General features: G+C 58.6%; 59 protein-coding genes and 1 pseudogene (1 of these 60 cut by a window edge). 33 read left to right on the top strand and 27 right to left on the bottom strand.

Annotation, left to right across the window (positions count from 1 at the left end):
• A protein-coding gene (locus tag ABDK56_RS12135) for a hypothetical protein (protein WP_349808546.1) crosses the window boundary here: on the bottom strand, window positions 1-220 show its 5' portion. It extends 428 nt beyond the left edge of the window; 220 of the gene's 648 nt are visible here — the first part of the coding sequence; the start codon lies at window positions 218-220; its stop codon lies off the left edge, out of view.
• Window positions 221-511: 291 nt separating this feature from the next.
• On the opposite strand from ABDK56_RS12135, the gene ABDK56_RS12130 reads away from it, so the two are divergent.
• From ABDK56_RS12130 to ABDK56_RS12100, 9 genes are all read left to right on the top strand, one after another.
• A complete protein-coding gene (locus ABDK56_RS12130) occupies window positions 512-1,009 on the top strand; it encodes an Hsp20 family protein (protein WP_349808607.1) in 498 nt (165 codons plus the stop codon).
• Window positions 1,010-1,276: a DUF6894 family protein gene (locus tag ABDK56_RS13205; RefSeq protein ID WP_502959306.1), complete on the top strand. Its 267-nt coding sequence runs from the start codon at window positions 1,010-1,012 to the stop codon at window positions 1,274-1,276.
• A gap of 312 nt (window positions 1,277-1,588) precedes the next feature.
• Window positions 1,589-2,944 (top strand): S41 family peptidase, encoded by a 1,356-nt coding sequence (locus tag ABDK56_RS12125; RefSeq protein ID WP_349808545.1) that lies wholly within the window; start codon window positions 1,589-1,591, stop codon window positions 2,942-2,944.
• Window positions 2,945-3,577: 633 nt separating this feature from the next.
• Complete coding sequence (locus tag ABDK56_RS12120) at window positions 3,578-4,993, top strand: glycosyltransferase family 2 protein (protein ID WP_349808544.1); 1,416 nt, start codon at window positions 3,578-3,580, stop codon at window positions 4,991-4,993.
• Complete coding sequence (locus ABDK56_RS12115) at window positions 4,990-5,898, top strand: hypothetical protein (RefSeq protein ID WP_349808543.1); 909 nt, start codon at window positions 4,990-4,992, stop codon at window positions 5,896-5,898. The genes ABDK56_RS12120 and ABDK56_RS12115 overlap by 4 nt, the downstream gene beginning before the upstream one ends.
• Window positions 5,899-6,809: 911 nt before the next feature.
• Window positions 6,810-8,576: a recombinase family protein gene (locus ABDK56_RS12110; RefSeq protein ID WP_349808542.1), complete on the top strand. Its 1,767-nt coding sequence runs from the start codon at window positions 6,810-6,812 to the stop codon at window positions 8,574-8,576.
• A 222-nt stretch (window positions 8,577-8,798) separates the two neighbouring features.
• On the top strand, window positions 8,799-8,942 hold the full coding sequence (locus tag ABDK56_RS12105; protein WP_349808541.1) for a hypothetical protein: 144 nt from the start codon (window positions 8,799-8,801) through the stop codon (window positions 8,940-8,942).
• Complete coding sequence (locus ABDK56_RS13200) at window positions 8,939-9,034, top strand: DUF3761 domain-containing protein (protein ID WP_502959309.1); 96 nt, start codon at window positions 8,939-8,941, stop codon at window positions 9,032-9,034. The genes ABDK56_RS12105 and ABDK56_RS13200 overlap by 4 nt, the downstream gene beginning before the upstream one ends.
• A gap of 556 nt (window positions 9,035-9,590) precedes the next feature.
• Window positions 9,591-9,794 (top strand): hypothetical protein, encoded by a 204-nt coding sequence (locus ABDK56_RS12100; protein WP_349808540.1) that lies wholly within the window; start codon window positions 9,591-9,593, stop codon window positions 9,792-9,794.
• A 596-nt stretch (window positions 9,795-10,390) separates the two neighbouring features.
• On the opposite strand, the gene ABDK56_RS12095 is transcribed toward ABDK56_RS12100, so the two are convergent.
• From ABDK56_RS12095 to ABDK56_RS12080, 4 genes and pseudogenes are all read right to left on the bottom strand, one after another.
• Complete coding sequence (locus ABDK56_RS12095) at window positions 10,391-10,801, bottom strand: winged helix DNA-binding protein (RefSeq protein ID WP_349808539.1); 411 nt, start codon at window positions 10,799-10,801, stop codon at window positions 10,391-10,393.
• A gap of 747 nt (window positions 10,802-11,548) precedes the next feature.
• Entirely contained in the window at window positions 11,549-11,842 is a 294-nt protein-coding gene (locus ABDK56_RS12090) for a hypothetical protein (RefSeq protein ID WP_349808538.1), read from the bottom strand.
• A 255-nt stretch (window positions 11,843-12,097) separates the two neighbouring features.
• On the bottom strand, window positions 12,098-12,316 hold the full coding sequence (locus ABDK56_RS12085; RefSeq protein WP_349808537.1) for a hypothetical protein: 219 nt from the start codon (window positions 12,314-12,316) through the stop codon (window positions 12,098-12,100).
• Window positions 12,317-13,324: 1,008 nt separating this feature from the next.
• Window positions 13,325-14,020 (bottom strand): annotated as a pseudogene (locus tag ABDK56_RS12080) (IS6 family transposase); the annotation flags it as partial.
• A 280-nt stretch (window positions 14,021-14,300) separates the two neighbouring features.
• Here ABDK56_RS12080 and ABDK56_RS13195 point away from each other — a divergent pair.
• From ABDK56_RS13195 to ABDK56_RS12065, 4 genes are all read left to right on the top strand, one after another.
• Window positions 14,301-14,450: a glycine zipper domain-containing protein gene (locus ABDK56_RS13195; RefSeq protein WP_502959305.1), complete on the top strand. Its 150-nt coding sequence runs from the start codon at window positions 14,301-14,303 to the stop codon at window positions 14,448-14,450.
• Window positions 14,451-14,539: 89 nt separating this feature from the next.
• Window positions 14,540-14,758: a hypothetical protein gene (locus tag ABDK56_RS12075; protein WP_349808536.1), complete on the top strand. Its 219-nt coding sequence runs from the start codon at window positions 14,540-14,542 to the stop codon at window positions 14,756-14,758.
• 90 nt (window positions 14,759-14,848) lie between these two features.
• On the top strand, window positions 14,849-15,451 hold the full coding sequence (locus ABDK56_RS12070) for a hypothetical protein (protein ID WP_349808535.1): 603 nt from the start codon (window positions 14,849-14,851) through the stop codon (window positions 15,449-15,451).
• Window positions 15,452-15,568: 117 nt separating this feature from the next.
• Window positions 15,569-16,321, top strand: coding sequence for a hypothetical protein (locus ABDK56_RS12065; RefSeq protein WP_349808534.1), 753 nt, complete (start codon window positions 15,569-15,571; stop codon window positions 16,319-16,321).
• A gap of 1,230 nt (window positions 16,322-17,551) precedes the next feature.
• On the opposite strand, the gene ABDK56_RS12060 is transcribed toward ABDK56_RS12065, so the two are convergent.
• The 3 genes from ABDK56_RS12060 to ABDK56_RS12050 all read right to left on the bottom strand — a co-directional run bounded on the left by ABDK56_RS12060 (window position 17,552) and on the right by ABDK56_RS12050 (window position 19,299).
• Window positions 17,552-17,983 carry a hypothetical protein gene (locus tag ABDK56_RS12060; protein ID WP_349808533.1) on the bottom strand — a complete coding sequence of 144 codons (432 nt, stop codon included), beginning with the start codon at window positions 17,981-17,983 and terminating at the stop codon, window positions 17,552-17,554.
• Window positions 17,984-18,518: 535 nt separating this feature from the next.
• Complete coding sequence (locus ABDK56_RS12055; protein ID WP_349808532.1) at window positions 18,519-18,884, bottom strand: Imm63 family immunity protein; 366 nt, start codon at window positions 18,882-18,884, stop codon at window positions 18,519-18,521.
• A 127-nt stretch (window positions 18,885-19,011) separates the two neighbouring features.
• On the bottom strand, window positions 19,012-19,299 hold the full coding sequence (locus tag ABDK56_RS12050) for a hypothetical protein (protein WP_349808531.1): 288 nt from the start codon (window positions 19,297-19,299) through the stop codon (window positions 19,012-19,014).
• Between the two features lie 607 nt (window positions 19,300-19,906).
• Between ABDK56_RS12050 and ABDK56_RS12045 the strand changes: the two genes are divergently transcribed.
• The 5 genes from ABDK56_RS12045 to ABDK56_RS13190 all read left to right on the top strand — a co-directional run bounded on the left by ABDK56_RS12045 (window position 19,907) and on the right by ABDK56_RS13190 (window position 25,399).
• Window positions 19,907-20,227 carry a hypothetical protein gene (locus tag ABDK56_RS12045; RefSeq protein WP_349808530.1) on the top strand — a complete coding sequence of 107 codons (321 nt, stop codon included), beginning with the start codon at window positions 19,907-19,909 and terminating at the stop codon, window positions 20,225-20,227.
• Between the two features lie 380 nt (window positions 20,228-20,607).
• A complete protein-coding gene (locus tag ABDK56_RS12040) occupies window positions 20,608-20,832 on the top strand; it encodes a hypothetical protein (protein ID WP_349808529.1) in 225 nt (74 codons plus the stop codon).
• Window positions 20,833-21,765: 933 nt separating this feature from the next.
• Window positions 21,766-22,200, top strand: a complete 435-nt coding sequence (locus ABDK56_RS12035; RefSeq protein ID WP_349808528.1) for a hypothetical protein — start codon at window positions 21,766-21,768, stop codon at window positions 22,198-22,200.
• Complete coding sequence (locus ABDK56_RS12030) at window positions 22,200-23,270, top strand: hypothetical protein (protein ID WP_349808527.1); 1,071 nt, start codon at window positions 22,200-22,202, stop codon at window positions 23,268-23,270. Before ABDK56_RS12035 ends, ABDK56_RS12030 begins: the two co-directional genes overlap by 1 nt.
• A 1,418-nt stretch (window positions 23,271-24,688) precedes the next feature.
• Window positions 24,689-25,399, top strand: a complete 711-nt coding sequence (locus ABDK56_RS13190; protein WP_502959304.1) for a metal-dependent hydrolase — start codon at window positions 24,689-24,691, stop codon at window positions 25,397-25,399.
• A gap of 12 nt (window positions 25,400-25,411) precedes the next feature.
• Here ABDK56_RS13190 and ABDK56_RS12025 read toward each other — a convergent pair whose 3' ends face one another.
• Both ABDK56_RS12025 and ABDK56_RS12020 read right to left on the bottom strand, forming a co-directional pair.
• Window positions 25,412-26,026, bottom strand: a complete 615-nt coding sequence (locus tag ABDK56_RS12025; protein ID WP_349808526.1) for a ParB-like protein — start codon at window positions 26,024-26,026, stop codon at window positions 25,412-25,414.
• Window positions 26,016-27,653, bottom strand: coding sequence for a SulP family inorganic anion transporter (locus tag ABDK56_RS12020; protein WP_349808525.1), 1,638 nt, complete (start codon window positions 27,651-27,653; stop codon window positions 26,016-26,018). The genes ABDK56_RS12025 and ABDK56_RS12020 overlap by 11 nt, the downstream gene beginning before the upstream one ends.
• A 40-nt stretch (window positions 27,654-27,693) precedes the next feature.
• Between ABDK56_RS12020 and ABDK56_RS12015 the strand changes: the two genes are divergently transcribed.
• Window positions 27,694-27,903, top strand: a complete 210-nt coding sequence (locus tag ABDK56_RS12015) for a hypothetical protein (protein WP_349808524.1) — start codon at window positions 27,694-27,696, stop codon at window positions 27,901-27,903.
• Window positions 27,904-28,006: 103 nt separating this feature from the next.
• On the opposite strand, the gene ABDK56_RS12010 is transcribed toward ABDK56_RS12015, so the two are convergent.
• On the bottom strand, window positions 28,007-28,267 hold the full coding sequence (locus ABDK56_RS12010; RefSeq protein WP_349808523.1) for a GlsB/YeaQ/YmgE family stress response membrane protein: 261 nt from the start codon (window positions 28,265-28,267) through the stop codon (window positions 28,007-28,009).
• 62 nt (window positions 28,268-28,329) lie between these two features.
• The gene (locus ABDK56_RS12005) at window positions 28,330-28,884 is read right to left on the bottom strand and encodes a DUF3761 domain-containing protein (protein ID WP_349808522.1); all 555 of its coding nucleotides are present in this window, start codon (window positions 28,882-28,884) and stop codon (window positions 28,330-28,332) included.
• 145 nt (window positions 28,885-29,029) lie between these two features.
• Between ABDK56_RS12005 and ABDK56_RS12000 the strand changes: the two genes are divergently transcribed.
• Window positions 29,030-29,440, top strand: a complete 411-nt coding sequence (locus ABDK56_RS12000; protein ID WP_349808521.1) for a hypothetical protein — start codon at window positions 29,030-29,032, stop codon at window positions 29,438-29,440.
• 87 nt (window positions 29,441-29,527) lie between these two features.
• Here ABDK56_RS12000 and ABDK56_RS11995 read toward each other — a convergent pair whose 3' ends face one another.
• The 7 genes from ABDK56_RS11995 to mscL all read right to left on the bottom strand — a co-directional run bounded on the left by ABDK56_RS11995 (window position 29,528) and on the right by mscL (window position 33,474).
• Window positions 29,528-30,064: a phosphatase PAP2 family protein gene (locus tag ABDK56_RS11995; protein ID WP_349808520.1), complete on the bottom strand. Its 537-nt coding sequence runs from the start codon at window positions 30,062-30,064 to the stop codon at window positions 29,528-29,530.
• Window positions 30,065-30,315: 251 nt separating this feature from the next.
• Complete coding sequence (locus ABDK56_RS11990) at window positions 30,316-30,462, bottom strand: hypothetical protein (protein ID WP_349808519.1); 147 nt, start codon at window positions 30,460-30,462, stop codon at window positions 30,316-30,318.
• Between the two features lie 309 nt (window positions 30,463-30,771).
• The gene (locus ABDK56_RS11985; protein ID WP_349808518.1) at window positions 30,772-31,074 is read right to left on the bottom strand and encodes a hypothetical protein; all 303 of its coding nucleotides are present in this window, start codon (window positions 31,072-31,074) and stop codon (window positions 30,772-30,774) included.
• Between the two features lie 34 nt (window positions 31,075-31,108).
• On the bottom strand, window positions 31,109-32,374 hold the full coding sequence (locus ABDK56_RS11980) for a DUF2853 family protein (RefSeq protein WP_349808517.1): 1,266 nt from the start codon (window positions 32,372-32,374) through the stop codon (window positions 31,109-31,111).
• A gap of 54 nt (window positions 32,375-32,428) precedes the next feature.
• Window positions 32,429-32,629, bottom strand: coding sequence for a dodecin family protein (locus ABDK56_RS11975; protein ID WP_349808516.1), 201 nt, complete (start codon window positions 32,627-32,629; stop codon window positions 32,429-32,431).
• Entirely contained in the window at window positions 32,626-32,967 is a 342-nt protein-coding gene (locus ABDK56_RS11970) for a hypothetical protein (protein WP_349808515.1), read from the bottom strand. The genes ABDK56_RS11975 and ABDK56_RS11970 overlap by 4 nt, the downstream gene beginning before the upstream one ends.
• Window positions 32,968-33,048: 81 nt before the next feature.
• A complete protein-coding gene (gene mscL, locus ABDK56_RS11965) occupies window positions 33,049-33,474 on the bottom strand; it encodes a large conductance mechanosensitive channel protein MscL (RefSeq protein WP_349808514.1) in 426 nt (141 codons plus the stop codon).
• A gap of 455 nt (window positions 33,475-33,929) precedes the next feature.
• Between mscL and ABDK56_RS11960 the strand changes: the two genes are divergently transcribed.
• The 3 genes from ABDK56_RS11960 to ABDK56_RS11950 all read left to right on the top strand — a co-directional run bounded on the left by ABDK56_RS11960 (window position 33,930) and on the right by ABDK56_RS11950 (window position 37,521).
• Window positions 33,930-35,867, top strand: coding sequence for an FTR1 family protein (locus ABDK56_RS11960; RefSeq protein WP_349808513.1), 1,938 nt, complete (start codon window positions 33,930-33,932; stop codon window positions 35,865-35,867).
• Between the two features lie 106 nt (window positions 35,868-35,973).
• Window positions 35,974-36,846 carry an undecaprenyl-diphosphate phosphatase gene (locus ABDK56_RS11955; RefSeq protein WP_349808512.1) on the top strand — a complete coding sequence of 291 codons (873 nt, stop codon included), beginning with the start codon at window positions 35,974-35,976 and terminating at the stop codon, window positions 36,844-36,846.
• A gap of 48 nt (window positions 36,847-36,894) precedes the next feature.
• Window positions 36,895-37,521 carry a cation diffusion facilitator family transporter gene (locus ABDK56_RS11950; protein ID WP_349808511.1) on the top strand — a complete coding sequence of 209 codons (627 nt, stop codon included), beginning with the start codon at window positions 36,895-36,897 and terminating at the stop codon, window positions 37,519-37,521.
• A 199-nt stretch (window positions 37,522-37,720) separates the two neighbouring features.
• Here ABDK56_RS11950 and ABDK56_RS11945 read toward each other — a convergent pair whose 3' ends face one another.
• Both ABDK56_RS11945 and ABDK56_RS11940 read right to left on the bottom strand, forming a co-directional pair.
• Entirely contained in the window at window positions 37,721-38,761 is a 1,041-nt protein-coding gene (locus ABDK56_RS11945) for a YncE family protein (RefSeq protein WP_349808510.1), read from the bottom strand.
• Window positions 38,762-38,790: 29 nt separating this feature from the next.
• Entirely contained in the window at window positions 38,791-41,361 is a 2,571-nt protein-coding gene (locus ABDK56_RS11940) for a TonB-dependent receptor (protein WP_349808509.1), read from the bottom strand.
• A gap of 316 nt (window positions 41,362-41,677) precedes the next feature.
• On the opposite strand from ABDK56_RS11940, the gene ABDK56_RS11935 reads away from it, so the two are divergent.
• The 5 genes from ABDK56_RS11935 (at window position 41,678) to ABDK56_RS11915 (ending at window position 45,743) form a co-directional block, all read left to right on the top strand.
• Window positions 41,678-41,962 carry a PepSY domain-containing protein gene (locus tag ABDK56_RS11935; protein ID WP_349808508.1) on the top strand — a complete coding sequence of 95 codons (285 nt, stop codon included), beginning with the start codon at window positions 41,678-41,680 and terminating at the stop codon, window positions 41,960-41,962.
• Between the two features lie 23 nt (window positions 41,963-41,985).
• Complete coding sequence (locus ABDK56_RS11930; protein ID WP_349808507.1) at window positions 41,986-42,663, top strand: response regulator transcription factor; 678 nt, start codon at window positions 41,986-41,988, stop codon at window positions 42,661-42,663.
• The gene (locus ABDK56_RS11925) at window positions 42,629-43,990 is read left to right on the top strand and encodes a sensor histidine kinase (protein ID WP_349808506.1); all 1,362 of its coding nucleotides are present in this window, start codon (window positions 42,629-42,631) and stop codon (window positions 43,988-43,990) included. Before ABDK56_RS11930 ends, ABDK56_RS11925 begins: the two co-directional genes overlap by 35 nt.
• Window positions 43,991-44,006: 16 nt before the next feature.
• Window positions 44,007-44,819: a COG4705 family protein gene (locus tag ABDK56_RS11920; protein WP_349808505.1), complete on the top strand. Its 813-nt coding sequence runs from the start codon at window positions 44,007-44,009 to the stop codon at window positions 44,817-44,819.
• Between the two features lie 162 nt (window positions 44,820-44,981).
• Window positions 44,982-45,743 carry a phosphatase PAP2 family protein gene (locus tag ABDK56_RS11915; RefSeq protein ID WP_349808504.1) on the top strand — a complete coding sequence of 254 codons (762 nt, stop codon included), beginning with the start codon at window positions 44,982-44,984 and terminating at the stop codon, window positions 45,741-45,743.
• A 105-nt stretch (window positions 45,744-45,848) separates the two neighbouring features.
• On the opposite strand, the gene ABDK56_RS11910 is transcribed toward ABDK56_RS11915, so the two are convergent.
• Complete coding sequence (locus ABDK56_RS11910) at window positions 45,849-46,574, bottom strand: transporter (protein WP_349808503.1); 726 nt, start codon at window positions 46,572-46,574, stop codon at window positions 45,849-45,851.
• Between the two features lie 172 nt (window positions 46,575-46,746).
• Here ABDK56_RS11910 and ABDK56_RS13185 point away from each other — a divergent pair, with 172 nt between their 5' ends.
• Window positions 46,747-46,914 carry a glycine zipper domain-containing protein gene (locus ABDK56_RS13185; RefSeq protein WP_502959303.1) on the top strand — a complete coding sequence of 56 codons (168 nt, stop codon included), beginning with the start codon at window positions 46,747-46,749 and terminating at the stop codon, window positions 46,912-46,914.
• 527 nt (window positions 46,915-47,441) lie between these two features.
• Here ABDK56_RS13185 and ABDK56_RS11905 read toward each other — a convergent pair.
• From ABDK56_RS11905 to ABDK56_RS11890, 4 genes are all read right to left on the bottom strand, one after another.
• Window positions 47,442-48,722, bottom strand: coding sequence for a type II secretion system protein GspD (locus tag ABDK56_RS11905; RefSeq protein WP_349808502.1), 1,281 nt, complete (start codon window positions 48,720-48,722; stop codon window positions 47,442-47,444).
• A gap of 23 nt (window positions 48,723-48,745) precedes the next feature.
• Window positions 48,746-49,300, bottom strand: a complete 555-nt coding sequence (locus ABDK56_RS11900) for a hypothetical protein (protein ID WP_349808501.1) — start codon at window positions 49,298-49,300, stop codon at window positions 48,746-48,748.
• Window positions 49,301-49,568: 268 nt separating this feature from the next.
• Entirely contained in the window at window positions 49,569-51,467 is a 1,899-nt protein-coding gene (locus ABDK56_RS11895) for a hypothetical protein (protein ID WP_349808500.1), read from the bottom strand.
• Between the two features lie 182 nt (window positions 51,468-51,649).
• Window positions 51,650-52,030, bottom strand: a complete 381-nt coding sequence (locus ABDK56_RS11890) for a VOC family protein (RefSeq protein WP_349808499.1) — start codon at window positions 52,028-52,030, stop codon at window positions 51,650-51,652.
• Between the two features lie 156 nt (window positions 52,031-52,186).
• On the opposite strand from ABDK56_RS11890, the gene ABDK56_RS11885 reads away from it, so the two are divergent.
• Entirely contained in the window at window positions 52,187-52,489 is a 303-nt protein-coding gene (locus ABDK56_RS11885; protein ID WP_349808498.1) for a PadR family transcriptional regulator, read from the top strand.
• A gap of 68 nt (window positions 52,490-52,557) precedes the next feature.
• Complete coding sequence (locus ABDK56_RS11880) at window positions 52,558-52,971, top strand: hypothetical protein (protein ID WP_349808497.1); 414 nt, start codon at window positions 52,558-52,560, stop codon at window positions 52,969-52,971.
• A gap of 83 nt (window positions 52,972-53,054) precedes the next feature.
• Here the strand turns inward: ABDK56_RS11880 and ABDK56_RS11875 are convergent, their stop codons facing one another.
• A complete protein-coding gene (locus tag ABDK56_RS11875; RefSeq protein ID WP_349808496.1) occupies window positions 53,055-53,738 on the bottom strand; it encodes a winged helix-turn-helix transcriptional regulator in 684 nt (227 codons plus the stop codon).
• 86 nt (window positions 53,739-53,824) lie between these two features.
• On the opposite strand from ABDK56_RS11875, the gene ABDK56_RS11870 reads away from it, so the two are divergent.
• Together ABDK56_RS11870 and ABDK56_RS11865 are read left to right on the top strand one after the other, a co-directional pair.
• Window positions 53,825-54,109 carry a tautomerase family protein gene (locus tag ABDK56_RS11870; protein ID WP_349808495.1) on the top strand — a complete coding sequence of 95 codons (285 nt, stop codon included), beginning with the start codon at window positions 53,825-53,827 and terminating at the stop codon, window positions 54,107-54,109.
• Between the two features lie 117 nt (window positions 54,110-54,226).
• Window positions 54,227-54,856 carry a tyrosine-type recombinase/integrase gene (locus ABDK56_RS11865; RefSeq protein WP_349808494.1) on the top strand — a complete coding sequence of 210 codons (630 nt, stop codon included), beginning with the start codon at window positions 54,227-54,229 and terminating at the stop codon, window positions 54,854-54,856.
• Window positions 54,857-56,023 lie beyond the last annotated feature (1,167 nt).

Below are 56,023 nucleotides of genomic sequence, written 5' to 3'. Positions count from 1 at the left end.
AGAGTTCCAGAAGGTTCGCTCCCGCTTGGGTCAGGAGGTTGAAATTGCGCCAGACAAGCGTCTGCCCCTGCGAGCGATCAGCCGCACGCGCGAACGCCCCGTATGCCATGTGGTACAAATGGGCCGCCTGCGTCTCGACGTCGCGCGCATAATTCGCGAGCTGAAGGTCCGTGAAGCTCGGGCTGAACCGGACCCCGGCCTGAGGAAAAAAGCTGTACATCATTGTCTCCCTGGCACCGCGTTTCTCCCACGGTGCCCGAGCAGCCTGTTGTCACGACCCCCGAGCGGGAAGGCCCGAATTTGCGAGCCCGATTTGATCGAAGTCTCGATTTGGCCGATAGCGGACGGTCCGCTTAGCGGCGGGAAGGGCTCGTTTGCGATTACTAAATGACCCCTTGAAATGCAGATCGACAAAACCATTTCCTCGCCGCCGGGTGCCAAATCGGGCTCGGTGACGGGCCTCGGCCTAGCGCCGATGTCCGCCAGTCGCTTCAGATGGAGGACATGGAAAATGCCAAGTGCTTTTGATTTTGCGCCGTTTAGGCGCTCGACCGTAGGCTTCGACCGGCTCTTCGAACTGCTGGAGAACAGCGCTTCGGGCCAGTCTCAGGAGAACTACCCGCCTTTCGACCTCGTCAAGGTCGGCGAAAATCAATTCCGCATCTCACTTGCTGTAGCTGGTTTCAGTCAGGCCGAGATCGACATCACCGCGCATCAGAACCAGCTCATCGTCAGCGGTCAGAAGCGCGAAGATGACGGCGCGACCTATATTCACCGCGGCATCGCCAACCGATCGTTCGAACGCCGCTTCGGGCTCGCTGACCACATCACGGTGACTGGCGCGGATCTGAGGGACGGACTCCTATCGATCGAGCTCACGAGAGAAATTCCCGAGGCGATGAAGCCGCGCAAGATCGACATCCGCGGCGGCGAGGACCGTCGGCTCGACGCCCAGTCCCGCGACGCCGAACGGCCGACGAAAACGCCGAAGCAATTACAGGACGCTTGATTGCTGCGCAGGCCCCAGTGTTCCCGGGGCCTGCTGTTTCCAGGAACGACCTCGGCGAGATATTTTTTCAATGTTCATACCGACGATTGCGTAATCCCCGATCTCGTGGGAATGGACCTTCCGCACATCGAGGCGGCCAGAGAATACGCGGCCGCCCATATCGTCGACCTCAGGGAGGCGCGCGTCTTGGCCGGCAACCCGCCCTCTGTCAGTTGGCTAGGGGACGTCGACGAATTTGAACGAGCCGTCCTTCAGATACCCATTTGACGTTTCCTTCGCCCATCGGCCTGACCGCTGGATCTGGCCGGAAGCAGACGGTCGGCTTTACGCTGCGGCCCGCGATTCCGGACATTAACTTCATTGGTCGGCAAAGGTCGCAATCTCGCATTTGCCGACGTCAGCGGCCCGAGTAGGAGTCAGTTTGGCGGCACTCAATGCCGTTCGTAAGCGCGCGTTCTCGGAAAGGCGGAGGACAGGTCGATGAAGATCACTAGACGCGAGCTACTTCCGCTCGTCGGTGTGCCAGTTTTTGGAACGGCAGTCGCCGAACCAAAGCCCTCGACGCCTAGTCGACAAGACTTGGCCAGCGACATCGAAATCCTGCGCGCAGCTCTGATGCTGCACCCAGGCCTCTATCGGTACAACACTCCCGGTCAAATTGAGGCGGCTCTCGTAAGGTTAAGGTCGGATTTTGCACGCTCGGCCGATCTTGCTAGCCGCTACCTCACTCTCGCGCGTTTCCTGTCGCAGATCCGATGCGGCCACACCTATCTCAATTTCTTCAACCAATCCAAAGCGGTTGCAGTTGAGCTGTTCGACCGTCCGACGCGGCTTCCATTCGAATTCGTGTGGCTAGACAGTTCAATGGTTGTCACGCGTGATCCGAGCGGAGCACTTCCTGCAGGATCTGTGATCACTGCCTTAAACGGAAGATCGCCGAAGACCCTCTTGCGCGACTTAGTGCCGTTAGTACGAGCCGACGGACACAATGATGCCAAGCGAATCTCGCTGCTCGAGGTTCAAGGGACAGAGCACATCGAGACGTTTGACGTGTTTCAAGGTCTCGTCGCCCCGCCGCCAGGCGGCATTCACCGTATCAGTGCCATCTTGCCGAGCGGCGCTATCAAGACGTTCGAGATGCCTGGGATTGGTTTGGCCGCGCGAAAGGCACAAATGCCGCTTTCTGCGGCCACCACGCCCATCGCAGCCCTTTGGACTTGGAACGTCCGCGACGACGGGATCGCCGTCCTTACGATGCCGACTTGGGCCACCTATCAATCAAAGTGGGACTGGCGTTCTTGGCTCAGTGAGCGACTCGATCACATTGATGGGGCTAGGGGACTAATCGTCGATATACGCGCCAATGAAGGAGGTGAGGATTGCGGCGACGAAGTGCTAGCTCGCCTCATCTCTAAACCTTATGTTCCGCCTCAGTTGCAACAGCGCTTGCGCTTTACGCGGACGCCGCGCTCGCTCGATCCGTACCTTGATACATGGGATAACAGCTTTCGAACGCTTGGCGTCGGCGGGAAAGCACTCGAAAATGGGTTCATCCTAAGGCCCGGCGGCGAAGCGCAATTATCGATTGAACCCAAAGGAAAGAGACTCGACGTGCCCGTCAGAGTTTTGATCTCGCCGGTGAATAGCTCCGCGACCTTTCAGTTTGCGCAAAACTTCCGCGCTGTTGGCGGCGGAAAGCTTGTCGGCCTGCCCACGGGCGGAAACCGCCGAGGCATCAATGGGGGCTGCTTCTTCTTCGTGCGTCTGCCGGCGAGCGGTCTCGAGTTCGACCTCCCGCTCGTGGGACAATTTCCGACCGTACCACAGCCTGATGCGGGCTTGCTTCCGGATATCTCAGTTCAGCGCACGCGACTGGACATTGCATCTGGGAAGGATGCGACCTTAATTCGGGCGATCGACTCAGTTTCTGTTTAAAAGTGGCCGAGAACGGACCGTCCGCTTTCGGTCGAATAGCGAGCAATACCTGTCTTCGTTCAGCTGGCCGTCGCACCACAGGGAATCTCGTCGATACCGAAGTGTCAATTGCTCCGGCCCGAAAGCGCACCATTCCCGTGTGTAAGTCAGCTATTAACAACTGCCCTCAAAGAGGATCCCTCGCGAAGCGTAACGGGTATAAAATCAGCGCTGGTGATGTTGGCTGTTTGATGGAGAGCGACGACCTAATTTGGTACCCTCGCGTTCCATCTCTTCCGGCGGCGAAGCTCAGTTAATTTCGACTTTAAGTTGGACGAGAGGTGTCGCTAAAATTGTTTAGCGAAGGTTAGTCCCGAGTGCGAGCATTCCCTGAAGGAAGAAGAATCCGCACACCATCAGCCAATCGACTGCCGCTTCGCGAAATCCGACCATTAACCGACTCCCGACAACTTTACGTCGGGGCTTACATGCACGCGACAGGGTTTCGGGCGGGTAAGGTTAGATGGTTAACGCCACCAAGCACAAGTGGCCTTCCGGTCCCTCGGGTAACTTCGCTTTAAATCTCCCGTGCTACGGCGGAGTCGTGCCGAATTAGAGTTTGAAATGACCGTCGATTCCCAACCTTCAGGGCCCGTGGCTTCCCCCCGTCCGCGTGTCCACTCGCTGCGCGGCGAACTTGATCGGCTGCGCGGGGCGCAGCACCGCGCCGCGCTCGAGCGTCGCGACCGACGCTTCTACGTGCCCGTCCCGGTCAAGTTCGCGTTGTCGCTGCTGCTCGCGCTGGCGTGGATGGTTTTCTCGATCTGGGTGTCGCGCCGCTGGTTCCACGACCTCTCGGCGCTCACCCACCCGCTGTTCGCGCTGTGGGCGCTGCTCTTCATCGCCTACCTGCCCGGCTTCATGAACGCGTTTCTGATCTTCACCCTGCTCCAGGATCGCCGTCCGCCGCGTTGCCCGCCCGACCATTATCCGCCGCTGTCGATCCTCGTCGCTGCCTACCAGGAAGAACGGACGATCATCCACACCATGGCCAGCGTCGCGCGCGAACGCTATCCGGGCCAGATCGAGCTGCTGATCCTCAACGACGGCTCGACCGACGGCACCGTCGCCGCGGCCGAACGCGCGGAGGCCGGCCTCCACTGGCAACCGAACGTCACGATCCGGATCCTTAACTACAAGGTCAATCGCGGCAAGGCGGCGGTGCTCAATGCGGGACTCGGAGCAGCGACGCACGACATGATCGTCACGGTCGACGCAGACACCCGCCTTCGCGCCAACAGCCTGACCCGGATCGTCGAGCGCTTCCTGTCCGACCCGCCAAACACAATGGCGGTCGCTGGCGCGATCCTCGTCGCCAACTCGCGCGACACGCTGATGGCCGGAATGCAGGAGTGGGACTATTTTCACGGCATCGCGGCGGTGAAGCGGATGCAGTCGATGTATCACGGCACGCTGGTCGCGCAGGGCGCCTTTTCACTCTACCGCAAGGATGCCCTGACGGCGATCGGCGGCTGGCCGAGCTGCGTCGGCGAGGATATCGTCATGACCTGGGCGATGCTCCGGCAGGGCTGGCGTACCGGCTATGCCGAGGACGCCGTCGCCTTCACCAATGCCCCTGGCGGTTACCGCCAGTTCGCGCACCAGCGCCGCCGCTGGGCGCGCGGGATGATCGAGGCATTCCACCATCACAAGGCGCTGTTGGTCAAGCCGCGGCTGTCGACCATGTTCATCTGGTGGAACCTGCTGTTCCTGCCGATGGACCTGACCTTCACCTTCATCTTCCTGCCCGGAATCATAGCCGCGCTGATGGGGCATTACTGGCTAGCGGGGCCGATGACGCTGCTCACCCTGCCGCTCGCGGCGCTGTGGAACCTCATCATCTACCGGATCCAGAACCGCATGTTCCGCGACCAGGGGCTGCACGTGCGGCGCAACTTTGTCGCTTTGGTCGGCTACATCCTGTTCTACGCGGTATTGATGCAGCCGGTGTCGCTGTGGGGCTATGTGTCCGAACTCGTCGGGCGAAAGAAGAAATGGGGAACCAAATGACGAAGATCTTCGCCGCCGCGTCGGCCGCGCTCGCTCTCGCCGCGCCCGCCTTCGCCGCCGAACCGCCTGCCCCGGCGCACGCAGTCGGCGCCGACGTCACTTATTCGTCCGACGCCGACCAGACCGAGATGGTCCGCGTAGGCGTGAACGGGAACCTCGCCTACCGCGACGAGGAACATTATCTCGGCTTCCGGATCGAACGCACATGGTATCGCCCCAACGGCGCGCTGACCAAGCGCGATGATAGGGTTTACGTGCTCGCCGCGGGGGGCAGCGACTGGAAATATGCGCTGCAGCTCGGGACCAACGGCGACACCGTGCTGGGCAGCGGAAGCGTCCACAACGAGGCGCGGCTGCGGCAGGAATATTTCGTCGAGCGCGACCGGCTCGAGACCCCGCAGGGCGCGACCCGCGGGCTCTATTACACTTTCGGCGGCGCGAGCGTCGACCTCCCCTTTTCCGACCGCGCCCAGCTCACCCTGCTCGGCGGCCTCCAGGAATTCACCGGGCGCAACGTCCGCACCCACCTGCGCGCCAACGCCATCGCGGTGGTCGCGCCCGACTGGGGGCTGAGCCTCCAGCTGCGCACCCGCTACTTCCACGACAGCGTTCCCTACGAATACGACTATTATTCGCCGCGCTGGTATGCCGAGGTGCTACCGGTGGTGCAGGTCCGTCGCTTCATCGGCGGCTGGCGCCTGCTTGCCGCCGCAGGTTGGGGCGCGCATAAGGATTCGGTCAGCGACTGGCGCCAGTCGCGCTACCTAAACCTGCGCGCGACAAGCCCGACTGATCGCCGCGGATGGGCAATGAAAGGCGATCTCACATATTCGAATCAGCCTGTGACCAATGCGAGCAACTATGACTACCTGCGCGTTAGCGCTGGTTTGACCCGGGTTTTTTAGAACGTTTGCCTCTCGAACGAACTCTGCTCGACGGCTGATTTGATCGAAGTCTCGATTTGGCCGAAAGCAGTCGGTCTGCCTTTCGTCGCTAACACCGCTTTCCGGTCAGTCGTTCAGTTCACTGACTAGCGAGCGCTGGCCGGAGTGATGCGGCTGTTTCTGTGTGCTCGCACCTAACTGCGAAGTGAGAAGCAGCGCTTCAAACTCTGCGCCCTCTCCGTGCGACATCCGCGCACAGACCAAAGCAAATGAACAAGCCGACGGTCAGAGCAAATGTCGTTGCTTCGCCAGAGACGAACCGATGGGCGAAGGGCGTGAGGCCGACGATCGCGAACGCGACCAGCCAAGCAAGCCGGTTCTCCCAAACTCCGACTCGATCGACCTCGTAAGCGGCGCCCAGCCGGCCAAACGGACGAACGGTTCTCGTCATTTGATTCCTATCAAGAAGCGATCGGCACAGTGCTGCTTACCACAGCGCCCCACCAAGGACGATGGAAGGCGGATGAACAGATAGAAGGTGAGTACGACGCCCCGCCTGAGCGGCGCATGACGATAGGTCTTAGACCACTGAAGTTCACTGTCGGCAGCAAGATCAGCCTACAAGATGCGCGAATGTCTGCACTGGGTGGAAAGCGGACGTTGCGCCAAGGCATCGATTGATTGAGTTATTCGCCCACCAAGCATCAAGATTTAAACATGCGATATAGGATCGGCGAGTGGGGCGTCACAGCGCACGGGTGACTCGCCGGCGACTGCTAAGCCGCGCGAAGTGCGCAGCAGAAATTTGGTCCGGTGAGCAAGCCGATGTGATATTGCATTGCGCCAAGCGCCTCATCTCGACTAGCCGGAATCTGGCTCAGTGACGCCTCAACTACTTCCGGCACGTCGGCAGACCGTTTGAGGAGGAAGCAATGATCGAGCTCCAACGCTCTGTCCGTTGCGCGATTTATACGCGCAAAAGTACCATCGCCGGTCTGGACCAAGAGGTAAACTCACTCACCACCCAAGAGAGTGTCTGTGAAGCGTACATCAAATGCCAAGAGCATCGTCACTGGGTTCTGCAGCCGACAAAATACTCAGACGGCGGTTATTCGGGTGGATCGCTTGAACGGCCTGGCCTGCAGCGACTGTTGAAGGACGTAGAATTCGGTCAAATTGACATTATCGTAATCTACAAAATGGATCGACTAACACGCTCGCTTACCGATTTCGTGCGGGTGCTCGATGTGCTGAAGCAGCATGGCGCGAGCTTCGTGAGCGTCACACAGACATTCGATACGTCCGACAGCATGGGACGCCTAGTGCTCAACATTCTCCTCACGTTCGCGCAATTCGAGCGGGAACTCATGAGCGAGCGCGTCAGAGACAAAAAGGCGGCCCTGGCTCGCAAGGGACTTTTCACCGGTGGGCTGCCTCCGATGGGATATCGCCTAGAAGGGAGCCGGCTCGTTGTAGACGCCGATCGCTGCGATCTCGTGAAAGAGACCTTCGCTCGATATCCATTCGAGCGCATGGCCACGATCATCAAAGATTTTGAGATGCGTGGCCTCGTCACACGGATATGGAGAAGCAAGGCGGGTCACGTTCGAGGGGGCCGCCCAGTCGGATACAGCGTCTTAAAGAATGTACTGCGAAATCCGATTTACTGCGGCCGAATGCTCTATCGCGGGGAGCTTATGCGCGCGGAAGTCGAACCGCTTGTGTCATTCGAGCAATGGCAGCTTGTCCAGAGGATCTTGTCCGAACGAGCACCGCGCGAGCGCGACCCCGCCCGCTACCTCCTGATCAATATCCTATTCGACGAATACGGACGACGAATGGTCGGTAATTCACGGGGGCAAGGGCGGGCGCTTAGGGGCCGCTATTATAGCTCGATCAGCGCCGGGTGGGCTCGAGGGCAGGGTCCTAAAAAACTTATGGCCGACGCGGATCGTGCGGAGGAAATGACGAAGGCCGGTCTCGTTGCCTTGCTCCGCAACCGCGCAGAACTCACAAATGCCGTACTATCTGGAAACGAGTATTCGGACAAAATTGTCAAAGCGCTACGACGTGGGAACATCGCTGCGAAGCGGGTCGAAAGCGCAAGTGGCCTTCCGCTTAGAGAAATTTTTGCGACCGTTCTGCCTCGCGTAGATATCGATCTAGCTGGTCTAAAGCTGCGGGTGTGCATACCAAATCTAATCCGCTTCTTGCGCTGGGACGGATCAGGTAGCTTTCAATCTTTGATCTCAGGGGGAACGGAAAGCTCGTCCCGCATCTACACTGTTGAAGTCCCGGTCACCTTGCTTTGCGGTAAACGCATATTCTCGATTGGGATCGAACCGCGCGCTCAGCTTGAGGACCGTTCTGACCCTTACCTAAAAGATCTCATCATCAAAGCAGCCGAGTTTCACCGCTTGGTAATTGAAAACCGTTCCGTTCCAATTACTAAACTCGCGGCCGGTCAAAGGATGAGCACCGGCTATTTCAATCGAATTTTGCGCCTCAATTACCTTGCGCCGGATATACAAATGGCGATTATCGACGGGACGCAACCGGCAGAAGTCACACGGCGAACCCTGCTGATGGATGCTATTCCGCTCCGTTGGGATCAGCAACGCGCAGCGCTCGGGTTCCCCCCTCGGCAAGGTCCACTGATCACGACCCCTCAAGGCTTTCGGGAAGCAATGGATTCGTGAGGGAACGAGTAAGAGCCTAGAGTGTTTTCGGTCCGTGAGCGCTCCGTGTTAACGATCGCTCGCCTGTGGGAGGGTTCAATGCTCGGTGTCGTTGTTGCGTCAGCGTTTTCTCTCTGCGTCAGCACGAGTTTGATCGTTTCGTTGCTGATCGATCGACAGATGCAAAGCGTCGCTATCTCGCCAGACGTTGGCGCTCCCGATTGAGCTAGCTAAGCCAGCGTGATGAATCGCTGGGATGAAGAAGCTGCTCGTGCGCCCAACGACGCCGCAGCTGTGCGTTCTTTGCTGAGCTCGCTCAATCGCCAAGCGCAGACGATCAAGTTTCTGCTCGCCGCGAGCGACCGCCGCCGCCTCGTCAGAGAATAACAATCGCGCGCTGTAAGGACGGGATGTACAGCCACGCCGCCCACCGTTCGGGCGCGTGCTCGCGTCATGGTGGCGTCGCTTCCTGGAGTTGAACTGGAAGGTGACGGCGGGAGGAGCCTTTGCCGAGTCGACCCGCCGTCCCCACGAAATGAGCAGCCGAATTCCTATTTTGCAATCAGGCGATCTCTGCGGCTGCCAAAATCGTCGTTCCCAACTTATTTACCCTAGGTAATGCTTGATTTCTCGCGCATCCCGCCGACAAAGGTCCGCAGCAAGGCGCAGCTTCTACCCCGTCGCCAGAGAGTCCGATGCGACGAGAATTGTGCCTCATGTGCAGTCTGGCTGGGCTTATGATCATGCTCGCACCTGTCATCGTGCTGTCACAAAAGAGGTCTCTGTCGTCGACGCCGACAATGAGCGATCTCTCGATGGTCGCCGTTTGTGCATTCACCGGGATAGCCGCTCTCGTTTGCTCGCGAAGGGCAGCGAAAAATGACTGACGTCCGCGTCGCCTTTTCCTTTCGACAAATTGAAGAGATCCGGGCAATGCGTTGCGGGCTCGGCAAATCGAAAGACGTACCCTTCGCTGCCCATGGATCGGCTATACCGCTTCGCAACCAGCTGTCTTTCGAACCAAAGGAATGAGTTTTGCCGACTGACGAGAATGAAGCCCCTAAAAAGAAGGCGTGGGTAAGGCCGCAAGTCCAAAAGATTTCGCTCGAGGAAGTGAGAGACCGCATCATGGCGGCCATCGGCTTGATCGAGTCGGATCCCGATCTGACCGACGTGGCGTCCGACTTGAAGCGGGCACTAGGTATGATTGAAGAGGAGCTCGGTCAGGGCGAACGATGAATGACGCTTTGACATCGCGCTGAGCAAAAACATGAAAATGGGGGCGAGCCACGCGGACCCGCCCCCTCATCAGCGTCGGCACGCTACTCGAAAAATGGCGTCCGCGATTGATACACGCGGATGAGCTCGCGCTTCGGATCTGCAGCAGATCTGATGCGATGAAGCTCGAATTCGGAAAGCTTGACCGCCGTTACAGCCGGTCGATCCCATTCGCGACTGCGGGACTGGGGTCCGGACTTCAATACTTTGGCCATCGCCGAGTTCTCCCGCAAATAAGGAGTGATTCGGCTGAGTCAGATTGCACATCACAGTCGACCGGACAAAGACTTATTGAACCAGCGTGGACTTTACCCGTTGGTCGATCCTGAACCGAGCGCTCTCAGTCGTTCGCGCGCATCATCCAGAATCGCCGCGATGTCCGGTCTCGCGCGCTCCCGATCGAGGATCTCAATGGCCTGCGTTATGTGACCGATTGCCTCAATGACAGCCGTCGACGAAGGACGCGACCCACCTTCAACTTCACTCATGCGACAAAACTCCCGAGCAGGACCGCTTTACCGCTCCCACCCCTGAAGTCCATCTTGTTATTTTTTCATTTACCCCCGGGTTGGGTCCAAATTTAGAACACGTGTCTTCGCAGTCTGCAGATAGCCTTCCATTTTTTTTATCGAGAGGTCGGTCAGATCCACAAAAAATACCCGACCATCGCTTGGGCTTGGGGTCCGCCCAATGTATCCGCGTTCTTCTAGAAAGCCTAACCAGCGAAGCGCTGTAGTGGGGGGAGCACCGCTTTCGAAGGTCAGATCAGACACCTTCAGCCGCACCCCGCGGCTTTCAGCGACGAATAGCACCAGGAGCATATCCCACGCCGCTTCGCCGAACATATACCCTTCAAAAAAACCGAGACGCAGCTTTCGGCACTCGATCATGTCTACCGCGGTGGCAACGGCGACTTTATCGAACCGATCGGCGAATACCGAAACAGCACGGTGTGGGTAAATCGACATTGCTCGACTCTCCATGCGACTGGAACAGCGGCCAAACGACCGCACCGAGCTCGCTCAACATAGGGCTGTTAATTTCGCGCTCAACCTCCTGATCGCCATTACGGACAGAATTCGCATCCATTACGGATGCACAACTTGCCCGTCCCATCCAAACAGGATCGTTCGTCAACTTCGGGTTATTTTAACGAGCAGATAACTCCTCCATCAGTGAGGAGAAGAAAAATGAAGAAGGCTCGTGTCTACCTTGGCATCGTCACTTTCGCCGCGATGGGTTTCAGTTCGCCGGCGAATGCAACAGGAGGCCCATCGCTCTGGTGCCTAATCAGTCATTGGGTTCCCGGACTCGACACACACTTGTTCGTCAATGCGCCGATGGGCACGGCGGTGTGTGATCGGGTTTGAATCTGTAGTGTTGCGTGTCGACGCGGGGGGAGCGTTCAACATACCCCGCGTGCGCGCGACAAACCATTAAGTTCACTCGGGGACGGTAGCCTAGAGAAGCCTCAATTCTACGGGCTGCCGTCGGTGAAGTGTCCCCCAACATTCGACGAACCGCATTGCGTCGCCTTGCCGACATATCGAGGGTCTGCGAACAGGAGGGATGAACCGCGTAGAATTGGCTCGCAAGATTCGTGCTCGCATCGCGATGTGTCGCAATCTGGCGAACACGACTGGAGATCCGGCAACTGCCGACGAACTGAGGAAGATGGCCGACGAGGGGCAGCGCGACCTGGACGCCCTCGAAGCTCAGGGCCGGGGTGACGAACCTTTAGATTGAGCCGCGGCGATCTCGCGCTCGCAATCGTCGGCCCTTAAGTCGTAGCTGATCGCGAGGCTGTTGAGGTCGCGACGCGCTTCTTCGGTGGCTGCTTGGGCAGCAAGGTTGCGCGTGGTCTTGGCCATGTCGCGGTAATGCTGGACCTGAAGCATGAGCTGCTCATACGCGATCCGCCTGAATGAGTCATTACGCCCCCGATGGATCTCGGTCAGGTACACATCGAACGGATTGCAGCTCTGGTTGCCCAGTCTGAGCTCAGTCAACACCCGAGATCGTCGGCCGACCGGCAGACATGAGCTCCCGCCAACCTTCATCGGCTAGCAACTTGAGCACGCTCTGATGGTCACTCGAGGCAGCAGCCCTTCTACCATCGTCCGCGATGAGGAAGGTGCCGTGTTGGTCAGTCGCGACGGTCAGTACTCGGCCCCAACGTTCGACCTTGGTTCGCATCAAGCTTCTCCACCCAAAACCTTCCTGCTGTCTTTCATGCCTCGATTAAGGGACCGAAACGAAAAGGCTCAAACTGGAGGTGAAATCGTCAACTTCGCCGCCTTCACGCCGCAGCGCGCACATTTCAGCCGGCGCGACAGATCCGCGATCGCCGCAACCCCGCCGGTAAGCTTGGCCGCCTCGTAGCCGTCGAGCGTCCGCGCCGCCCCGCAGCACTTGCACTGGACGGTGAGTCCCGCGCCAAAGCGGAGCAGGTCGGCGGTTGTGCGGATGTGCTTGGTCGACATTCCCTAGGGCTAGCGCGCGGAGAACGATTCGGGAACAAGTCAAATCAGGCACTCCGTACGGCTAGGAGCCGTACGTTGACTTGATCATGGTTTCAGAAACGGCTCGAGGCGGGCTGAAAAGAATGTCGACGGCCTAATCGCGGCGTCATCATAGGAAGGTCATCAGTCAGTCAAACTCAGCAAACATTGTCCCGGCCCGGTAGCTGTGCCTACCTCTCAATAACGGCTTCGCGACGGCCCAAGCGTCGCCAAACCGCAATTTTTAAACGGATTTTAGCCCAACGGTCCATTCGTATTTGCCACGTTATAAAGCGGCAGGATCCTCACTGTCAGCAAAAACGAAAGTCAGTGCGATTTTGCAGAATTCCGGATTTGCGATCGTTTCGCTCTACACAGTCAAGTTATTCGAACTCAGTTAGTCTTAGTACGACTAACCGGCCGTCTGCCTCACGATATAGAATTTCGTGCTGTGCAAGATTATCGATTGGATCCCAGTCTCGCATCGACACCTCTTCTCCGCGCATAATTTGAACGCTCGCGCTAGCGTGTGCTTGGACAACCAATTGAGGCCGTAGATAAGCCACAGGGAGCACTAAGAGGATCGCGCCGAACATGGCTCAACATCACCTGAGCCGCACTTCTCCCGCGTTGCCCTCTAATCCGAAACAGATGCAACCGGCAAAGGCTCGGCCGCGGCGTCTGCCATTTTTAGAATGCGCCTCGAAAAGCAGACGGTGCCGCGTTGCTGTCCAGAAAACGTCGTGCCCACCATATCGGCCCTTGAAAAATGGGAAATTCCGAAAACGAAAATCACTTTCCTACAAGAGAACAAAGGTAGAACGTTGATGAATGATGATTCTTGATGCAAACGCCCTCGTCGCGCTGGCGGCCCTCATCACGAGCGTGTCGGCGCTCATCTGGTCAATCCGGCGCCGGCCATAAATGTGCTGTCAGTCTAATGCGCACCTTTCTCCGGTTGGGCGCAGCTTGGTCTTTTGAGGCGGTGGTTCAGGCGAACAGTTGCAGCCATTCGGCCAGTGCAGCGGAGCGGAGGGTTTTGTAGGGCGGGCGATCGACGAGGTGGCGTCCGAGGTTGAAGTGATTGTGGACGTTGGCGTGGACCGAGGCGAACTTCTGCGACGTCTTCATCCGTCGGAATTTGAGCATCGATCGTCCTCGTCGTCGAAAGCTCAGGTAGCTGTTCTCGACCCGGTTGTTGGCCCAGCGGCCAACCTTCTGCTTGTCGGCATTGCCAAGCTCGCGCATCGCGGCACCAGAGGAGCGTAAGCCATCGGTGGTGATCGCCTCGGGCCTGCCGTAGCGCTTAATCGCCTTCTTCATGAAGGCCAGCGCTGCGGCCTTGTCTCGCGTTCGGGTGACATAGCTGTCGAGGATCTCGCCCCCGTGGTCGACCGCGCACCACAGGTGGTGGGTCTCGCCGTTGATCTTCACCACCATCTCGTCGAGGTGCCAGCGCCAATGGCGATACCCACGTATCGCGCTGACCCGCTGCCGGCGAATGTCCCCGGCGAACACCGGGCCGAAGCGGTTCCACCAGTAGCGCATTGTCTCGTGGCTGATGTCGATCCCTCGCTCGTGGAGCAGTTCCTCGACGTTCCGCAAGGACAGCGAGTACTTCACATACATCAGCACCGCCAGGCGGATCACCTCGGGCGAGGACTTGAAGTAGCGAAATGGCGAGGCAGGAGCACGAGGACGGGCATGGCCCCTCCCCTACCCGTCACTCCTTACCGACCGGTGCATTTACTCTGACAAAGCCCTCCGACGCTTTCTGCCGCAACCAGCCTGCCAATGAACAGGACGGCGCGGCAAACCGCTCTCGCCAATTCGCAGCGGCTTTGCGCACTTGCCATCGCTTTTGAGCTGAGCATATTCTTCCTCTAGCGCATCAATGGTCTAGGTGCGCCACCCTAACTGGGCGGTCCCTTGGGGCCGCCCTTTTTGTAAGACGGCGGAGGGCGCAATGAATTTGGCACTGGGAATGGGCGTGGGTGTGGCAATAGGCGCTGGTCTTGGCGTGGCGCTCCATAACATCCCCTTGGGCATGGGTATTGGAGTAGCCATCGGAGCGGCGCTTGGCATTATTCGAGGCGATCGCAAGCCGCCGGCCTGATGAACTCCTGGGCTATGCGATTGTCCAACCGACAGCGGACATTTGGCGCGGGTTGACGTAATCTCGGCCTCAATTGTGAGGAGGTCTTCATGCGTTGGTTCAAACCTGCCGGACTGCTCTTTGTCCCTGTGTCGATTTTTGGCTGGCTTGCGACGGCATTCGCGTTCGCTTTTTGCAGCCAGATATTCGCGTTTGTGGAGAGTCGCGCCCATTCAATCAGCGACACGCTCTACGGCGTTTTCCCATTCTGGGTGCCGACCCTTCTCGCGTTGGCTTGGGTGGCCGATCGAACCGGCGGACGTGCCTAAACACGCCTCAGACTGCTTTTGCTAGAAGGTGGCAGCTAGCCCTGCCAATCAAGTCTGCGCTCCGTTTGTCCCTACGCCAAATGAGGTGTGATGCTACTCATTGCAATTGCCCTTGCGGCTGGCTCGCCATGTTCGGCGGCCGAGACTGCCGAAGCGGCAGCCGTTAGTCCGCTTCGTGAGCGCGACTTCGCCGAGGTCGGACTGTCCAATGTGAATGGTGGATTCCGACGCCCGATGTCGCAGGAGATCGGCTGGAGTGGGACTTGTGCGCCGACCATAGTAGGCTTGTATGGCGGAATAGCGCTGGTGATGGAAAACGGGACTATGCTTTGGACTCGGGGCGGGCCATCACTTTCTGTTCGCGAAGATCAGATGGTGCCGAGCGATCCAGAGCCCGCCCATCCTTACTGGCCCCGACATCGCTTCGTTGGATCAGCATCGCTCGCGGCCGACGGCTGGCGGGTGGGGTTGTGGGTCCGCAGCGACGGCATCACGGACGTGGCACGCTATCGCCCCGGTGAAAGGAAGCACCCAGTAATTTTGATGACGTCAGCAAAACCAATCGTGGGGCTTTTTTACCTCGGCGCGCCGGACTCGGTTGGTGGTACTCTTTTCCTAACGCAGCGGCTTGGACAGTCGCGCTTCCGCATGCTTTCCATTGCGTGGTCTGAAGGCGGATTGCGTACACGCTGATGGTGGGGATGGTTGGAAAGCGGACGTTCGCTGCCCCAAACATAGCTCCGATTGTAACGCATCTGGCATTGGCGGTCGGCGACGGTTACTCGTCCGATCTTCGCGGGGGCTTGAGGAATGATCTTCAAACGAGCGGTAGCCAGACTCAGGGCGCAGGACTGGACGGCGATTGCCATCGAATTGACGATCGTCGTCGTCGGCGTCTTCATCGGCACATGGGTCAACGACTGGCGCCAGAGCGAGGAAGAGCGTCGCGAAATCGGACGCCTGCTCGAACAGGTGCGGGTTGAATGCGTCGCGCTGATGAGCACGAGCGAGGCATTTCAGGAGTATTATGCGACTACAAGCCGGAATGCTCATGTCGCTCTCGCTGCATGGAATGGCGACCCGAAAGTCAGTGATCGCAACTTTGTCATCGCCGCCTATCAGGCCAGCCAGGTCGCCGGTCTGACAGGCGACTCGCAAGCTTTGTCGACGGTGCTGGGCGGTGAACAAGTCAAAAAGATCGACGATCCGGCTCTGCGCAAGGCGGTTGCGCGGGTGCTCCAATACGACTTTTCACAAGTCAATCCGGCGACGATGCACACGCAGTACCGGGACGACGTGCGCGAAACGATTCCGCTTTCTGCCCAGGAAAAGATCCGCGCCGCCTGTGGTGATTTCTACGACAAAGAAGGCGTTCTTCATCTTCCCGCGTCCTGCAATGCCGACCTTACCCCGGTAGAGGCCCGCGAAGGCGCAGCCGCGCTTCGCGATCGGCCCGAACTCATCCGCGAACTGAGGCTTCACCAGTCGGCGGTATCGACGTTCCTTTTCGCGCTTGGCCGCCTCGAGAGTGAGTTACGGGACGTCGAGCGAATAGACAGATAAAGTCCCCAGGCGTCGACACGAGCTTTAGAAGTAGCTTTAGCGTCCGCTATGGGTGGAAAGCGGACGCTAGACACGGCTCCGGATTTTCGCGCAGCTACCGACTTCTGCATCCCACACCTTTGGAGCGCCACGCTGCGGAAGATACTCGCCCGCAGTCGTGACCAGAGCGCATTGCGCGCCCCTCTTCCAAATAAAGGTGCAAAAGGCCAGCCCGGTCCCGGAACAGAAGTTTACCTCGTTCCACCCCGCCGCCTCCATATCACCGGCCTCGCCATGGTCCCGCTTTGTCTTGAAGGGCTGCCAGCCTCGCCGTGCGAGCGTCGCACGGGCGCGGCTGTAGGGTTGAGCACGCTTAACGTTCAAGCGATGCATGGTCCGGTCGTGGTAAGGTGACGCCACCACAGTCGACGGTGGCAGAATGAGCGTCGCTGATGCCGCTAGAACCGCGATGACTGAGGGGCGCATGACCCAACCATGCAGCGCCTTCTTAATGTCTGCAATGGGTCGTTAGCGCCCCGAGCGCCTGGACGGCAGGTTTGGGTGGAAAGCGGACATTGCCTTAATCCTACACCGAGCCATACTTCCCGAATGTCACGACTGTCTGACCACTCGATTGCGCCTCAAACACAACCAGTTTCCATGGCTTACGAGTTGGGAACTTCGGGGTGGGCGAACTTTAGGCTGACGTGCGGCGACGCGGCATTCAGTGTGCCAAACTTTGGCTACATGACAGATGGACTAGGAGACATAGTCAGGGCAGCAGTCGGTCTAGTGACTGGCTCGTCTTATGTTGATGTTCTGTTCGACTGCGAACCGCAGATATGGGGTCTCGCCATAGAGCCTTCGGGGTTAGCGACTAGGCCACCGCAACCGTATCGAGTCTGCCGGATCACCATTCGAGACGGGGGAACCGCCCTCGACCAAGTAGGCCACAGCGGCAGGCAGGTTTGGCGTTGGCAAGGGCCCGTATCGTTCGAAGCGTTTGTGCGTAGCGATGACTTTGGACGGGCGACGTTGACGATGGCCCAGGCCGTCAGGGCAAAGTTCGATGATGCTACCTACCGCGAACGATGGGGCCACTTTGGTAGTTTGGAAGGTTTCCCGCTTCGGGGAATGGCTGCGCTTGAAGCGGCGTTGGCAGTTGCCGAATATCGAGAATAATTAGTGTCTGCTTTGGGTCGTTAGCGGCCGAAGCAGCGGGATAGCGAGTTTGGGTGGAAAGCGGACTCGCTAACACCTCACGGCAAAAGGAGTGAGGTGCAACTGCTTGGGCGCGAAGACTGCACTCTCCGGCAGTTTGAACGCTTCATAGCTCAAGAAAGCGCGAATCGTGGCTTTGGGACGCACGGACGCAATCTCAACCCGCGCACCAAAGTAGTCGTCGATACCGGTTCGAAGTGGATAGTTCTGACTGCCGATGGTCACCGAGATGGGCACGCTGGATTCCGAGATGGAGCCCTGCCTATTCGGCCAGTAATCGGGTGGAAGACACAAGGTCTTTCGACCGGTGTTTTTAAGTTCCAAAACGAACCGTCGAGAGGCTGGGTCATCCCTCACCTTGAGCGCAATGGTTGGGTCATCCCTCACGCTGAACGCAATGGGAGGGGCAGAACCGAGGACCGCGGCAACGAGAAAAGCCAACATGCGGTGGGAATAACGCATGGTCGCTTGTCCGCAATGGGTCGTTAGCGGCTGGAGCGCCTGAACGTCGAGTTTGGGTGGAAAGCGGATATTTGCACGCTAAGATGCTGGAGTGGCACGGATAGGTAGGACGTTGATCCCATTGGGGATCACAAGCGTTGCGATCACTGCAACGCTGATGGGTGTCGTCCTGCTGTCCAATTCGGCACGCTCGGGGCTACCGGGTGCAGTTTTTCTCCTGTTCTTAATGGTCCTCGGATTCTCAGCCCTGGGGTTATTTCTTCTCCTACCAATCACTTGGCTGCTCCTGAAACGGCGTGTTTCGTTTGTTCCTGCCCTTATGGCGGTGATCCTAGCTGGAGTGGGACTAGGTTGGCTATTGCTGGCTTGGGTGCCGAGGAACGCGTGGATCGGGGCTATTTCAGGGGCAATAACTGCGGGTCTTTGGTTCGCGTTCAACCGACAAGGGTTTCGACCTCCAGCCGGAACCTAACGTCCGCAGTGGGGCGTTGGCGGTCCGAGGGCGCGGACGGCGAGTTTGGGTGGGAAGCGGACATCAGCCGTCGCGGAACGGATGAAGCCTTAGGATGTCCTCCTGTTCGAGCCTTTGCCTCACCGCCCATTCCGAGGAGAGCGATGCCAGTAGCTCAAGCTGCTTCGTGAACGCTTGCCGTCGTGAGTCCTCGAATGGCCGTCGATGCTGAAGCTCGAAGTCCCACGACATTCGAGCCGTTAGTCCCTCGAATATCCAGTAGAGAAGCTCATCGAGGTCGTCCGTCTGCTTTCGACTGATTTCAAGGCCGCGCTCGCGAACTATAAAGTGATATGCACCGTCGACTTCGATGTGAGGTGATCCGTTCTCGTGAGAACTGGTTGCGATGGTGAAGCTCGACTCACCAAGCTTCTCGGCGAGTGTCTTCACCCTTCGCTGTATCAGGCGGACATCAAGCAGACTGCTGGAACTCATTTGCCGATGCTGGCGGTTGCAGCTGATGTCCGCAATGGGTCGAAAGCGGACGGTCCACTTCCGACCCATTGCCTTCACTTAATCAGCACTTTGTGAATCGACCTTTGGCGTCGCGACACGGTTTCGACTTTGCGGCCGCTTTGCCAGCAGGCGTCGCAGGCTTCGCAACGACGGCGACGGCAGACTTTTTCACCGCGGCGGCGACAGGCGCCGGGCACTTGATGAACTTACCTTTTGCGTCTTTGCATTGAACGGGTTTCGCGACCGCAGCTTTGGCCGTTGGAGAGGCCTTAGCGGCCGTTGTTGGAGCAGCAGCGGCATTGGCCGTCAGCGCCAAACCAGCAGAAGCAAGCATGATGATGCGCAGCATTTTTCTCTCCTTCGAGCCGGTGGAATCCCGGCTCCGCGACCTATTACGAGGCAGAGGGATAGTGGCGCAATAGAGTTGAGGTCGCGGTCTCCTATTTCGCCGTTAATCTAGCACTTGAGAGTTCAATCTAGACTGCCAACTGGCAACCAGACAGCTTGGCTTATCGCGGTTGAAAGCCGTCCTTCGATTCAAGCGACAATTCGATACACGGCGACAAAGATCGCAACCCCCAAAGCCAGGAAGAGAAAGCAACTCCAGCCGGACAGGTCGTTGAAAAGTCGATCGTCGTGGGCATCGATTCTGGCCCAAAACTCCATTTCTGTTTCATTCTCGCGCCGCTCAGGCTTTCGCATTGGCGATGCGTGCACCGCGGTATCGCCGACCACAAGAGCGGATCACTGTCATTGAGATTATATAAGCTTTGGAAGAGGCGAAGGCGCAATCATCGGAAACGGTCCCGCAATCGTATTGATGACATAGCGGTGCACGATCTCTAAGTGTTTGACGGCTCATTTGAGCCGGGAGACTAGCGATGCCGGATGCCCCTTCAACGAAGCGTCCGGAGAGGAGCGCGCTCTACAAGCTAGGCTGTCGACTGTCTGCTTGGGTGAGCGACTTCGCCGCGCATCCCTATGTCCAAATCGGTTTCATCATCCTTTGCGTGATCTGGTTTGTGCTTGATCTCAACACGAACCTCCTCACCGCAGCCCTGTCGATCCTCGCAATCACGCTGACGCAGATGGTCCTTAATCGCCAGAACGAACGAGAGGCGGAGGACCGACGTCGAGACGTCGCCTTACATGCAAAACTCGACGAATTGTTGATTGCCTCGCACCGGGCACACAACGAAGTCGCTGGCCTCGAGGATCGTGAAGAGGACGAAATTGAGCGAGAACGTGAGAGAATTGCAGAAAGAGCTAAAAATTAAGGCCTGAACGCCGCGATTAACGGGAAATGTCCCGCTCGTTCACGAATTTTGCGACAGAGAGCGCCGAGATGTCTGCTGGCGCAGGGACCATTGCTCTCGGCGGATGGAAGGGAGGCGAGGCTTCGGACGAGAGCTTGTGCGTGTGACCACGGCGTGCGTGGTCACCCTCGGCGGCGAGCTGGAAGTGCAACTCCCGTTCGCCGTCACCCAAGGTGATATTTCAGCTCTTATCGGTTGTGTTCGGCATGTTTGCCTGCGACTGTTTGCGCGTCGGCCACGCTGGACCGGAGTGGCGCGAAATCACTGATGCGCGGAGCAAGTTCGTTCGACAAAGGCGCAGATGTTCCTCGCGAATGCTAGGATAGAGAAGGAAGCACTTGATGAAGAAGTTGGCGATTCAAACCATGGTCGTCGTCGCGTTGCTGGGGACGTCGGCGTGCAAGGTGAATCAAACGAAGCAGGCTGAAATGCCGAAAGTCGATGTGAAGACGAGCGGTGGACAGCTTCCCGCTTATAACGTTCAAGGCCCGGACGTTAAGGTCGGGTCGAAAACCGAAGAAGTGAAGGTGCCGACCGTCAAGGTTACGACTCCTGACAAGAAGTAGGATCGGGTCGAAGGCTACACCCCGGAAATACAAGGCGTCGCGATGCTACACGTCGCGGCGGCTTCCTCATTTGATGAGAAGGCCGCCGCGTCGAATGCTGAACAAGTTGCCCTCGGCCAGTTCCCACACGTAAGCGACGCTCGCGTAAAAGTGGAACGTCCGGAAAGGGTCGAGTGCGGTCGAAGTGCCCGGAAGGCGGGTTTGGGTGGAAAGCGGGCACTCACTGGATCAGTTTGGAGGGCCAACCTACGCGCACCAGTAGTCCGTCCGGACCAGCAATTCCGACCTCGTAAATGCCCCATTCCCGGTGTCTCAAGACACCGCCGAGTCGGATCACAAGGTCGTGTGCCAATTCAGCGATCGCCTCCACGTCCGGTGTCCTGATAAAGACCCCGAAGGGATTGTATTTGGGCACGCTCCACGGGCCGCTGCCTGCTTGCGTCAGATGCACTTCACAGCCCCAACCCGTCATGATCCGATAAGCGTCCTCACCGCCAGTGCGGACAAACCCAACCGTTCCCAGAATGCGGTGGACAGGTTCAGGTCGTTGGACGGGACGATGGCGAACGCGCCGACGCTAGGGTCATCACGCATAATTTGCCACCGCTCCTTCAAGCGCTCTCTGTTGCAGGAACACGAATTTGATGGCCGATTGGGTGGAGAGCTGTCGCGCTTCTTCACGCGGTGAATGTTCAGCTGTCGGCTTTCTTCTTCGACAATAAAGCAAGTATGAGTGGGGTAATTATGCCGATGATAATTGCGATGTAGGCTCCAAGCACGCTGGCCTCCTGCTCAAGCAATTCGTATCACATGAGCGCATGTCGTGCGAAGTCAGAATTGAGTCTAAAGCCGCCAATGCGCCTGACCGGCTAGTTTGGGTGGAAAGCCAAATTTCGGGATGTATTATGCTTCGGGGCCAACTGGGGGTAACGAGTGCGTCTCAAGATTGCGATCGCGGGCGTTCTGACGGCCCTGTCGGTGGCCTGTAATCGCGGCACTTCGTCTTCCCCAAGTGCCTCTGACAATTTCCCTGTCGCCGGCACCTATCACGTCACGCACGAGGTCGATCAAGACAACAGCACCCATAGTGACGAGTTCGATACCGACATCGATGTCTCGACCCGCGAAAAGCTCGAAGCGGCAGTCGGCCAGGAAAAGGGATCGCACTGCCACGACAAGCATGTGGAAATCGGCGAAGGGCAGTTCACGGTACGCATGCTATGCGACGCTCCCGACGGCGATATCCATAACATCGTCACCGATCGACATGGCTCGTTTTCCCGAGATTCCATCGAGATCACCGAGGACACGACACTCTGGGGAATATCGTCCAGGGAAAGCTACTCGTACCGTCTGAAGGGTCGCTGATGCTGGCTCGGCTGCCAGAAGAGTTTTACGTCATGTTGGCGGTGACAGCCGTCGTCATGATCGCAATCTGGGTCGTTGGCACGACAATCAATGGGTTGGTGACAGGGTGGTACAAGCTCCAGTCGTGGTACGCCGACGACGGGACCGCCGAGCCGCGGACAGCCATGATCGTCCGTGTCGCTTATATGGGACGGTTGAACGCGCGCGTAAGCTATCGCTTGAAAATCGCGGCGACGTCGAGAGGCTTGTTGCTGGAGACCTTTCGTATCTTTGCGCCGTTCCAGCGCGCTCTGCTCATTCCCTGGCTGGACATTACGCCAAGTGGGCCGTTGCCCGGCTGGTTCGGGGATCGGGTGCGACTGGATTTTGGGAAGCCGGTCGTGGGCCAACTGACCATCAGCGCCGAATGCTGGGATGCGTTGCGCGGCTCAGCGAGTGACGCACCGGCGGACCTCACTCGTCCGTCACGCCCTGACGCGAGCGCGAAGGAAACGCGACGCGCGAGCCCGCTCGTCCTCATCCTGTTGGGGCTCTTCTTGTTGTTTAGCGTAATCGGCAATCAGGGGGCCCTGATTGGCAGCGTTCCTCTAGCGGCAAGGTTCGCCGGCGTAACTGTATCGCTTTTCGTCGGTCTGTGGCTTTCGAAATTATGTGCCGCCCCCGATACCGATCCTCAGTGGAAGCGCGTCCTTACCCACGTCGCAATCCCGCTATTTTGCGTGGCAGCCGGCGTTCCGGTCACCCGAGCACTTCTTGTCTTTGCTGCCTTCACCGGAATGCCTCCGCCGACCATTGTCGACGCCCAGGTTACCTCCCATCGAGTGGCGAGAAACGGAGAGCATATGACGACGGAGTCGATTGCGACTATCACATTGGGTCGCGATGGGCCGTTCATGGACGTTCGAGTCAGTCAGGACCTCGATCTTCAACTGGACCCCTATTACCATCCGGGCCGTGACTGTCTTGCCGTGGGGATCCAGCAAGGGCGATGGGGCTTGAAGCTCGCAAGGATTCCCGCCTCCCTCCTCACGCCACCCCTCGACCTCAGAAGCTATCGGCGCTGTGCCTAGACTGACGTACTAAAGCGCCGGCCTTGACTGTTACGAGCTCCTTCAAGAGCCGCGATAGCGCCAACTAAGGAATGTCCAAACAATTGCGAATGCGGCCACGTATGGGATGACCAAGGCAAGTCCTACCGACGCGTTTTGCTTGTTCGGCGCCACCCAATAAAGCGCGCCAGTCAGCAAAGTCAGCGCCAGGGCGGGACCGGCCATGCCGACGACCTTTCGGAGAGTCGAGAAACTCCCGCAGCAAGTAGGCCGAAAGGCAATCCCATAAGGCCGTAGATCGTAGCTATCGTGAAAAAGCCGTTGCCGACTCGAGTCAGCACGATTGTGCCTAGAACGATTGCCGCTGCGTAGGTGATTGCAGACTGCACGATGAAGGACATTTGATCGGCGCTCCCAGCCTGAAACTGAATGGCGCGGCGCAGAATGTCCGCAATGGTTCGTTATCGGACGGTCTTCTTTCACCCAATTGAACACACTCCTGCCGCCAGTGTGATGACTTATCCAGGCTTATCGCGTATAGGCAGTCCATGCTTCAGGTTCAGCACTACCGCGACATGGCCAAGACCACGCGTAACCTTGCTGCCCAAGCAGCCACTGAAGAAACTCGCCGTCACCTTGAAAGCTTAGCGATTGGCTACGACTTGAGGGCAGATGAGCGGGAGCGCGAGATCGCCGCGGCTCAATCTAGAGGTTCGTCACCCCGGCCCTGAGCTTCGAGCGCGTCCAGGTCGCGCTGCCCCTCGTCGGCCATGTTCCTAAGTTCGGCAGCGGTGGCAGGATCGCCAGTCGTCCTCGCCAGATTGCGGCAAAGTTCGATGCGAGCACGAATCTTCTGAGCCAATTCTACGCGATTCATCCCTCCTGTTCGCAGGCCGAAGATATGTCGACAAGACGACGCTATGCGGTTCGTCGAATGTTGAAGGACAGTTCATCGACGACAGCATATCGGAGGCACGCTCCTGCCAGCCAGCCTCCCAGCGAAGGGCAGGGGCGTGTCGCGTACGTTTCGGACGTAAGCCGAAGGCTGCCCAATGCATTCGGCCCGCGGCACTGCGGTCCTCATCTGCCTCTTTTCATTCTGCTTTCGATATGGTGATTGGCGGCGCTCTCGTCGCGTTTGAGAGCCGGCAGTCCCTGGGCGTGTGCAACCGCCCGGGGGCTGCTTGCGAAGCCGGCTTCGAGCTCCCTCAGTCCAAGGTTCATCACTGAATGCAAATCGCCGCGAGCAGCCGTCCTCCCGCCATCTTACAAGGGGGCGCCCCCGAAAGAACAGCCCAATTACGGTGGCGCGCCTATACCGAAGCCGGAAGGAGGTGCTTTAGCTCGAAAGGGATGGCAAGAGCGCAAAGCATAGAGAGCGAGCAGCCCGCATCCCTGCGGATGTCTTGAAGACGTGTTTGATTGGCGGGTCTTCGGAGATGGATATAACGAAAGTTTCCACTGATGACCGGGAGGGTTGTTTGCCGCTGACTTCGACTCATGCTTTGGTCCCGATCGCGGCGGCATTCGCTATCGGACAAGGGCCAGTTCCTCGGCGCCTATTGTTGTGGTGTGTTATCGCCGCGGCGGCGCCAGACCTCGATGGTTTTACCAACCCGATTTGGGCGGACACGTGGGGACTCGCAACGACTTCGATTTTTGCGCATCGCGGCGCATCACATTCCTTGTTCGCTGCCTTGGCAGCGAGCTTGGTCGCTGCGGCTTTCCACAGAAAACTGGGAGTGGGACGGTTAGCAGCCGCCGTATCGATTGGCCTGGCGATGGCGAGCCATGGCTTGCTCGATATGCTGACGAACAGCGGGAGGCCGGTTGCTTACCTCTGGCCACTAAGTTCAGAGCGAATGTTCGCTGATTGGCGACCTTTGCACAGCTCTCCGGTCGCGTGGACGCATGCGGCAAGTCAGCTCCTTTTCCGCCAAGAAGGCGAACTGATCCAAATCATTGTGCCGATGTTTGCGCTGGCATTCATCATTCGGGGATGCAAAGCGGCCTCGCGAGACCCACGGACGACCAATCCTGCCGCAGATTTTGAGCACCTCTCTCAGGGCAAAAGGAATCCCCTCACTGCCGAGAGTGGGAGAAAGTGCTCAGGAGATTACGAAATTCCGCTCGATGAATTCAATCGGTAGGTTGGTCAGCTTTTAATCCGGTCCACACCAGCCGGGAAGAAAGTCCGCGTGAGGAGCCTTAGCTAGAATGAGTGCTTTCGCTAGGCACGCTTCCCAATGATGATCGAGCTGTTTTGCCGAAAAATGGCGGCGAAAATAGTCGGCCCAGATAAACTCCGTAAATGGCTTCGCTTCCTTCGCGTACCCCCCTTCTTGACGGACAGCCCCGGCGAGTGAACGAAAAGGATCGTCGCGAAGCTTTGCAATGCGTTTTGGAATCTCATCGTAAGACAGGCGCCGACCGTTCTCGTCGAAAGGATGAAGCCAGCCGCTGTTATCGAGGAACCGCCAGAAATCTTCCAAGGCTAACCTGTGGAGGTTAGCAACGGGCGTGACAAGCACCCTCTCTTGTCCTTCCTCAAGCAGGGCTCGAGCAAGGTGGTGATGGTCGATAACATAGGACTTTTTCTTCGGGCCGATCACGACAGGGATCATATGACGACCTAAGTAACTCCCTACCTTTTCGTCAGCGATCTCGCGCATCTTGGCTCGTCGCTGCTCGACTTCGCGAAAGCCCACGGTTATCTGCGTCGGCCTGAGATCCTTAATCGCTAACGGCGTCAAAATGGGGTCACGGCTAGTCCTCATATCGCGTCCCTTCATCGAACTCGAACGAGCACGCAGCCCCAACGGAACGGGTTGCGCTCGCGGCCAAGTGCGCGGTTGCATTGCCCCCCTTGACGAGTAGGTCGCGCACGGGATCCTTAACTCTAGCCAGTCTTAGTTCACGGCCATTCTGTTTGAGGCGGCGTGCAGATTCGCCGAGTGTCTCGATGGCCGTCGAGTCTAGGTCATCACTTTCCTCGAGGCTCAGGACGAGAAGCCTTGCTTCGCTAGTCAGAATTCGCGCTTCGGACGTCATCATTATTGATTCGACGTTGGCGAAGAAAAGCGGCTCACCGGGTCTCAGGACCAGCACGCCGGGCTGAACGTGAGCGTCTGCGTGACGAGAAAGTTCTACAAAGTCGTCACTGTCCTCCAGTCGGCCAAGTTCGACCACTTGCGGCGTCGCTAACCTCCGAACTATGGCCAGCACCGAAAGGCAAACTGCTCCCAACAAACCCCAAAGGACGCCGCTCACGAGCACCCCGAGGGCCGCAGCCACGGCAATCCAGAAATCTCGTTCGATTTGCCAGAGCTTGATCAAGGGACGGGGATCGAGCGCGTGGACCAGAGCCGCCACAACGACTGCCGCGAGCACGGGATCCGGTAGGCGAGCAAGGAGAGGGGTCGCAACAAGAAGCAAGAGCGCGAGGACTCCTGCTGCGAATCCGCCCGCGAGCCGGCTGGTAGAGCCGGCGCTGGCATTTGCCGAGGACGCAGAAAAGCCAGCGCCCACGGCCTGACCACCGAGCGCCGCAGACCCGAGATTCGCAAGTCCCAGAGCAACGAGTTCGCGGTTCGAAGAAACCGGATCGCCACGGAGAAGAGCCAGCGCGCGAATTGAACCCCAGGACTCGGCAAATATGATCAATGCGATAGGCGCTGCGGCAAGAAGCAGACTTAATTCCAAGCGCGCGTCGAGATGCGGAAGTCCGGGAAGAACGAAAGCAAGATCTATCCGTCCGACCTCTGTGATGCCGTGTGCCGAAAGGTTCACGAGACTCGCGATTCCGATTCCCAGCGCAAGCACCGCGGCCGATCCAGGAATTGCTGGCGACAGTAGTCGTAATATCAAGATGACAGCTAACGCACCCAATCCAATTGCGGCGTTCAAGGGGCGAATGTCGCCTAGCTGCGCCGCAAGCGTAACTAGCTGTGCCAGAAAGCCTCCCTTCGACGCCGGAAGCCCCAACAGCGCTGGTAGTTGGCGAGTCACGATGGCGATTGCCAGCCCAAATGCGAAGCCACGAAGAACCGGTCGAGATACGAAGCTTGCTAGAAGCCCAAGCTTGGCGACGCCGAAGGTGAGGAGGAGCAAGCCGGCCAACGTTCCCACGACCAATGCAATTTCGCTTGCTGGAAAAGTGGGGAACCGGCCGATTGCTGCAGCCATGGCGGCTGCCGATGCCGACGTCGCGGAGACAACCGCGTCCCTGCTGCGACCGACGAACGCATAAATTGAGAGGCCAGCGAGCGCCGCAATGAGGCCGTGAGACGGCGTCAGCCCTGCGATCTTTGAATAGGCAAGTCCCTCGGGGATCAATAGGGCGGCAACCGTCAAGCCTGCCCGAAAGTCGGAGCCGAATTCGCCGTCTCGAAGCTTTGGCGACATCGGACCATCCCCGCAAAAGGGTCAAAAATGGGCATTTGCTTTGACGAACGTCAAGGGCATCACCGAGCTCACAAGACGGGTGTTGTTAGTAGCCAAGGCTGGTGCCAAATACATCGCGGTTGCCGGCTTATCTGAACGGTTGGCCTTGCCTTCTTACTCCCGCGCCGCACTTACGCACACCGGTCCTTTCACTACTGCAACGGCTGACCCTGTTTTTTACCGGGCCGCACCTTACGAATTTTCCGTGTGAATCAAAACATTCCCAAGTAGCTGACGCTGGAATGGGCAGAATAGAAATCATCAATGCGCCGATTGCACAGCTTCTGGACACCTTCATGCAACGATCCCTGAAGCTAGAAATGCATATGGAGCACGTGGATCGCGAGAAATATCAGCACGAGTGCGCCGATTAGCGAGCCAATGAAGCCAGCCGGGTGGAAGGGTTGATCTGGCCCTGCTCGACCAAGTCCCCGTGCCGCAACACCCGCAATGAGTGAACCTAGGATGCCGAGAACGATTGTTCCCAGGATCGTCATGTGGACTGCGCCGGGATAAATGAAGCGGGCCAAGAGGCCGACGATGAGACCGACGACGATCATCACGACAAAATGCATGATCTTGCTCCCACGAAATTTGATTGGCCATTACCTAGTCGACAATCATCTGCCGGCCAGAATCAGCTCCAGGACGCGACGCCGCCATGACGCGAGCAAGCGCCACTTCGATGAGCTGCGTGACTATACAGCCCGTCCTTACAGCGAGCGATCGCACCGGCTGGATTCGTGTTCTCGCTCGATGCGGCCGGCACAGTGACCGGGCGCGGCGTGGGCCGAACAGTCGTAGTTGGCGCTGCAGCAGTGGTCGCTGACCGACAGGTCGCCCGCACTTTGTTATACCACTTAGTGCAGTCGGTCGTGGTCGCCGTGGCAGTCGTCGTAGTCTTCACCGCGCCAGCAGCAGACCCACTCGCCGTCTGCGTCGAAGCGGCTCGACACTCGGCCTTGTTTTTGTTCCCCGCCTTCGTGCAGTCGTAATGGCGCGTTGTAGTCTTGGTTGTGACCGACGTTGTTTTCGTTTCGATTGGCTTGGCTGAAGCAGATGCGGCCGCCTTACAAGCTGCCTTGTTGGCGTTGCCCGCCTTCGAACAATCGTAATGTCGTTCGGCGGCGGATGCCGGAGCAACAAAGACTGAAGATGCGGCGATGGCCGTGACAAATAGGACGATACGCATAGTGCTTCTCCCGAGTCGTAAGGTGCAAAGGGTGCGCCTAGCTGACGCTACTTGCAACGGGGATGCTAACGTGACCTTCAAACGTATCGCGGATGAAACTACCGCCTAGTTTCGACGTTCTTGCATCGTGACCGGGAGAACGGCGATGGCGACAAGCGGTAGCGAAACGCCCGAAAGAAGTGCCGTCTATAAGCTCGGCTGCCGCCTCTCCGAGTGGGTAAGCGACTTCGCCGCCCATCCTTATGTGCAGTTAGGCTTTATCGCCTTTTGCGTGACCTGGTTCGCGCTCGATTGGAGCGAGAATCTCCTCACCGCCGCGCTGTCGATCATCGCCATCACTCTTACCCAGATGGTCCTCAATCGTCAGAAGGAGCGAGAAGCGGAAGACCGACGGCGCGACATTGCGTTGCACGCCAAGCTCGATGAACTACTGATCGCTTCGAAGCGCGCGCGGAGCGAACTCGCCGGGCTCGAAGAACGCGAAGAAAGTGAGATCGCCGAGCAGAGGCGGATCATCGAGGATCGCGCGCGTCAGGATTGCGCTGAACGCGCCTAATCGGAGTAACATGCTCATTCTGTCGACGCAGGCTGTTCTCAAAGCAGTAGTTTGAGGCAGAAAATCTAAATTTGCCTTCATGCTCTCCTAGAACGACGATGCAAGCGCGAACCCGCCGCCATGCGTATCGCCCCACGGCATCCAGCGGACGCGCGCATTGCGCTTCGAGCTCAGTAACCAGCCCGATGCCTCGCCGATGGCAGCGCCGGCGATGACATCGTGCCAGTAATGTTTTCGCGCCTCGACCCGCGCGACCCCGACGAACGCGGCGACGAGATGAGCGGGTATCCCGACCTGCCATCCGTAGCGCTTCTCAAGCGTCGCGGCCGCGGCGAAGCTGACCGAGGTGTGTCCGGAAGGAAAGCTGTGATCGTCGCTGCCGTCGGGTCGCCGCTCAGGGATCGAATATTTCAGAAGTTCGGTCGCGCCGAAGGCCGCCCCCATCGAAAGACCGGCCTGCTTGTCTCCCTGCCAGTCGCCCTCGATCGCGGGTAGCCCGAGGGCGACGAGAACAAGACCGTCGCGCGCAATGCCGCTGGCCTGGTTCCAACCGTGGGTTCCCGCGTAGGCCGGTGTCGCGAGCGAAATGACGGCAAGAGTGATAGGAAAGGTGGCGGGGCGCATGAGCTATCTCCGTCGAACGCTGCCCCGCTCCGCTTCTACAAGAGGAGTCCGTCGGGTGCCACGTGTGAATTTCGGTAGCTCACCGCTGCGAATTCACCCTTCCGCGAAAGTAGCGGCGTCAGGCTGAGCTACCATCTGTTGAAGGCTCTGCATCGACGATTGCGCCATGCTCGGCCGTGTAGCCATGCGGGCGAGCCACAGATTGAGATTAGCTCGTCCGTCAATAAGCTCTTTCCACTCGGGTCCGCTCGTCAGGAATTCGATTTGGCTGGCAAGCATGAAGTCGGCGAGACAAGGGACTGGGCCGCCGAAAAGTCTGCATCGCCGAGCATTGGTGAAAGCTCGCCAATCACCACATGCGCATCCGGCATTGCTGCCACGATGGCGTCCTCGGCCACAGCCAAAGCTGTTCGCTGCAAGAACGCTAAGGGCAAATTCGCGAAGTGCGGAGCACCAGGTGCTAAACCGGCCTGATTAAGAAAATGTCGGCTGTGGGGCGATCAGGCGGACCTGATCGCCCATTTTTCCAGGTCGTAATGTCCGCTGAGGGTAGAGCTCAAATCGAGTGCGGACCTTAGGGAGTAACAATCCGAAGTAACGGGCCAACGATAATCATCGCCTAGGCAACGCAAGTAATCCTTGACCACGGCCTACGCGCTTAAATCACGTATGAGCACTCAACGGCTCAAAAAAATAATCCGGCTTGGCTAAAGCATGTTTTTAAAGCGTCCAAGCATGCCTTCTCCACCTTCATTGCCTTGAAGCAGCGAGGCAAATTGGCCGAGAGCTCCCTCCCCGCCGATATGGTCGACGATTTGCGACAGCTTTTCGGGTGGTAAACCAGTCGATGCCGCAGCTGATTGAACGGTGTCCCCTTCTTCTTGGTGAGCTTGGCTGAGGGCCGCCATTGCGGTTTCCACCTTATCGGCGGGAAGGCCAAACTTCGCAGCCAGATTATCTACCGTGGCATCGCCGCCGAGCTGACTCAGCATTCCATCTAAAACTCCCATGATTCATTCCTCTCAAAAATGATAAAAACCATTCCTACGACCGAACCGTCACTTCCACGCGTCGCGCCTCGGCTGGGCTGACTGCCCCGGTGGTCGGACTTTGCGGTTTCTCAAGAAGAATCGAGGAGTGCGGAATTCCGGCCTGCTCTAGCGCCGCCGCGACCTGCTGAGCCCTCTTCTTGGACAGCTCGGCGTTGGCGGCGGCATTGCCAGAGGGATCGTTGTAACCCGACACCACAATTTTGGCGGCGGGATTGGCGGCAGCGTAAGTCTTGAGCGCCGTGGCGGCAGTGGTGAGGTCACGGCTGACGGCGGACTTTCCGAGGTCGAAATAGACCTTAAGCGAAGGAACGCCGTTGCTGCTGGCCGCGACGACACCAGCGCCAGCCGGAGCAGCAGCTTCGGAAGCGGTAGGTGCGGCGCCGATGTTGAATTCGTCACTGTTGCTAGTTGCGTCAGTTTGGGATGTTACCGCAGCTGGCGTCGCAGTTTTAGCAGCCGTCCCAAGGCCGGAAGAGGGTGTTTGATGGGAACAGCTACGAATAATCAGGAACAGGGCAACCAGTACGAGCGCACCGATAATCCACGGCCACCAAGAATTACCCCGACGGGGCTCGTCGGCAAGATAGGCTGGATCACGTCGCGGAGATGCAGTGTTCCCCGTGTCGGATTCGTCATTAGCGTGCCGCATGCCGAACACACCGCTGGCCGCTACTGCAGCCGCAGGAGCGACGGTCGAGCGATCCGCCATCGAAGACGCGGGGGCGGACGCGACAGGTTCACCGCCGGCCGGATCGCCGCTTTCCGGAGTACGACCTAATTCGGGTCTGGCGTCGGACAAGGGCGATGGGGGCTGCTGGGAGGAAGTGCCAGAAGCGCCCAACAGGGTAGACGCCGACGCTGCAGTGGCAGCCCCCATCGCAGCTCCGCCCGTTGCGTGCGGCGGAACGGAGCGTTCTTGTAAGGTTGAAGCTGCTTTCTTGCGGAAGAGGTCGTGTCGATCGAAATGATCAGTCAGGAGATAATAGACGGTGACGCGGTTTTTGGTACGGTCACCTTTCATTCGTTCACCGACGGCGGCGATTGCGGCGTTGAGATGGTCGTCGGAATCGGTGAGCGCGAGCTTCTTCTTGAGGAAGCTCTCGCGGACACGTGCCAACTCCTGGGGATCGGAGTAAGAAACTAGAGAAGAATCTCGTTTGCGAAGCGCGATACCGCAATGGCGAACGATACCTGCCACCACGTCGTGATCCGCCTTAGGATCATATTTTAGCACATCCGAGAGCCAGTCCTCAGCCATGTCACGCTCCTTTTCACTCTAAGGTCTGATCATCCGTACCGCTGTCAATTCAACCTAAGCGACGATAAATGTGACCGCCATTGTGACCCGCCATTCGGCGACGCGATTATCGCGGACCACGATTTTGGTGTCCTTGATCCACGCTCCTTCGATTCCTTTCACTGTCTCACCAACCTTGGCGATGCCGGACTGGACTGCATCCTCTATGTCCTTGGGTGAGCTGGACACGATCTCGATTGTTTTAGCGACGGTCACGGTGTTGCTCCTTTCGCAGCTTTGTGCGGGCGGCTTCTATAAAAATCGTCGAGCTTATCGGTGAGCGGGTTTCGTCTGGAGGGCCTGCCAAGCAACCCGGCAAATTGCTCGAGACCGTTAGGGCCGCCGAGCTGTTCAATGACTTCGGCGAGCTTCGCTCTCGGAATCTTTGTCGACGCGGCGGCGATGTTCAAAGTGTCGCCTCGCTTCAAAAGCGCGCTGCCAAGCGCAGCGATCGCTTCCAGGATGACCTCGGGAGGCGTGTTCAACCGCTTGCTAGTCTCTTCGACGTCGAGCCCAGTGCCGATCTGCGAAAGCATGCTGTCGAAGATTCCCATACTGCCTCCGAGAATGAGATGAACTACGCAGGCGAATCAGACGAACTCATCTATCTAAATACCCGCCAGTCCGAGGCGGCGTCAGCCCTTCCGCCGTAACTCGTCTCTGATCTCGGTCAGCAGCTCGATGTCGGTCGGTCCCGCGGGCACAACGTCCGGTTTTTTCATGAGCTTGCTGGCCTGGCGAATCATGAGGAAAATGATGAAAGCCAGGATCAAAAAATTGATGACTTGCGTAACGAATTCGCCCCAACCGAGCATCGCGACCCCAGCCGTTTTCAGATCGGCATATTTGGTTGGATCGCCCTTGAAGCTGGCCGGGATAGGACCGAGCCGGACGAAATGGCTAGAGAAATCCATGCCACCGAAAAGCCAGCCAACAATTGGCATGATGACGTCGTCCGTCAGGCTTGTAACAATCTTTGCGAACGCCGCGCCAATGATCACGGCGACTGCAAGATCGACGACGTTACCCTTAGCAATGAATGCTTTGAAATCGGATAACATAAGGTCTCGCCTTTTTGACGCCGAGTCGAATTACAAGTTTGTAAGCTAAATTCCGCAAAGCAAAAAAGGAAATTTCAAAGCGACAATTTGCCATCTGAAATTCAACATTATTTTTCTGTTAATGCATCCATCGTGTGAGATTCAATCCGGAAATCGAGAAGGAGTCTTTTTTGGCAGAGAAGGTCGACGGTAAAGCGCTGGGAGCACTACGTCCCGAGATCGTGGGCTAGGCGACAGCGAGCCACACCGCTCCGACTGACGTAATCGCCAGCTTTGGTCAGCATCTCGAGATGGAGAAGCGATCGCTATACCCCCGGTCTCGGCCGCAGGGGGTATAGCGATCGCCCCGCCACAGTGAGATTCTGACCACATCAGACCGGGACGACTCGCCGGCCGCTATTGACGTAGCGGAGCGAATCTCTTGCGAATCATTCGCAAAAGGCTATTTCGCACTCATGCGTATGCTATTCGACCTTCTGCGGCTTGCAGCCTTGATCCTGTTCGCGAGCCTCACGGCACCTACGTTTGCCGACACTCCCAACACCTCGTCCACGATTCAGACCAGCTGGCGGCTCCTGGATTACGTGGCGGTCGACTATCCTGGCGCCGTCCGTGACGGGCGCGTCCTCAGCGCCTCGGAGTTCGCCGAAATGCGCGAGTTTACCGCGACCGCTGAGGCGCAGCTCAAGACGCTGCATGGCTCGCCTTCGCAGTCCGCCCTGCTGACTCAGGCTGCTGCACTCCGTGCCCAGGTAGACGCAAAGGCGCCGGCCACCGAAATCGCGCGGCGCGCCCGCCAGCTCGGCGCCGATCTGCTCAAGGCTTATCCGGTGCCCTTCGCACCAGCCCAGATGCCCGACCTTAATCGGGGCAATCAGCTGTATCAGGCGAATTGCGCATCATGCCACGGTGTCGCGGGCCATGGCGATGGTCCTGCAGCGGCAAGTCTCGATCCCAAGCCGGTGAATTTCACCGATAGGAACCGCGCCAGCGAGCGCAGCTTGTTCGCTCTCGAACAAGTGATCGACCAAGGAATTGGCGGCACTCCGATGCCAAGCTTTGCCCACCTACCGGCGCAAGACCGGTGGAATCTGGCGTTCAAAGTCGGCACATTTGCCTATCCGGCGGATCTCGTCGCCGCGGGCAAACAGACCTGGGAAGGCGACCCGGTGTTGCGAGCCCGAATTCCCAGTCTGGCTGCTTTGGCAACCCTAACCCCAGCGGCGCTGTCTCAGCAGATCGGTGAAGACAAAGCCATCGCGGTGATTGCGTATCTTCGTTCGACGCCTTCCGCGATTCAGCCCTCGAGCGGAGACAGCCTCGCGCTCACCCGTTCCAAACTCGCGGCGAGCGTAAGCGCTTATGCCGCCGGCCAACGCGATGACGCCCGCAAGCTCGCTTTGTCGGCCTATCTCGACGGGTTCGAGCCGGTCGAGCCGATCCTTACGGCCCGCGATCCGGCCCTTATGCATCGGATCGAGAGCAGCTTGGGCGAATATCGCGCCGCGATCGGCCAAGGCGCTCCCGTGGCCGACATACAGGCCAGGGCTCAGGCACTGGACGGTCAGTTTGCGGCTGCTGAACAGGCGTTGGCGCCCCAGGCGAGCAGCGCGGTCTCGACCTTCCTCAGCGCGCTGACCATCCTCGTGCGCGAGGGCGTCGAGGCGCTGCTGATCGTCGTCGCGATGATCGCCTTTTTGCGCAAGGCCGAGCGCACCGACGAACTGCGCTATGTCCATGGCGGCTGGGTCGCGGCGCTCGCTGCCGGCCTCCTCACCTGGTTTGTCGCCACCACCCTAATCTCGTTCAGCGGCGCCAGCCGCGAACTCACCGAGGGATTCGGCGGTGTGTTCGCCGCGTTGGTGCTGGTGTTCGTCGGTATCTGGATGCACGGCAAGGCGCAGGCTGACGCCTGGCAACGCTATGTCCGCGACAAGCTCAACCGGGCGCTCAACGAGCGCTCGGGTTGGTTTCTGTTCGCGCTTGCCTTTATCGTCGTCTACCGCGAAGCCTTCGAGACGATCCTGTTCTACGCCGCCATGTGGGAGGATTCGCCAAGAGCGCTTTTGGCGGGCGTCGGGGTCGGTGCCGCGCTGCTCGCGGGCATTGCCTGGGCGATGCTTCGCTACAGCGCCAAGCTGCCGATCGCCCAATTCTTCCGATACAGCTCAATCCTGATGGCCGTCTTGGCTGTGGTCCTTGCTGGCAAGGGCATCGCCGCCTTGCAGGAGGCTGGCCTGCTCGGGGTTACGCCGCTGGCCAACGTTCCGCGTATCGACTGGGTTGGGCTGCAGCCGAGTTTGCAGGTGGTGCTCGCGCAGCTGGCAGCATTCCTCGCGCTGGTGGTCGGCTTCAATATGAATCGGCGGCCACGCTCACCCTTGGCAACCTAGCAATTCTGACCGGGCGTCGGCTAGATCGCGTCGCCTCCGATTGAGGCCCGCCGCGCGGCGATGCACGTGCAAAAGCCTCGCCAATTGAGTCAAAGGAGCAACGAGCATGCCGGGAGTTTGTACGGGCAACATGGACACTGGCTTCATCGGCCTAGGCTATGCCAAAGTGACTTTTCTCGGGATCGTCCAGGGAACCACTGAATTGCTTCCGATATCGTCGACCGCGCATATGCGGGTCGTGCCGGCTTTGCTCGGCTGGAGCGATCCAGGATCGGCCTTCTCGGCAGCCATGCAACTTGCCGCACTTTTCGCCGTAGTCAGCTATTTCTGGCGCGACGTTCGGTCGCTCGCCGTCGGCTCGGCGACAGCTATTGCGGGTCGCGATTTCGCCAACCGCGACCTGCGGCTGAGCTTGGGGATCGTTCTCGCCACAATGCCAATCATAGTAGCGGGGATCGCTCTCGCGCCCTTGCTCAACGCGTGTTCATCGCCTCTGCGCTCACTAAATGTTGTCGGAGCGGCCTGCCTTGTAATGGCAGCGCTGCTGGCCGGCGCAGAACTTCTCGCCCGTCATACGCGAACGCTCGAGCAGGCTCGCTTGCACGACATGTTGTTGATCGGTTTGGCTCAGGTCGGAGCGCTGATCCCTGGCGTTTCGCGTTCCGGATCGACCCTGACCGCCGCATTGGGCCTCGGCTTTAAGCGCGAGGAAGCCGCCCGCTTCTCTTTCCTCCTCGGCCTCCCGGCGATCACGTTGGCAGGAATCAAGGAATTATGGGCGCTGCATCAAGCCCATTTGCCGTTTCATGGCTGGGCCGTCCTCGGCGTCGGGCTCCTGGTAGCGTCACTTTCCGCTTATGCTGCGATCTGGGCCCTTATGCGGATCCTCGAGCGAATGTCAGCATGGCCCTTTGTCGCCTATCGCGGGTTCCTCGGCGCGCTAATCCTGCTTCTTGGCGCGACGGGTCGGGCGGCTTGATCATTACCGGCGCCCCCTTTGCCAAAGCGTTTAGGCAGGAGAGGTCAAATGGCTGAATGCGGGTGCGAGCCGACCGACGCCGACACGCCCCAAGAGCGTCGTGTTCTGAAAATTGCGTTCGGCCTCAACGCCATGATGTTCATCGTAGGCGTTTCGGCTGGTCTTGTCGCGCGCTCGTCCGGTCTAATTGCCGATGGACTGGACATGCTCGCTGACGCGACTGCCTATGCCATTGCGCTTGCAGCTAGCGGGCGCAGCGCTCTGTTCAAGGCGTCGGCTGCGCGCCTCAGCGGTGCCCTACTACTCGCGCTCGGTATCCTCGTCCTCGCCGACGCCGGCCGCCGGCTGTTTGCTGGCACGCCGCCTGAAGGCGCAATCATGATCGTCATCGCTTCGGTCGCGCTTGTCGTCAACGCGACTGTCTTGCACCTTCTCAGCAGGCAACGCAGCCAAGAAGTCCATGTTCGGGCGACTGTGATTTTCACCCGGGTCGACGTGATTGCAAACATTGCAGTGATCGCCTCGGGAGTGATCGTCCTTGTTAGCGGTATTCGCTTCGTCGATCTTGCAGTCGGCGCCGCGATCGGGGTCTACGTTGTCAAGGAAGCGTTCGAGATTATTCGCGAGGCTCGCTTGGCGCTACGGAAAGCGTTCGCCGAAACCCGCATTAGTTAGGCCTCACGCTTTGCTTTCCGGTTTTCCGGAGGGCTTCTAGTGCTTGCTCCAATCGAGCATCGGACTTCACCAATTTTGCGGGCCGGAGGGGCAATTCTTGGGCGCGAGCATGACCTCATCGCTCGCGCCATCGCCTAGCGGCTGCAAGAGAAAGTGCTCGGCGGACTGTCGACCGAGGCCAAGCGGCTCCTGGGCCTGACTAGGGCGCAACCGTCGAATTCGCCGGGCGGACTTCCGGATCGACGACCAGCAGCTCGACAGTGCCAGGGACAACCGCGGGACGGCTATTGGGCGACGATGGCGCGCCAAATTTTGCAGCGACAATGTAAACTCGGCCGCTCGATGGATCGACGGCGCCAGTTCGCCCGCCGACTTCGGTCAAAAGCTTGGCGAGAACCTTCGGAGCCGGACGGGTCGTATCGATAATCGAGAGCGAGCCGTCTCCGCCACTTGGCACATAGGCGCGCCGACGGGACGGGTCCGCGAACGCCCCGTCAGGTCGCGGCCCGATGACGAGGTCGCCCGCGCGGACGAGGCTGCTGGAGCGGCTGAGCCGGGCAATCCCGTTGGCGCAGGCGGAAAGCAAAAGTCCGTCGCCAACCGGCGCGATGCCGGTTGGATGCTCGCATCCCACGAGGTGTTCGCGCCGAACGATTTTGCGAGAGGCGGTATCCACCTCGACCAGTTCGCTCTTGTCGGCGACATTTACGAACAGATGGCCCGCGCCGTCGAGCGTCATGAATTCGAGGCTGCCGCCGACGTTGACGTTGCCGAGCAGCCGACCGTTGGTTGAATCGATCTCGGCGATCGTCCCTGAATCGCCATTGGCCGCCCAGAAGGCCTTGTCGGAAGGGTCGTATGCGATGGCATCAGCGTCGGGGTCCAACTTGATCCGTGCCTTGATCGCACCGCTCTGCGTATCGAACAGCAGGCCCTCGCCTGCTCTTTCGGTCGCGAGCGCCAGCGTACCGCCGGGAATAGTCGCGACTCCGTGAAAATGATCGCCATGGACGAACTGATGGACAACGGTCCGCCGGCGCGGGTCGACCCGGTCGACGCCGTCGCTTCTCGAGATGAACACCAGTCCCGTCTCGGGTTGGACGGTCAGAATATCCCAGCCGCCGTCAGCCAACGGGATCCGGTCGACGATTCGCGGTGCTGCCTCGGCAGTGGACGATGCGATGATGCTGGCAGCGATGCAGATCAGCCAGCTCGAGATAGAAGCCCTCTTCACGCGCATCCTTTCCTTTGATTCATCCCGTCCGATCGTCACAGGTGGATTTTCACGCCGGCCTCGAACGTCTCCAAATAATATTCCCGCTGAATCGGCCGGTTCGGCGACCGCTCGTAGAATTTGAGCGGCGTGTTGAGCAGATTCTTGGCAGTGACGTAAAGGCTTACCTTTTTGGAGACGTCGTAATCACCGAAGAAGTCGAGCGTCGCTCGAGACTCTTGATAGATATCGCTCTCGGGGCCACTCCCCACACCGAAGAGAGTATGGTCAACATACTCTCCCGCAAGTCGCAGCTGGATCGGGCCTCTTTCATAGGTGAGGGCGAGGTTGCCGGTCCACGGCGATGTGCCGGGCAGCAAACGCTTCTCCTCACCGGCCCGCAAAGACACGCCTGAATCGACGTATGTGACGTTGGCGTCGACCCCTAGCCCGCTCAATACCCCCGGCAGCCATCGAAAATGATCGACGAGACTTGCTTCGATCCCACGAGCGTAGGCGCCTGACGCATTGTCGAACGACTGATAGAGAAACGGAGAGGTCGTGCCGCTTGGCGCATAGGGAGCAAAGAAACTTCGTGCGACGATGTAATTGCGGAATTCCTTGTCGAAGACACCGATCGAGGCGATGCCCGAGTCAGGCAAATACGCCTCAAGCGAGACGTCGAAATTATTGCCGTAGGTCGGTCTGAGGTTCGGATTGCCATTCGTAATGACCTGGTTGCCGAGGTCGACCGTGCCGTTTTGAATGGTCTGGAGGAAACCCGGTCGTGCAAGCGCCGTCGAATAGGTGCCGCGGAGAATCACGTCCGGCGACAATGAGTAACGCAGCTGGATCGTTGGGAAGACGTTGGTGTAGCCATGTTTGACTTCGGTGTAGGCGGTCGTGTCGCCTGTCGTGACGAAGCCACCATAGGCCGCCCGCGTATGCTCGATCCGCGCGCCTCCAAGGAAGGATAGTGGACCGAATTCCGTGCGATACTCAGCATAAGCGGCACTGACGTCTTCGCGATCGTTATACTCGGCATCCGCGAACCCGAGCGGAGGAAGCGCGATAGCGGGCCCGAACGCGTTTGCGATCGAGTCGCGGTTGATCATCGGCCCGATATCGTAACGCCCGCCATAGAAAAGCAGCGTGCCGTTGTCGGCGCAGCTAGCGAACGGCTGGCCGCCACCGCTCAGGCGGATCGAGTTTGTCTCGGCCAACTTGTGGCGAAATCTAAGCTTCGCACCGATTTTGAACTCGTCTCCGGCCTTCAGGATCGACGGCAGGGTCAGGTTCGCCGCGACACTACGCTCGAGGTCACGATCATATTCGCTCGAATTGCGAATGCCGGCTAGGATGTAATTCGCCGGGTTGGCAAGGTCGACCTGGCCCGACGAATAGGTCGGGTGATTGGAGTCAGTCGTGTTGTCGTAGCTGATCGGGAAGGTCGACTGCGGGTTGTCGCCGTCGCCCGGACCGGAAAATGTCGTGTTGCGGTCGAATGGCTTGTTGTAGGTCGACCGTGCAAGCGCCGCGAACCAGTCGAATCTCGCTCCGCGCATCCCGAGATCATGCACCCCACCGAGCTGAAGCAGCAGGTTGCGGTGTGTTTCCTGTTCGTCGCGCAGCGTCTTTACCGCCGATGCGTCAGGCACGAAGAAGCCGTTCGTGTTGCCCGGCGCTGCGGTGATAATTCCGCTACCGTTGCTGCCGTCGAGCCCGTCGATCTCAAGCCGCTGCCGATTGACCCGCTCGACGTAGCCGGCGACACTGGCCCGAAAGTAAAGGCGCTGGCGCTCGCTTGGCGTTAGGTCGACTTCGCTGGTCGCGCCGAACCGCCGGCGATGATATTGGTAACGCCGCAGCTCGAGCGCATTGAACGCCTTGTCCGGAATCGCCGGCTGACTATCGGAATAGGCCGCCTCGATATCGTCGATGCCTCGCTTGTCATCGTGCAGGAACAGATTGAGCACGCCGCTGACCAGCGAACGGCCGTCGGCGTTCGTGCCGAGCCCACCGCCGACCGTCGCATCAATGCGGTAGAGGCCAGTCTTCCGTAAATTCTGATAGCCACCGCCAAGCTGGAGGTCGAGGAACGGCCTGTCACGGCCGAGCGCGGTGCGCGGCGTGAGCTCGACCGATCCGCCGAGCCCCTCGGCCTCATTGTCGGGTAGCCCGGTCTTGGTTACGACGATCCGGTCGACGGCGCCTATCGGCACGGTGTCGAACTCGACGGCGCGCCCCGAGGCGTTGAAATAGGTGCCGCCAGCCTGCGTGTTGAGCAACACCACACCGCCATAGGTTGCGCCATTCAGATTGCCATCGAGCCCGCGGATATTAACGAATCGGCCTTCGCCGGTATCGATCGACAGAGACACGCCGGGCACCCGACCGAGCGCCTCGGCAGCGTTGTAATCCGGATATTTGGCGATCGTCTCGGCAGACTGGACGTTGACCAGATTGGGCGCATCCTTCTGCTCCCGGCGCGCAGTCTTGGCGGCTCTTGGCGCCGTGATTACGATTTGCTGCCCTTCCGTGCGCGAAGCGGCAGGCTGCGCACTCACTGGCGCGGCAAGAGCGAGGATCGAACACGCCGTAACGGCTTGCTTCGTAGTGTCGCGCACAAGACCTCCTTTGAATGAGGCGGTCGCTAGGCACTTCGTATGTCAGTTTTGCGCGTCAAATTTTGACAGATTAAGACATAGGTCGCGCGCCTTCGCGTACATCCTTGCTGATCTCGAACGCTCCGCGATACCGGCCCATGCTCCGACAGCGCCTCAAGCTTAACGCCTTCTCTTCCGGCTACTTTCATCCTGAACGGCAACGACACCTGACCTGTACTTAGGTTGGGAAATTGTAATGTGACGGCAAGCAACTCGTGTGGTGTCTTGCGTCATAAGGATGGCGGCCCACCCCTTGGGTCGACATATGGAGCAAACCATGAACAAGCTCATTTTTGCCGCTTTGGTATCCGCCGCCGCCATTCCTCTTGCCGCTGTCCATGCCGCGGCACAGCCGCCCAAGATCAGCAAGGCGCAAGCCGAGGCCATCGCCCTCAAGCTCGCTCCGGGGAAGATCAAGGACGCCGAGTATGAAAAGGAAGGCGGCGTCTGGCGCTGGTCCTTCGACATCCAGCAAAAGGGTCATATCCAGGAAATCGGGATCGACGGTCAAACTGGTAAGGTTGTCGAAAACAGCAACGAGGGCAAAGTCGATCACGACTGATCCTGCTACGGAAAAGGCAGACCTTGAACATCTTACTCGCGGAAGATGACGAGGAAACGGCCGAGTTTGTCGAGCGTGGGCTCGTCGAACTCGGCCACCGCGTGCTTAGAGCAGTTAATGGCGATGACGCGCTTCATCTCGGCCTGACTGAGCCCGTGGAACTAATAGTTCTCGATCGGATGCTGCCATCTCTGGCGGGACTAGACGTGCTTCGCCGACTTCGCTCGGGCGGAGTGGTCGCTCCCACTCTCCTCCTTACTGCGCTTGGAAGCATCGAGGACCGGGTCGAGGGTCTGGAGGCCGGGGCTGACGACTATTTAGTCAAGCCATTCGCCTTTTCCGAACTCGCGGCGCGAATCAATGCACTCGGACGCCGGCCACCAATCTACAACGAACTCACGAGTCTTACCTGCCGCGATCTACGCATGGACTTGTTAAAGCGCCAGGTGACTCGCGAAGGGGCGACCATTCCGCTTCAGCCGCGCGAATTCAAGCTTCTGGAAGAATTGCTCCGGAATGACGGACGCTTGGTCACGCGGACGATGCTCTTGGAACGAGTTTGGGGTTATCACTTCGACCCGCAAACAAACATTGTCGAAACCCATATCAGCCGACTCCGCGCCAAACTTAGTGGTCACGGCGGCGTTGATCTCATCGAGACTGTTCGTGGCGCGGGCTACCGGATGCGCTGCGATGGCTAGGCCGTGGGTGCGAAGCGCCGCTTACCGCATCGGGTTCGCATGGTCAGCGGCCTTTGCTGCCGGCGTCGCCATACTGGGCGTCCTCGTATTTATCACGATGCATCTTGCGTTCCGACAGCAGATGGATTCCATGATCGGCGATGAAGCCGACGCCTTGGCGGCTGAGTATCGAGCCGACGGCCCGGATGAGTTACGCACTGCGATTGCCGAGCGAGAGACCGGCCATTCGTCGCATAAGCTAATGTACGCATTGTTCGACTCTCGAGGGAAAAGGCTCGCCGGACATCTTGCGACCACGCCAGGGCCGCCGGGAGTCAGGGATGTAGTCTTCCGCGATCCAGTTGAGGGTCCTGACACGGCACGCGCCGTCTTTCGCGACCTATCGCCTGAGTTGCGCCTTATTGTGGCCGCTGACCGGGAGTGGCTGGAGCGAATTGACGCGATTGTCATAACAAGCTTCGTCGCAGCATTTATTGTGGTTCTGATGCTCGGCGCTGTCGGCGGCGCGCTACTGGGACGCTATCTGCGAGGCCGTTTGCAGGCGATTGCGGGTGGCGCGCGCAAGATTATCGCTGGCGACACGCGCGAGCGCGTTTCCGTAAGCGATCGACAGGATGAGTTCGATGAATTGTCGATTGTTCTAAACAAGATGCTCGATCGTAATGAGCTCTTGATCGAGAATTTGCGCCAGGTGTCTAGCGATATAGCGCATGATCTCCGCACACCGTTGACTCGTCTCCGGAACTATCTCGAAGCGCGGAGCCCAACGGACACGTTCGCGAATGGTGCAATCGAGCGCGTTGATGAGCTGCTGGTCCTTTTTGCCGCGATCTTGCGCATTGCGGAGGTAGAGAGTGGGGAAACACGCCGCTATTTCGCTAAGGTCGATCTGAGCGAGTTGATCGTCGAACTTGGCGAAACTTACCAACCATCATTTTCGGATAATGGCCGAATACTCTTGTGCTCGGCAGCGCCGAACATAAAGCTGCACGGCGATCGGCAGTTGCTTGGCCAAGCATTTGCAAATCTCTTGGACAACGCGATCCGCCACACGCCGATCGGCACGATCACAAGGCTCACGCTCACCGAGCACGCTGGCATGGCAATGGTCTGCGTGACGGACAATGGGCAAGGTATTCCGGCAAACGAACGTAATCGCGTCAAGCGGCGTTTCCAGCGTTTGGATATCAGTCGTTCTACACCGGGATTTGGCCTTGGACTAAATCTCACGAGCGCCGTGTCAGCGCTTCACGGCGGGAGCCTGATACTCGGCGACGCCGGACCGGGTCTCGAAGCCCGCGTCAATCTTCCTGTAGCGATAGCCTAGGAACGGAGAGTCAGGGATGAACGAACGCGTGCGCGAAATGATCAGCAAGGTGCCGGCCGTCACGCTCGGCTTTTGGATCATAAAGGTATTGGCAACGACCTTAGGTGAAACGGGCGGCGATGCTGTCAGCATGAGCTGGCTCGGCGAGACTACCGCAAAGGCCGGGAGCTCCGGCATTAACGGCTACCTCGTGGGAACTGCAATTTTCGGGATAACCCTAATTCTGCTCGTCTGGCTCCAGGTGCGGTCGAAACGGTTCAATGCCTGGCTCTACTGGGCGACCATCGTGGCTTCGACGACAGCTGGAACCACGCTTGCCGACTTCTCGACCCGGTCCCTCGGCATTGGGTATCCCGGAGGATCGATCCTGCTTTTGAGTCTAGTTTTGGTCAGTCTGTTTAGCTGGTATCGCGCGCTTGGCACTGTCGATGTCAATCGAATCACGACCGCGCGTGCCGAGACGTTTTACTGGGTGACGATCACCTTTTCGCAGACACTCGGAACAGCATTGGGCGACTGGTTTGCGGACGGTGCCCTAGGCTATTCCGGCGCGGCGATAGTGTTTGGTGGCGCGCTCCTCGTCCTGGCTGCATGCTACTATTTCACTTCGATCTCGCGCGTGGGCCTTTTTTGGGCGGCATTTGTGCTTACCCGGCCGCTAGGCGCGACGGTTGGCGACTTCTTGGACAAACCGATCGCGAAAGGAGGCCTTGCATTGTCGCGGCCTCTCGCGACCATCGCGCTCTTCACGGCGATCGTGCTCCTGATAGCAATTATTCCGCAAAAGGCTGGAGCCCATCCCGGCGAAGACGCTACTGACCACGCCTGATCTCAGGGAATGGTTCAGCCCCTCTCATACGAGTTTGCTTTCGCGCAAGGAGGGTTAGGGCATGTGTCGAGAGACTTCCGTCGGGCGAACCAGTTTCGGGCCGATGCCCACAGGACACCAATTTCTCGATCCTTTTGAGATCGGCGACAGAGGATTGAGCCGATGAACAAACGCAGAGTCACTGGCCAGCCCTGGGTTCCTCAAGGCAACCCCCTTCGCGCTAGATGGAGTGGGGGGGCGTTCGGACGCCACCGTCTCGACAGCAAGCTGTTGATACTTTTCCTGGTCATGGCGATCGCAGCCATCGGCCTTCTCTGGCTTGCTTCGGAGGTTTTCGAAGGGGACAATTTCGCCTTTGATCGTGCGATCCTCCTCGCGATGCGGCGTCAGCGGGATCTTGCTATCCCAATTGGGCCCCATTGGCTGGAAAGTGTGATGCTCAGCATCACTAATTTAGGTGGCGGCACAACTCTTACTCTGATTGTTGTTGTGGTTTGCGGCGCGCTAATTGCGTCGCGGAAGCCAGCGATGGCAGCGCTAGTGGCGGCATCGTCCGCCCTAGGAATCGGCCTATCCTTGATCTTAAAGACACTCTTTCTTCGCCCGAGGCCGGAGATTGTCCCGCATCTGGTTTCAGTATCCTCGTCGAGCTTTCCGAGCGGGCACTCGATGAACAGCGCTGTTGTGTATCTGACGCTTGCAATCCTCCAAGCCAGAGCGGTCGAAGGCCGGGCGCTCCAAGTCTATCTATTGTGTTCAGCAGTGACATTGGTTGTGCTCATTGGCCTCTCGCGAATTTATCTCGGAGTGCACTGGCCGAGCGACGTGCTGTTCGGCTGGGGCGTTGGCGCGGCTTGGGCAGCGCTGAGCTCACTCGCCGCAAAGTCTCTGCAAAGGCGTAAAGCTGTTGAGCAGCCAGACTAGTCGTTCGATTTAGGTCGAAATTCTCCATTGGCAGTGGTGGTCGACGGCGGATGGCTAGCGTCAAGCCTTAGACGCCGATTTGCCTCGGGGGCGTGAATGTAGCCTCTAAAAATTGAGGCCCAGCGCGGCGTAAAAGTGGTAACCGGACTTATGATCGGACCATGTGGGCCCAGCTGATAAAAGCAATGAGCTGGGTCCGCTCAGTTTGACAATGCCGCCGAGGCCCGCGCGGGTCTGTGATGTGCCGCTGCTCGCGTCGGGACCTTGCTCCGTAAGCTCAGCACCCAGCGAAACCTTCTTGCTCACGTCCTTGGTGACGGCAACGGCTGCTTGCCAGAAATTACGGTTGCCAGGTCCAGGATTAAATTCATACCCGCCCCCCCCAAAGACGCTTGTGCCTCCGTCAAAGTCTTTCCCAATCCACAGGGGAAGCAAGAGTTTGACCCTATCATGCGTAGCCAAACTTGAAGTCGGCAGGATGACGCGCGGGAAGATTGACGCAGACAGACCGTTGCTTTCGTCCTTCACGAAGCGATATTTGATTCCCACTTCGACATCGCCTGTGCCGAAGCGTTCGGCGCCCCGGGACTCTCGCGCAAAGGAAGTAGGTATCGTTGCCGTGAGCTGCACGTTTTCTGTGGCGCCGTAGTTGAGATCGAGCCCAACATCATCATCGAACGCCGATCCAAGCCGCTCGCCGCCATTGAAGACATAAATTTCCCAATGACGATAGTCCGTCGGAACTGGATCGTCTGTGAGATAGGGAGGCCCCGCATAGGCTGCGGTTGACATTCCTATCACCAAAACTGCGGTGGCCGCGGCACGCGCCATGAGTTGCCTCTTTGGCACCTGGCCGGGGTGATATCGGTGAAAGGCACCACTTGGCATCATTGTTCTCCGAGGCGAGCCGCCTTGTTGAGACAGGGAAGGTCGCTCCGCTTGAGCCGCATCGGGTTCGCAAAGCTCGACTTCAACAGGGAAAGCCAGTTTCCGCTAATAGATAATGAGGGAGCGAGGTACCATGAACGTGGGAATTGGCATTGCTATTGGGGTCGCTATCGGCGCCGGAATCGGCGTAACGATACAAAATATTCCAGTAGGCATCGCGATCGGCGTAGGTCTCGGCGCAGCGCTCGGAGGCACGCAGAGGAATCGTAGGCCGCCAGCCTGACCTAGCCCAGACGGCAACTCTGCTACGAAACTTCCGGCCGCTAGCTAGCCGCACGGAGGCAAGCCGATCGCCCCGCCAACCGGCTGGCTGAGCAATAAGCTCTGGCGATGGAACCAGTCACGTATCGCAAGGGCTCGTACGCAGAGTGTCCGATAGACTTGGCAGGTCTTAGCGCTTGGATGTTTGCCAAGTGCTCCTTTGCGACTTCCGAGAGTCGATTGGCTTCGTCTTGACGAAGAGAATGCCGGCGCTTTCGACCGAAGCTCCCGTTCCTTAACGGTTGACCGGTCCAGGGGCGAGGATCCGCACGCTGACGATCGCAAATTGGCACGGATCAGACGTCTCACGAGTATCGAACTACAATTCGATACTGAGTCCGAAATGCGCCCATTGCGGTCATGCAGCGAAGCGTTTGGTCGATCCGAGAGCGGTCGCTTGTTCAGATCTACTCTGCACGTCAGTTACTTTCCTAACCCGTCCGTTCACGACCCGTGAGCGGGCGTGGGCTCGCGAACGGACCTAGTTCCTCAGACCGGCGCCCGTCCCGTCGTGACGATGTGTGGTGTCACGACGATATAAAGATCGCGCTTCGTGCTGCTCGTGTGCTCAACGCTGAACAAAGCACCGAACAAGGGGAGCGATCCAAGTAACGGTAGCTTACTCTTGTTCGTGATTCGACTTTCTTCGGTTAAGCCACCGATGATGAACGTATCTCCATCGCGAACGGTCGCCGATGTCGACGCTTCGCGTTGACTGATCGTAGGATAGCCCTGCGAGAAACCCGTTACGCTCGAAACCACGGCGAAAATATGAGCGGTGACAAATCCATCATCGCTGACTCTTGGGGCGATCTGAAGAGTGACGCCGACATTGACGTAAGCCACCTGCTGTTGAACGGCATTTACGCCCGAAAGCGCGATAGAGGTGAGAATTGGCAACGCGTCGCCTGTAACGATCTTGGCTGTCGCGCCGCTTTGCGCGGAGATGCGCGGTTTGGAGACGATGCGCCCCTCTCCCTTCGCGATCTGTGCGTAAAGCGCGACCTGAAAGGCTGCGGTCACGCCACCGAGACGAGGTGTGTCGGACAATCCGGGAAAGCCGCGGGCGTAGCTCACGCTAGCACCGCCAATTTGACCATTAGCGTTATTGAAATCGAGACCCAGGTTGCGGGCGCCCGTCTCGCTGAGTTCGACGAATTGCGTTTCGAGAACCACGCTCGTCACGGGCACATCGAGCAACTCGATCTCATGTCGAATACGGGCGACCCGCAGCGGGTCGCCCTTCAGGATAATGGCATTGAGCCGACGATCGATGCCGATGGTGCCGTCGACCGCTTGCCCAACCGAGTCGCTGCTGACAAGCACTCCATTGGAGGCTGACAGTATGGGCACCGTCGGCAGACCGCCGCCGCTGCCGAAATAGCCGCCGCCAACCACCCCGCTCGATCCGAAATTCGGCTCTTGCGGGCTAAACTCGTCATTGGAGCGCACAGTCTGATTGCCGGTCAGCAGGCCAACAATCTCGCTGACATCGGCGTAGCGAAGCTTTACGATTTCGAAGTCTTCGCCCTCCTGAGCAATGAGACCGGTCCACAAAGATGGAACTGGCAGCGCAGCTACAGGACCACCGATGACCGTCGCCGGTCCATTGGAAACGGGGAGCGCGGGGGAGCCAACTGTTCCCTGAAACCAGCCCACTTGTGCAGCTGACGCCGGTTCCGCTTGGAAGGCCATGCAAAGGACGAGCGATACGACGAGCGCGCGCAAGTTAATCATGCCGACAAAAACCTGATGCGGCGCAGTTCGCACCGCGCCGCATCGAGGCCCCCCTATTAATTTGCGTGGATGCGCTGCGCGGTCACCTGGCCTTGCTGGCTAGCGACCTTCGTTTTCCCCGTGGGGTCGTAAACGTCCAGGGTGAAACTGCCCGAATAGCTGTTTCCGGTCGCGTCGACCGACACATCTTCCTTGATGTTCACGCGGGCATTGAGCTGGCCGGACGTGGGATCGTAGCTCAGTGCCAGGTGGTTGAGGTGATAGCGATTTGGGCCGACTGAGCGCCATGCGCCCATGCAGATGTTTTCGCTAGCCGGCGCACGCCCGCCGCTATTCATCAATTCGGTGCCGTCCGAATGCCATTGCTGGAACCCGAAATCGCCCGGGCCGGAGGTTGGGGTCATTGTGAACGACCAGAAGCCAACAATCGAATGCTGGTCATAATCGGCTCGGTGGAAGAGATCCGAAGCGTGTTGATCGAGCGAAGCGGCTGTCGCGTGGATGAGCGTATCGCCGCCGCAGGCATTAGCGCTCGAGGCGAACGTTGCGGTTCCAATCATTAGAAGACTGCCCGCCGACAGTTTGGCGACTTTGACGAGGTCAATTTTCATCACAAACTCTCCCCTTACATCTAAAAAAGACGGCGCTGGCTCGGCCAGAAGGCTGACTTCGCGACGCGCTTCGACGTTGGTTCGAGTGGTTCCCCCCGGCGATGGAGAAGACCTGATTTTTTCCTGATTTCTAGATCATGGCAATGAGCTCAACGCTGTGCGGCGATGCCCATTCGCCGAACGATCAAGCTGCCCCGCCGAAACAGAAGGTTGGGCGGCCCGGCTATTCAACCGGTGGCTCGACCGTCGTTCTTAGTCTGTCTCCGGGCTAGTCGTGCTGTATCTTGAGACATTCTTCTTCGTGGTCGCGCACACAGAAATCCGGCATCTTCCCGCCTCGCCAATAGGCGAGCAGCCCGAGATTTTTGGCGAGTGTCAAAAAGCGAGGGTCGCGACGAAGCGGAGCTGCCGCACGACTCGTGAGAAAGGCGACAGGCGTAGGATTCGGATTGGAAAGCCACGACCAATCGACCTGCGCCTGGCTTTGTCCCGAACGTGTCGGATAGAGTCGATAAGCCAACGTGTAGGCCGCATCATATTGCCCCCTCTGCGCCAGCGATGTCATGCAGATGTGTGACGCAAGCCCTCTTGCGGCTTCACATGCTTTTCGCATGTCCGTTAAATTATTTTCCGTGATCGCATGGAGTATCGACGCGGAACCGTTTTCGACATGGTTCTGATCATTGAAACGGCTAGCCTCGGCAAAATGTCCGGCTTGGATCATTCCGACAAATCGATCCCACCTTATCCACGGATTCTGCGGCCACCACTTGAGCGAAGATTGATACAGCCTGTCCGCATCCTTCGATTGACCGGTCGCCTCCATGAGTTGAAGTGCCAAGCCGATCTTATTCACCATATATGGATCACGCGCCAACGACAGCCGCGCCAGTTCCGCTGCTTCGACATTTCGGCCGACAGGGTTGAGAACGATGTCCGCCAGAAACCAGGATGCGAAGGGCGCGTCAGGATCGATCTGCCGCGCTTTCTCCAGTCGGCGTTCGCAATCGGCGAACAGCGTTTCGCTATGGAGTAGGCACCATGGTGCGTAGCTCTCTCCCGACTCGGGCGCCAGCGCCTCGACCCTTGCAGAGGCAAGCCGCGCTTCGCGCACTGCGGTCGCTCGATCGGACGGAGATAATTCTTCGAGCACGAATGCCGCCGCGTAAGCAAATGTCAGCTGGGCCAGGGCTGAATTGGGTGCAGCGCGCGCGAGACGTCGAGAATTTTCAAAATCGCTCAGATTTCCCGCGTCGGCTAAGCCTGTAGCGGCCTGCTCGAACAGCTGCCGCGCGATCGCCGGATCGCTTGGGTGACGTCGTTCGAGCCCAACCAATGGGGCGGTCCAGGAAATCTTGGCCGCCAACTGGCCGCCGGCCATTTGCGGTAGCGAGTCCGCTGCGGAGAGCTTCGATACAAACTGGTGCGCGAAGACGACCGTCTGGTGGCTAGTTTCGACCATGCGCACGCTCGCAATTACTGACCCGCCGACTTCGTTCAAATGACCGGTGACAAGGAAATCCGCCGATGGTCGGCTTGCCTTCGCTGGATCGGCCACGCTGACCGAGTAAGCGCCATAGGCCAACGTATTGGCAATCGCGTCCTGGGTCGCAGCGGCTAGGGTGCGCAACTTGCGATCGTTTGTCTCAGTGTCGAACGGAATTAGCTCGATTTTGAGAGGCCCGAGTTCGGGAGCCGCCGCAACTCGCTTCGCACGAAACAGTCTCTCGCCCGAAACAAAGCCAACGATCATTACAATTACGAGAACAGCTGCCCAGCTCTTCCATCGTGGAAGTGACCCGGTCGAGACTGAAGGAAGTACGGAAGACTCGAGTAGTCGGTAGCCACCACGCGGGATCGTTTCGATCTTGATCCCACCGCATTCAGCACCCAGACGCCGTAGCAAAAGCACCGAGCGATTGATCACATCATCGCCGACAAACCGACCGTCCCAGCAGCGATCGACGATCTCGTCTCGGCTTACGACACATCCGACCTTGTCGTGAAGTGCGACGAGAACTTTCAGGACTTGCGGTTGAATGCGTCTCCGTCCGCCTTGCCACGCGATCTCGTGGGCAGAAGGGCAAACTTCGACTGGTCCGAGCCTGAAGGGTGGCTCGATCGACAAATCGATTCGCCTTGCTTCAAGTGAAATGGCCCTGTCCATGCGAACGTCCCATTGTATCTTCTACAATTTAGCCGAAGCTAGACGAAAAGCATTGCTTGTTTTTGCTCACGCTATGAGGGGCAATTTTCGCGATATTCGCGGCTGGCCTGAACTGGCTACCGGGCTATAACGCAGGTTTCTGGACTTGCGCCCCTTATACGTCGAGGATGTATGACGAACGGTCAGATCTCGATCAACTGCGATGGCCAGCCGATGCGAACCAGCAAACCATCTGGTCCGGCAAGCCCAACTTCATAAAGTCCCCATTCACGGTGCCTTAGAATGCCGCCAGGCCTGATGATTAAGTCATCGACCCGCGCTGCGATCTCGGCAACTCGGGGCGTGCGTATGAAGACACCGAAGGGATTATGCTTTTCCGGAACACGCCAGGGCCCTTGCCCTGCTTGCGTAAGGTGCACTTCGCACCCCCAACCGGTCATAATCACGTAAGTGTTCTCGCCGCCGGTCCGCGCGAAGCCGAGACGTTCCCAGAACGGTATGGCTAAAGCAAGATCGTTGCTCGGCACGATCGCGAATGCGCCGACATTATCGGGTATCACCATTGCAGTCCCACCTTTGGCCCTTTCCGCGCCCGAAGCTGAGCGATCCCAAGTTTCGACGCAACGGTCGCAGAGAGTATATTAGCGTCAGGAAAATTGTGGTCGGTCAAACTTCGTGTTACTACGCCATGCGTAGCAATTCAAATTGGGAGTCCGATCTTGCCCGACACCGGCTTTTCCGACGCTCAATATCTTGTCCTAGCTAGTCTTGCCGGAGGTCCGAAGCACGGACATGCGATGATAGACGACATCGAGAAGATGTCCGGCAGCCGATTAGGACCAGGGACGCTCTATGGTGCAATCACCCGGCTGGAGCAGCAAGGCTGGATCGAGCCGCTTCCCTTCGACGAGCGGCGCAAGCCCTATCAGTTGACCGCATCAGGGCGGAGCGCATTTACCGCGAAGTGCAAGGCGATGAAGCTCGTCGTCAGACGGTCGGCGGCGCGCTTGGCTGCCCTGTGAAGCACATCAAGCATCATTGGCTCGTCCGGCTATACCCACGAGCCTGGCAAGCGCGCTATGGCGACGAGTTGAGCGAGTTCCTGGTCGACCGGAGGCGTTGGAGGGATGGTCTCGACGTTGGGAAGGGTGCCATCATCGAGCATTTTTACAGCGTCAAGGAAGGAATGACGGCCATGGGTAAGCATCATCGCGCACTCGGGATTCTTGCCCGCAAGCCAAGCGGATACGCTCCGGTGCTGATGTCGCTACTGGCATTGTGTGTTGTTCTGATGGCGATTTCTACGGGGCATACGCGTCGCGAGCCCGACGAAGGCACCTCTGCGCACATCTGGCAATTGTTGATTGCCGGGCAGCTGCCGTTTCTGCTTTGGTTCGCAAGCCGGTGGCTTAGGCGCGACCTGAAATCAGGCCTGCCCGTCTTAGGGGCCCAGATCGTCGCGATTGCGGTCGCGGCTTTTCCAGTCTGGTTGCTTGGGCTCTAAGATCGCAGAGTGCGGCGGATGATCGTCTTCGATTGACCCAGGCAAATCGACCAATCTCTCGACAGGCAAATTACTGCGTAAACTCAGGTAAGTTCTGCTGGTGCGAAGCTGCTCAGCTTCATCCAACCCGAAAACGTCCGGACGAGGTCGGGATCGCCTTCCAGCAGAATGCGGCCGGTGGCCACTTCATCGGCCATCCTCGACATGCCCATCCAAGCCGACGTCATCGCCTTCAGGTCGGCCGTGACATACAGGTCGACATCAAAGCCGGGATCGATCGAGCAAAGGTCGGCCCCGGTCGATGGCGACACGATCAGCCAATAGTGGCGCTTGTCCTTCGGCAGCTCGGGGTAGGAAAATTCGACGACGACCCGTCGCGGCGGAAGCGGTTTCGGGTCAATTTTCCGACGCATGTTCCACATCAGCAATTGCGCGTCGAGGTTTGCCAGCGTGCATTCGTGGTCGACCCATCGCATGGACCATTCGCCGAGCGCGTGGATCACCGGCTTCAGGTCGTGGCCGGCGTCGGTCAGTCGATACTCGGTGCCGTGACCTGACTCAACGCGGCGGATGACGCCGTGTCTCTCCAGTTCTTTGAGGCGCTTCGACAACAAGGCCGGCGACATGCGTGGCACTCCGCGTCTGATCTCGTTGAAACGGGTCGAGCCCGACTGCATCTCGCCAAGCAGGACGAACGTCCATCTTGAGGCGAGGATCTCCGACGCCATCGCTATCGGACAGAACTGGCCATAGGTTTCCGATGCCATGCGTCCAGGCTCCGCCCGCTTGGAGAGAACGTCAACTACAGAAACTGAATCGGAATCAGTTCAAATCGGGAACTGGAGGCCCGGCTTTGGAAACCGGCAAAAGCTTCACGCGGCCCGAATCGGTGGCCGCGCTGAATAGCAGGGAGAAGATTATGCCGCTCGTCGATATCCAAGTGATCAAAAACGTCTTCACGCCCGAGCAGAAGGGGCAGCTGATCGACAAGGTGACCGAAGCGATGATCTCCGTTGAAGGCGAGGGCATGCGAGGCGTCACCTGGGTGCGGTTACACGAGATCGATGAAGGAAGTTGGGCTATCGGCGGAACGCGGCTGGCCGCAGCCGATGTTCACCGCATGGCGGGAGCGGCCTGAAATTCGGGGTCCGCTCTAAGCTAATTTAAGTCTAGAGCGGACCGTCTGCTTTCGGCCGTTATGAGCCGGTCTCAATCGTTGTTGCCATGGCCAATCAAGGCCGGAGGAGAGACAGCGATGGGACATTCTTCCTTCGATGGCGACGATCATGGACCTGCTTGGAATGTCGGTCGGAAACTCGGCGCGAAGCGTCCGCTCAGACCAAAAGAGATTTGGGCTGTACGCTTTATGCTCGACCAGGATCACAGGATCCGCGATCGGGCCCTGTTCGACCTAGCCATCGACAGTAAGCTGCGCGGCTGCGACCTCGTGAAAGTGAAGATCCACGATTTAGTATCCGGCGGTCGCGTTAGACACCGGGCCATGGTCGTCCAGCAAAAGACCAAGCGACCGGTCCAATTTGAGATCTTGGAGCCAGCACGTGCTTCAATCCTTCCCTGGCTAGAGCGACGGGGTGGCGGTCTCGACGAATTCGCGTTTCCGAGCCGGGTTGATAGATCTGATCATCTCAGCACGCGCCAGTATGCACGGTTGGTCGAGGAATGGGTGACCGGGATCGGCTTACGACGCGAGGATTACGGGACGCACTCGCTCAGGCGCACCAAGGCTGCATTGATCTACAAGCAGACCGGCAATTTGCGAGCTGTGCAAATCCTACTCGGCCACACCAAGATTGAGAGCACAGTGCGATACCTTGGCGTCGATATCGAGGACGCTCTCGCGCTCGCTGAAAGTACCGAAGTCTGAGCCCAACGCCGGCGTCGCGAAGGCGGCGCCGGCAAATGGCCGTTTTCGGACGATTGCGGACATTCGTCGGACTTTTCCGCTGGTCGCAATGTCCGATATGGGTGGAAAGCTGTCATTGTGGCGAAGCGTTCCTGATGACGATCACTCGTCAATCCCGCTTTTTTGGCAGCCTCCACGTTGAAGCGAGCCAGATCGCGCTCTCCCTCGTCTGCCATTTCGAGGAGGACCGCCGCCGTTCGTTCGTCAGCCGTTGTCGCGGCGAGGTTGCGGCAGAGCTTTATCCTCGCGCGCATTTTGTCGGCCAGCTCGTCGCGTTCCATCAGTCTGGGATAAGACGCTGCCGGGCGATTGCAACCCGCGCTCAAGCCGCTTCGCAAGCTCCGCGTACTTTCCCGCCATTTCAAAGTGTATGTCTCGCGCAACCTTCGTTGTCGCTTGTTCAGCTAAGGCGCGCTCGGCTGCCTCGCGTTCACGATAATAATCGGCGGTTTCGCTTTTTGCCCCACACATAACCGCAAGTCCCTGTCATGTTGCTTCAATAGTCCACTGAAGCCGGGACAGGTCGTTCGACTCCAATCTCGCAAGGTACCGATATTACCATATTCGGGACCCCACAGGCAAGATTATCGAACAGTTCCAAGGTCTTCCGTGGACCGGGGCGTCGGCAGAGACGAGTACATCGTTCGATTAAAGTGAAAGGCGCTAAGTCTGGAGTCGGCACCCCGCCCGCCGTCGCTCGTCGGACGGGTCGCACCAGCGTCGCTAAGCGAGATCGCTTTTCCGTTCTCCGGTTGCACATATTGAGACGACCGAATCGAATGCCCCCCGGAGTTTAAGCTCCGGGAGGCTCGCTCCTTTTCCACTACTCGGTTGTACCCAAAGCTACGCGACAAGGAGCGATTCAAATTTCGACCCGAGAAACGTAAAACCCTGACTTCTGTATTCTCGACTCGTCGGAAAAAATGTCGGATCGCCGACAGTTTGACTGGTGCCACGCTGCTCGTCGAGTGAGCTACATACGAGGCCCACGAAGGTCCGCTTTGGGTCGAAAGCAGACATTCGCATTCGACCGAACTTTCCTGTATGAAGCAGCCGTCACAGGGCATGGCAGGGGGTTTGCTATGGCGACTGTTGCGCGTGGGATCACCTACCCTGATCGCGAACTCG

It is taken from the genome of Sphingomonas sp. ASV193, assembly GCF_040203355.1.
Classification (GTDB): Bacteria; Pseudomonadota; Alphaproteobacteria; order Sphingomonadales; family Sphingomonadaceae; genus Sphingomicrobium.
This window is presented reverse-complemented; position numbering and strand designations above follow the sequence as displayed.

Excerpts from the sequence above, each read along its gene's own strand:
- ABDK56_RS12115 (WP_349808543.1), top strand. The coding sequence starts at position 4,990 with ATGACGAAGATCTTCGCCGCCGCGTCGGCCGCGCTCGCTCTCGCCGCG.
- ABDK56_RS12010 (WP_349808523.1), bottom strand. The coding sequence starts at position 28,267 with ATGCATTTTGTCGTGATGATCGTCGTCGGTCTCATCGTCGGCCTCTTG.
- ABDK56_RS12025 (WP_349808526.1), bottom strand. The coding sequence starts at position 26,026 with ATGAGGACTAGCCGTGACCCCATTTTGACGCCGTTAGCGATTAAGGAT.
- ABDK56_RS12040 (WP_349808529.1), top strand. The coding sequence starts at position 20,608 with ATGAAGAAGTTGGCGATTCAAACCATGGTCGTCGTCGCGTTGCTGGGG.
- ABDK56_RS11960 (WP_349808513.1), top strand. The coding sequence starts at position 33,930 with ATGCGTATGCTATTCGACCTTCTGCGGCTTGCAGCCTTGATCCTGTTC.
- ABDK56_RS12130 (WP_349808607.1), top strand. The coding sequence starts at position 512 with ATGCCAAGTGCTTTTGATTTTGCGCCGTTTAGGCGCTCGACCGTAGGC.
- ABDK56_RS12095 (WP_349808539.1), bottom strand. The coding sequence starts at position 10,801 with ATGTCGATTTACCCACACCGTGCTGTTTCGGTATTCGCCGATCGGTTC.
- ABDK56_RS13190 (WP_502959304.1), top strand. The coding sequence starts at position 24,689 with ATGGATATAACGAAAGTTTCCACTGATGACCGGGAGGGTTGTTTGCCG.
- ABDK56_RS12075 (WP_349808536.1), top strand. The coding sequence starts at position 14,540 with ATGCGTTGGTTCAAACCTGCCGGACTGCTCTTTGTCCCTGTGTCGATT.
- ABDK56_RS11890 (WP_349808499.1), bottom strand. The coding sequence starts at position 52,030 with ATGGTGATACCCGATAATGTCGGCGCATTCGCGATCGTGCCGAGCAAC.
- ABDK56_RS13185 (WP_502959303.1), top strand. The coding sequence starts at position 46,747 with ATGAGGGAGCGAGGTACCATGAACGTGGGAATTGGCATTGCTATTGGG.
- ABDK56_RS11865 (WP_349808494.1), top strand. The coding sequence starts at position 54,227 with ATGGGACATTCTTCCTTCGATGGCGACGATCATGGACCTGCTTGGAAT.
- ABDK56_RS11935 (WP_349808508.1), top strand. The coding sequence starts at position 41,678 with ATGAACAAGCTCATTTTTGCCGCTTTGGTATCCGCCGCCGCCATTCCT.
- ABDK56_RS11875 (WP_349808496.1), bottom strand. The coding sequence starts at position 53,738 with ATGGCATCGGAAACCTATGGCCAGTTCTGTCCGATAGCGATGGCGTCG.
- ABDK56_RS11970 (WP_349808515.1), bottom strand. The coding sequence starts at position 32,967 with ATGGGAATCTTCGACAGCATGCTTTCGCAGATCGGCACTGGGCTCGAC.
- ABDK56_RS12050 (WP_349808531.1), bottom strand. The coding sequence starts at position 19,299 with ATGCTGCGCATCATCATGCTTGCTTCTGCTGGTTTGGCGCTGACGGCC.
- ABDK56_RS11945 (WP_349808510.1), bottom strand. The coding sequence starts at position 38,761 with ATGCGCGTGAAGAGGGCTTCTATCTCGAGCTGGCTGATCTGCATCGCT.
- ABDK56_RS12110 (WP_349808542.1), top strand. The coding sequence starts at position 6,810 with ATGATCGAGCTCCAACGCTCTGTCCGTTGCGCGATTTATACGCGCAAA.
- ABDK56_RS12030 (WP_349808527.1), top strand. The coding sequence starts at position 22,200 with ATGCTGGCTCGGCTGCCAGAAGAGTTTTACGTCATGTTGGCGGTGACA.
- ABDK56_RS12070 (WP_349808535.1), top strand. The coding sequence starts at position 14,849 with ATGCTACTCATTGCAATTGCCCTTGCGGCTGGCTCGCCATGTTCGGCG.
- ABDK56_RS11995 (WP_349808520.1), bottom strand. The coding sequence starts at position 30,064 with ATGCGCCCCGCCACCTTTCCTATCACTCTTGCCGTCATTTCGCTCGCG.
- ABDK56_RS13195 (WP_502959305.1), top strand. The coding sequence starts at position 14,301 with ATGAATTTGGCACTGGGAATGGGCGTGGGTGTGGCAATAGGCGCTGGT.
- ABDK56_RS12000 (WP_349808521.1), top strand. The coding sequence starts at position 29,030 with ATGGCGACAAGCGGTAGCGAAACGCCCGAAAGAAGTGCCGTCTATAAG.
- ABDK56_RS12005 (WP_349808522.1), bottom strand. The coding sequence starts at position 28,884 with ATGCGTATCGTCCTATTTGTCACGGCCATCGCCGCATCTTCAGTCTTT.
- ABDK56_RS11900 (WP_349808501.1), bottom strand. The coding sequence starts at position 49,300 with ATGAAAATTGACCTCGTCAAAGTCGCCAAACTGTCGGCGGGCAGTCTT.
- ABDK56_RS11895 (WP_349808500.1), bottom strand. The coding sequence starts at position 51,467 with ATGGACAGGGCCATTTCACTTGAAGCAAGGCGAATCGATTTGTCGATC.
- ABDK56_RS11920 (WP_349808505.1), top strand. The coding sequence starts at position 44,007 with ATGAACGAACGCGTGCGCGAAATGATCAGCAAGGTGCCGGCCGTCACG.
- ABDK56_RS12085 (WP_349808537.1), bottom strand. The coding sequence starts at position 12,316 with ATGTCGACCAAGCACATCCGCACAACCGCCGACCTGCTCCGCTTTGGC.
- ABDK56_RS12105 (WP_349808541.1), top strand. The coding sequence starts at position 8,799 with ATGAATCGCTGGGATGAAGAAGCTGCTCGTGCGCCCAACGACGCCGCA.
- ABDK56_RS11950 (WP_349808511.1), top strand. The coding sequence starts at position 36,895 with ATGGCTGAATGCGGGTGCGAGCCGACCGACGCCGACACGCCCCAAGAG.
- ABDK56_RS11955 (WP_349808512.1), top strand. The coding sequence starts at position 35,974 with ATGCCGGGAGTTTGTACGGGCAACATGGACACTGGCTTCATCGGCCTA.
- ABDK56_RS11910 (WP_349808503.1), bottom strand. The coding sequence starts at position 46,574 with ATGGCGCGTGCCGCGGCCACCGCAGTTTTGGTGATAGGAATGTCAACC.
- mscL (WP_349808514.1), bottom strand. The coding sequence starts at position 33,474 with ATGTTATCCGATTTCAAAGCATTCATTGCTAAGGGTAACGTCGTCGAT.
- ABDK56_RS12065 (WP_349808534.1), top strand. The coding sequence starts at position 15,569 with ATGATCTTCAAACGAGCGGTAGCCAGACTCAGGGCGCAGGACTGGACG.
- ABDK56_RS12060 (WP_349808533.1), bottom strand. The coding sequence starts at position 17,983 with ATGCGTTATTCCCACCGCATGTTGGCTTTTCTCGTTGCCGCGGTCCTC.
- ABDK56_RS11985 (WP_349808518.1), bottom strand. The coding sequence starts at position 31,074 with ATGGGAGTTTTAGATGGAATGCTGAGTCAGCTCGGCGGCGATGCCACG.
- ABDK56_RS11915 (WP_349808504.1), top strand. The coding sequence starts at position 44,982 with ATGAACAAACGCAGAGTCACTGGCCAGCCCTGGGTTCCTCAAGGCAAC.
- ABDK56_RS12020 (WP_349808525.1), bottom strand. The coding sequence starts at position 27,653 with ATGTCGCCAAAGCTTCGAGACGGCGAATTCGGCTCCGACTTTCGGGCA.
- ABDK56_RS11980 (WP_349808517.1), bottom strand. The coding sequence starts at position 32,374 with ATGGCTGAGGACTGGCTCTCGGATGTGCTAAAATATGATCCTAAGGCG.